Genomic DNA, 45,194 nt, shown 5'->3' with positions numbered 1-45,194 from the left:
CGCAAGGTGAGCAGTGGGAAGAGAGACAGCAGGTGTTGAAAGGCTTGAGTATCCATGATGGTGGCCTTCAGGGGGATGACCTATTTCAAGGTTAGCCTTTCAACACGTAATTGGGACAGCGCCTTTTCAAAGGGGACGCGGGCTGGTAAAACGGTCGTCTTTCCATAAAACAAACAGATGAGAGGGTGGAGATGGACAATCCGATCCGTGTGGCCGTGATGGGCTGTAATGGTCGTATGGGCAAGGTGCTGCTGGAAGCCATCACCAACGCCGAGGGCGTGGTGGTCGGGGCGGCGCTGGAGCGACCGGGCTCTGCCGTGATAGGTCTGGATGCTGGCGAACTCAACGGCCTCGGCAAGCTGGGGGTGCTCATCAGCGACAGCCTGGACAAGGTGCGCGATGAGTTCGACCTCATCATCGATTTCACCCGTCCCGAGGTGACCCTGGCAAACCTGGCGTTCGCCCTGGCCCACGGCAAGCAGATGGTGATCGGCACCACCGGCTTTGACGACGCGGGCAAGGCCGCGCTGCATCAGGCCGCCAGCCAGATCGGCATCGTCTTCGCCTCCAACTACTCGGTCGGCGTCAACTTGGTGTTCAAGCTGCTGGAGCAGGCCGCCAAGGTGATGGGGGACTACACCGACATCGAGATCATCGAGGGGCACCACAGACACAAGGTGGACGCACCGTCCGGTACCGCCCTCTCCATGGGGGAGGTGGTGGCCAAGACGCTGGGACGGGATCTGAAAGAGTGTGCCGTCTATGGCCGTGAGGGGATCACCGGCGAGCGGGATCGCAACACCATCGGCTTTGCCACCATTCGCGCCGGTGATCTGGTGGGGGAGCACACCGTCATGTTCGCCGATATAGGCGAGCGGGTGGAGATCAGCCACAAGGCCTCCAGCCGTCTCACCTTCGCCAATGGCGCCGTGCGGGCGGGCAAGTGGCTCAGGAGCCAAGCCGCCGGACTCTACGACATGCAGGATGTGCTCAACCTGAAGTAAGGGTCCGGGCGTGCTACGCGCGAGATCTTGCCAAACCCCGGTGCGCCGGGGTTTTTTGTACCTTTTTGTATAAATGATGGTTACACATCGTTTTTTCTTCGAATAAGCCTAAATCCCACCTTTATCAAATTCCCTTCCCGCCCTCATTGCGCAGATGTCATCAAAGGGTAACGGGATAGGGTCTCAATCTCCCCTGCATCCGCATTTTTTTACATGACGCAAAAAGACTAAAAATTCAAAAACAGAAAAACGTTTTCTATTTTTATCAGCCACTCTTCTGCCATAAAATGGCCTGTTTAATGTCAGGTTAGTTTTTTTTAAAAATCACAATGTATTGTTTTATATGAATTAAATATTGGTTTTTGTACGTTGAGTGGCACAGGTAGCCGCTTTTGCAGCAGGTTTTGGCTTTTCTTTTGTGGGAGGGGGTTGCAAAGCAATAAAGTGCATAGATAATGGGTAATGTTGCTTTTTTATTGAATTTAGATGCATTTAAAACGAGAAAAGACGTTGAAATGCGATCGTTTTTAAGTAGAATGCGCCCAATTTGCCAGAAATCTGCCGGGTTTGAGCCCTGTTTCAAACAGCGTCCGGACCCGCAACACCCAGGTAAATTGCTGAATTTAAAGCTAAATAACTGGAGGTTGTCTTGAATCACACTGCATTGCTAGTGCTGGAAGATGGAACTGTGTTCAAAGGCGTGTCGATAGGCGCCGAGGGATGTTCCGTTGGTGAAGTGGTTTTCAACACGTCGATGACGGGCTATCAGGAAATCCTCACCGATCCCTCATATTCCCGTCAGATAGTCACCCTCACTTATCCTCATATAGGCAACACCGGCACCAACAGCGAAGATGAAGAGTCCAATCAAATCCACGCACAGGGATTGATCATCCGGGACCTTCCGATACTTGCCTCCAATTTCCGCAGTCAGCAATCCCTCTCCGATTACCTCAAGTCTCACAACATCGTTGGCATCGCCGACATCGACACCCGCAAACTGACCCGCATCCTGCGCGAGAAGGGTGCCCAGGCCGGTTGCATCCTGGCCGGCAAGCAGGCTGATGAGGCCTTCGCCCTCGAGCAGGCGCGCGCCTTCCCCGGTCTCAAGGGGATGGATCTGGCCAAGGAAGTGACGGTTGCCGAGGCCTACGCCTGGACCGAAGGCAGCTGGCAGCTCGGCAAGGGGCACATCACCCCGGCGGCCGATGAGCTCAAATACCACGTGGTGGCCTACGATTTTGGCGTCAAGCGCAACATTTTGCGCATGCTGGTGGACCGTGGCTGCCGCCTGACAGTGGTGCCGGCCAAGACCCCGGCCGCCGAGGTGCTGGCGATGAATCCGGATGGCATCTTCCTCTCCAACGGCCCCGGTGATCCCGAGCCCTGCGACTACGCCATCGAGGCCATCAAGGCCTTCCTCAATACCAACACCCCGGTGTTTGGTATCTGCCTGGGTCACCAGCTGCTGGGTCTGGCCTCCGGTGCCAAGACGATGAAGATGAAGTTCGGCCACCACGGTGCCAACCACCCGGTGAAGAGCCTGGATGACAACACCGTGATGATCACCGCCCAGAACCACGGTTTCGCGGTCGATGAGCACAATCTGCCGGATTGCCTGCGCGCCACTCACGTCTCCCTGTTCGACGGGTCGCTGCAAGGCATCCACCGCACCGACCGTCCGGCCTTCAGCTTCCAGGGTCACCCCGAGGCGAGCCCGGGCCCGCACGACTGTGCCGGTCTGTTCGACCACTTTATTGAATTGATCAAGCAGTATCGCGCCTAAGAGGAAAAGAGAGAGACCATGCCAAAACGTAACGACCTACAGAGCATTCTGATCCTCGGCGCCGGCCCCATCGTCATCGGTCAGGCCTGCGAATTCGACTACTCCGGCGCCCAGGCCTGCAAGGCCCTGCGCGAGGAGGGTTACCGTGTCATCCTGGTGAACTCCAACCCGGCCACCATCATGACCGACCCCGAGATGGCCGATGCCACCTACATCGAGCCCATCACCTGGGAAGTGGTCCGCGAGATCATCAAGAAAGAGCGTCCGGATGCCGTGCTGCCCACCATGGGTGGCCAGACCGCGCTGAACTGCGCGCTGGATCTGGAGAAGCACGGCGTGCTGGCCGAGTTCGGTGTCGAGATGATAGGTGCCACCGCCGACGCCATCGACAAGGCGGAAGATCGCCGCCGCTTCGACATCGCCATGAAGAGCATCGGTCTGGAGTGCCCGCGCGCCGGCATCGCCCACAACATGGAAGAGGCCTGGGGCGTGCAGCAGATGGTCGGCTTCCCCTGCATCATACGTCCCTCCTTCACCATGGGTGGCTCCGGTGGCGGCATCGCCTACAACACCGAAGAGTTCGTCGAGATCTGCGAGCGTGGTCTGGATCTCTCGCCGACCAAGGAGCTGCTCATCGATGAGTCGCTGATCGGCTGGAAAGAGTACGAGATGGAAGTGGTGCGGGATCGCAACGACAACTGCATCATCGTCTGCACCATCGAAAACTTCGACCCCATGGGCATCCACACCGGTGACTCCATCACGGTCGCGCCAGCCCAGACGCTGACCGACAAGGAGTTCCAGATCATGCGCAACGCCTCCATGGCGATACTGCGCGAGATCGGGGTCGAGACCGGTGGCTCCAACGTCCAGTTCGGTATCAACCCGAAAGATGGCCGCATGGTCATCATCGAGATGAACCCGCGGGTGTCCCGCTCCTCCGCGCTGGCCTCCAAGGCGACCGGTTTCCCCATCGCCAAGATCGCCGCCAAGCTCGCCATCGGTTACACCCTGGACGAGCTGATGAACGACATCACCGGCGGTCGCACCCCGGCCTCCTTCGAGCCGGCCATCGACTACGTGGTCACCAAGGTGCCGCGCTTCAACTTCGAGAAGTTTGCCGGCGCCAACGACCGTCTCACCACCCAGATGAAATCGGTCGGTGAAGTGATGGCCATAGGCCGCAACTTCCAGGAGTCCCTGCACAAGGCGCTGCGCAGCCTCGAGACCGGCAAGACCGGCTTCGACCCCATGGTCGACCTCAATGCCCCTGACTCCCTGACCCGCATCCGTCACGAGCTGCAGGATGCCGGCTGCGACCGGATCTGGTACATCGCCGATGCGTTCCGCGCCGGTCTCTCCATGGACGGCATCTTCAAGCTGACCAAGATTGACCCCTGGTTCCTGGTGCAGATAGAAGATCTCATCAAGCTGGAAGAGCAGGTGAAAGAGCGCGGCATGGCCGGGCTCGATGCCGACTTCCTGCGCGCCTTGAAGCGCAAGGGCTTCGCCGACGCACGGCTGGCCAAGATCCTCGGCGTGGCCGAGGGCGAGGTGCGCAAGTTGCGTGCCCGCCACAACATCTTCCCGATATACAAGCGGGTCGATACCTGCGCGGCCGAGTTCGCCACCAACACCGCCTACATGTACTCCAGCTATGACGAGGAGTGCGAGGCGGCCCCAACCAATCGTGACAAGATCATGATCATCGGCGGCGGCCCGAACCGTATCGGTCAGGGCATAGAGTTCGACTACTGCTGCGTGCACGCGGCGCTGGCCCTGCGCGAGGACGGTTACGAGACCATCATGGTCAACTGCAACCCGGAGACCGTCTCCACCGACTACGACACCTCCGACCGCCTCTACTTCGAGCCGGTGACCCTGGAAGACGTGCTGGAAATCGTGCGCATCGAGAAGCCCAAGGGCGTCATCGTGCAGTACGGTGGCCAGACCCCGCTCAAGCTTGCACGGGCATTGGAAGCGAACGGCGTGCCTGTCATCGGTACCAGCCCGGATGCCATCGACCGCGCCGAAGACCGCGAGCGTTTCCAGTCCGCCGTCGAGCGCCTCGGCCTCAAGCAGCCGGAAAACGGCACTGTCACCAACCTGGAACAGGCGGTACTGACCGCCGAGCGGATCACCTACCCGCTGGTGGTGCGCCCCTCCTACGTGCTGGGTGGCCGCGCCATGGAGATCGTCTATGACGAGACCGACCTGCGTCGCTACTTCGCCGAGGCGGTGAGCGTCTCCAACGAATCGCCCGTGCTGCTTGACCGCTTCCTCGATGACGCCACCGAGGTGGACGTGGACGCCATCTGCGACGGCGTCGATGTGGTCATCGGCGGCATCATGGAGCACATAGAGCAGGCCGGTATTCACTCCGGTGACTCGGGTTGTTCCCTGCCGCCCTACACCTTGTCCAAGAAAATTCAGGACGAGATGCGCGAGCAGGTACGCAAGCTGGCGCTGGAGCTCGGCGTGGTGGGCTTGATGAACGTGCAGTTCGCGGTCAAGGAAAACGACATCTACCTCATCGAGGTGAACCCGCGCGCCGCCCGTACCGTGCCTTTCGTCTCCAAGGCGACAGGGGCGCCGCTGGCCAAGATCGCCGCCCGCGTCATGGCTGGTCAGTCCCTGCAATCCCAGGGCTTTACCACCGAAATCATCCCGCCCTACTACTCGGTGAAAGAGGTGGTACTGCCCTTCGCCAAGTTCCCGGGTGTGGATCCGCTGCTGGGGCCAGAGATGCGTTCCACCGGTGAGGTGATGGGGGTGGGCAGCAGCTTCGCCGAGGCCTATGCCAAGGCCCAGCTGGGTGCCAGCCACGCAGTGCCGAAGGAGGGTCGCGCCCTGCTGTCCGTGCGTCACAGCGACAAGGCGCAGGTCGTTGATCTCGCCGCCAAGCTGCTGGAGCTGGGCTATGAGCTGGATGCCACCCACGGCACCGCCGTCGCACTGGGTGAGGCGAGCATCAACCCGCGCCTGGTCAACAAGGTGCACGAGGGTCGCCCGCACATCCTGGACCGCATCAAGAACGGCGAGTACACCTACATCGTCAACACCGCCGAAGGGCGGGTGGCGATTCAGGACTCCAAGCAGCTGCGCCGCGCGGCCTTGCAGCACAAGGTGGCTTATACCACCACCCTGAATGAGGCGTTCGCCACCTGCATGGCCATCAGCGTCGATGCCACCGCCAACGTGAACTCGGTGCAGGAGTTGCACCAGAAGGTGAAAAACCGCTAAGAGTGCACAACGAACACTGGGGTACGGTCCCGAGTCCTTGATGTGAACCATAAAAGACCCCGCCAGCGATGGCGGGGTTTTTGTTTTTTGGCTGGGCTGGCCAGCCCTCTGGCATGGAGGCTGAGGTGAGCAGGGGAGAGGAGATATCGTTCTGGGTGGGAGATATACCCCCTTTTGTGATGGTAAAATTGACAATGATTGCGTATTTTTGGCTATTGTACGCAATTTTTGCAATCGCTCACCCGGCCCGCCTCTATATACTGGTTTCTCATCACATAAGGTCGTCTGCGCCTGCAACAGCGGGGTGCGAGGATCAGGGCCAGTTGCTTACCCGGCAGCGCAGGCCGGCCCCTCTTATCAAGAGGGGCCACAGGAAACCGGTTGTGGGGTTACCACCCACGCAACCGTCAGGGCCAGCGTTACCGCGCCAGCCCGCTTCCCCCTCCTTACCCTGGCTGCTTGCCTGCCCAGTCGCGTCGTTGCTCACCTTCATCGCCCGCAACGGCGCCGCGCCTCAAGGACATCAGCCAAGGGAATCTGAATATGAGCTTCGATCATCGCAAATACCGCCCCGCTCCCGTCATCGCATTGGCGGACCGTCAATGGCCCAACCAGGTGATGACACGGGCGCCGCTCTGGTGCGCCGTGGACCTGCGGGACGGCAACCAGGCGCTGGTCGAGCCCATGACGGTGGCCCAGAAGCTGCAGATGTGGGCGCTGATGGTCCATGTCGGCTTCAAGCACATCGAGGTCGGATTCCCGGCCGCCTCCCAGCCTGATTTTGACTTCGTGCGTGAGCTTATCGAGCGGGATCTTATCCCGGAGGACGTCACCATCCAGGTGCTGGTGCAGGCCCGCGAGGATCTGATCGCCCGCACCTTCGAGTCCCTCAAGGGGGCGAAACGCGCCATCGTTCACGTCTACAACTCGGTCAACCCGACCCAGCGCAACTATGTGTTCAACACCGGGCGCGAGGGGGTCAAAGCTATCGCCGTGCAGGGGGCGCGCTGGGTGCGGGAATACGCGGCCAAGAATCCCGGCACCGAGTGGAGCTTCCAGTATTCCCCCGAGAGTTTCAGCAGCACAGAGGTGGAGTTCGCGGTGGAGGTGTGTGACGCCGTCATCGACGAGTGGCGCATCGCTGCCCGCCCCATGATCCTGAACCTCCCCGCCACCGTCGAGGTGAGCACCCCCAACGTGTTCGCGGATCAGGTGGAGTGGTTCTGCCGCCACCTCAAGGCGCGCCCCGAGGTGAGCATCTCCATCCACACCCATAACGATCGGGGCTGCGGCGTGGCCGCCGCCGAGCTGGCGGTGCTGGCGGGGGCCGACCGCATCGAGGGGACTCTGCTTGGCAACGGCGAGCGCACCGGCAACATGGACATCGTTACCATGGCCATGAACCTCTATAGCCAGGGGATAGACCCGGAGCTGGACCTGTCTGACATGGACGCCATCGTCGCCACCGTCGGTGCCTGCACCCAGATTGCCCTGCACCCGCGCCACCCCTACGCCGGCGAGCTGGTCTACACGGCGTTTTCCGGCAGCCATCAGGATGCCATTCGCAAGTCCCTGGCGGCCGAGAAGCCCGACGCCTTCTGGGATGTGGCCTACTTGCCCATCGATCCTGCCGATCTTGGTCGCAGCTACGAGGCGGTGATCCGCATCAACAGCCAGTCCGGCAAGGGCGGCGTCACCTATCTGCTGGAGCGCGACCTCGGTCTGCAACTGCCGCGCTGGCTGCAGATCGACTTCAGCCGCCGGGTACAGGCGCAAGCCGAGGCGAGCAGCAGCGAGATCAACCCGGCGCAGATCCGCGCCCTGTTCGAGCAGCACTACCTCGAGCCGGTACACGGCTACCGCATCGGTCGCTTCCAGCTCGGCCACGACGGCCAGGAGAGCCTGCACCTCGAGCTGCAGACCCCCGATGGCGCGCTGCAACTGCGAGGCGAGGGGGAGGGGGCCATCACGGCCCTGGTCAACGGCTGGGAGCGCCAGACTGGCATGCACATCGACGTGCTCGACTATTCCGAACATGCCCTCTCCGCCGGCACCGAGTCCCGCGCCGCCGCCTATGTGCTGCTCAGCGTCGATGGCCAGCGCCAGTGCGGGGTCGCCATCGGCCGCGATGTGGTCAACGCCTCGTTGCAGGCGGTGATCAATGGCGCCGCCCAGGTGCAGGCCCTGCGACAGAGTGCTTGAGTCGAACGCCTGATCAGGTTCCGGGACTGAGTGGAGAAACGCGCCTGGATAGAGCCCCAGTGCCATCGCCGCGCACCGGCGCCCTAGAGACAGGGCACAGCCAGGCCGATCTTGCTCACAGATCCCCTCACCAATGTGGTGAGGGGATTGTTTTTTATGAAAAAACAGTACCACAATGAGACCGCCATGCAATCCAAGGTGGCACAGTGACACACTGGAGGCAGGCTAAGTCTGACGGCTGAATTCAGCCCTGATTGGAGAGAAATAGAGACGTTTTGGAGCCAATGCAGATGAAAAAGACTCCCCTTCGGTTATCCGTACACCCTGCCATATTCTTGTCACTTCCTCTTTGCCGCCGCGCCGCCATGGCGGGCCAGTTGTGCCTGTTACTGCTGACGGCCGCACTCTTTACGGCAGGTTTCGATCGGCTGGCGCAGCATAATCTCTATACCATCGGCGCCCTGGCCGAGGTCATCAACGTGCTGACCCTGTTGTTCATGTTCTGGGTCGTGCAATGTGCCCAACTCTCCAGCAAGAGCTATGGGTTTCTCTCCGTTGGCCTCTGTATCTGGCTGGTCTCGGGGGTCATCGACCTGATGGATGAGGCCTATTTCCAACCCTGGTGGCTCTCCAGAGTCGAAGACAGCCTGCGCAGTCTCGGCATGTTGGCGACGGCCTGGGGGGTATTGCTGATGGTGAAGCAGATGTACGGCGCCCAGATCCGGCTGGCGTCCATGGCCATGTCCGATGAGCTGACCGGCCTCTCCAATCGCCGCTCGTTTCGTACCGTGCTGGACACCCATGCCGGGGAGGGGACGCCACTGCTGTTGCTGGATCTCGATCACTTCAAGCAGATCAACGATCGCTATGGCCATGGGGTCGGTGACAACGTGCTGCGGGAATTCAGCGGTCTGCTGCGCCAGCATTGCCCGCTGGATGGCGTGGTGGCGCGCCTCGGTGGAGAGGAGTTTGCCATCTGGTTGCCCGGCATGCTGGGTGGCAAGGCCCGTGATTTGGCGGAGCAGATAAGGCTGGCTACCGAGGCGATGGTCTCGAACGACGGGGTGCGCTTCACCGTGAGTATCGCGGTCGGCATCTCCCACGCCGGGGAGGCGGTCGACACCCTGATCAAGCGTACCGATCTCGCGCTCTATCAGGCCAAGCACCAAGGCCGCAATCGGGTCGAGCTGGCGTGATGGGGGAGCCGGCATGGCCAGGGTCTGCCGCTGCGGAGCATCACGAGGGGATGGTCGCCTTCAGATCCCCCCTTCAATCCATTACAATAACCGCCTGTTTGCGTTCGGGGCCCGTTATCTGAGATGAATGGGGCCCGATCCCGTTTCTCTATCGGAAGCCTTCATGACCACCTCTCCCCGATTTACCCTCCCTGCGAGACGGCTGACCGTCCTGCCGCTGCTCGGTGCCCTGTTGCTGGCGGGTTGTGCCAGCGAGCCACCCGCCCCGGCCGAAGAGGCGGCCGCCATCGCCAAGCAACCCAAGGCCATGCAGCCGCGCAAGCCCGCCGACATGAAGACCCGCATAGTGCACTTTTTACCGGGTAACGTGCGCGACAAGCAGGGCTGGGCCAATGATGTGGTGACGGCGCTCTCGACCCAGGGCATAGCGGTGAGCGATCACAACGTCTGCACCGTGCTCGCGGTGGCGGAGCAGGAGGCGACCTACCAGGCGGATCCCGTGGTACCGGGCCTTGGCAAGATCGCCTGGAAAGAGATCAACGCCCGCGCGGCCAAGCTGCTGATCCCCGAGTTCGTGGTGCGTACGGCGCTCGGCATCACCTCCCCCACCGGCAAGTCCTATGCCGCACGCATCGATGCGCTTCGCACCGAGCGGGAGATGAGCGAGATCTTCGAGGACATGATAGGCACTGTGCCCATGGGCAAGACGCTGTTTGGCAACCTCAACCCGGTGCACACCGGTGGCCCCATGCAGGTCAGTATCGCCTTCGCCGAGGCCAACGCCCGCGGCTACCCCTATCCGATCGAGGAATCCATCCGCCACGAAGTCTTTACCCGCCGCGGCGGCATCTGGTTTGGCACCAAGCACATCTTCGGTTATCCCGCCGACTACCCGGACACCCTCTATCGCTTCGCCGACTTCAACGCCGGCTGGTACGCGAGCCGCAACGCCGCCTTCCAGGCCGCCGTCAGTCGGGTGAGTGGCAAGACCCTGGCGCTGGACGGGGATCTCATCCGCTACGACTCCGACAAGCCGGGTAATACCGAGCTCGCGGTCTACAGCATGGCGAGTCGCCTCAGCATGAGCAAGAACGCCATCCGCCAGAGCCTGAAGATGGGAGACAGCCCCGAATTTGCGAAGAGCGATCTCTACCACAGGGTCTATGCCCTGGCCGAGCAGAAGGCGGGCACCCGTCTGCCTCGCGCCATCTTGCCCGGCATCCAGCTAAAGAGCCCCAAGATCACCCGCAACCTCACCACCGCCTGGTTCGCCAAGCGGGTGGACGACAGGGAGCAACGCTGCGTGCGGCAGATGGCGGCGATTCAATGACAGCATCGAAAAACAAGGGCGGCCAATGGCCGCCCTTGTTTTTGTATCTCTTGAGCAACGAAGCGTATCTAGCTCAAGGATGTTGGAGCGCAAGGTTCTCTCCATGTAGGCAGCTGCCTTTCTGGCAGCGTCATCAAGAGGAGGACGAGACAATACCTCTGCACGTTGGATACCCGCGACAACCCCAAAACGGATTGCCTTTGTTCTCTCCTCGACTGGCGGTGCGCAAGATCATGGGGCTGCCGCAGTGAGGGCAAGTGGGGACGGTATGGCCGGCCTCGATGGCATCGGGTTCAGCGGTTTTCCTGGCTCGGTCAGTGATATTGTTTGCCACGGGTTGTATGGGGACAGTGTCATGACGCGCCTTTAGCTGGGCAGCATGCTGGCTGTGGGTCTGCCAGTTGGCGGCCAATCGCCCTCGCTGGATGGTCTCGACGGTCCTATCCACTTCGTCCAGGCGTAATAGCTGGGTGGTTTTGCTTTTGATGTAGGGAATAAGGCCGCGGTTGAGCACATTCTCCGGCATCGGCGTCTTGAAGGTGCAATCGCCGATAAAGTAGACCACCGAATGGAGTTGATGGTCCGCCAGCCCCAGCAGGGACTTGAGCGTCATCACATGCTTGTAGTTCTGGTGCAGGGGGTTCTGGAAGCTGTGCTTGCGGCGGTAGATCTGCTGAGTCCAGCGCTTGTGTGCAGGATTACCGAAGATCCACCCCTTCATGTTCTTGGTTTCAATCACGAAGACCCCGTAGCGGGAGACGATGATGTGATCGATCTGGGTGGAGCCATCTTCGGTCGGCAGGGTCAGGTTCTTGAGTAGTCGGTAGTCTTGCTTGTCGAGGAATAGCCGGATCGAGAGATTGAGAAACCATTCCCCCACCATCCCCTTGAACCAGGGTGTTTTTATCACGGTGGCAATCAGTAACAGTGGCAGTAGATACCAGAGCTGAGCAAGCAGTAAGGTAATAACGGGAGTGAAGTCCATTTCATCGACTCTCCATGGGATCTTGCTTAAGGGTTAAGCCTCGATAGAAATCAGGCTGCGGCGCTTGGGGTATCCGGTGCCTTGGTCGGTTGTCAGCCTCTCGCGGTCGGATCTAGACCCGCAAGCTGCCGCGAAAGCCCCTGGCGGCATAGTAGGACTGGGCGCCGTTGTGGTAGAGGAAGACGCTGTCGTAGCGGCAATCGCAGAACAGGGCTCCGCCGAGGCGCCTGATCTCCATCGGTGTCTCTATCCAGCTCGATGTCTTGGCATCGAAGCGGCCGAGCAATTGCAGCGCCCTATACTCGGCCTCCGTCAGCAGCGCTATGCCCATCTGCGTGGCCATCTCGGTCGCGCAGCCTGTCGGCCTGTTCTCCTTCCGGGATTCCAGACCCGCCCGATCATAACAGAGGCTTCTGCGCCCGCCGGGGCTCTCGGCACTGCAGTCACAGAAGATAAACAGCCCGCTCTGGGGATCCTGGCCAATGACATCGGGCTCACCCCCTGTGCGCTCCATCTCATGGAGCGAGCGTAACGACTGCGGGTTGGCATCCAGTCTGGCGCGCACCTGTGACCAGGCTATGCCCTGGTGGCGATGGGGGTGTTGTTCAAAGCGGGCCTGCAAGGTGGCGAGCAACTCGTCAATCTGTGCCTTGGTCAAGTTCATCCTGGGTATCCTCCGCCAGCACCTTCGTCCTTAGAAACTCATCGCCAGCCCGATGGAATAGCCGTTGGTGTTGTGGCTGAACATATAGCGGGCCACCAGCCGGGTGCGGGTGACGAAGACTTTGTATTTGCTGCTGTCGAGTTCGAGCCCAAGGCCGAGGGAATTGAGGCTGTTGAAGCCAAGCAGGCCGCGCTGGGCGCCCAGGTATTCGGTGCGGGCCCCCTCCATCACGTAGCGCACCGGGCGATCGAGCAGGGTCCAGCTGAAGAGAGGCGCCCGGCGGCGCAGGTAGAGCCCCAGGTTCTCGGCCTCGGCCTGGCCGGCGATGCTGTCGGCGGTGCCGGTGAAGCTCTGCAGGTGCTGATAGGAGTAGCGCAGCTCGGCGTCGATGTCCTGAGCCTTGGAGAACAACTCGTAGTCCAGCATCAGGGAGCCCCCCAGGCCATAGACGTTGAGGGTGCCGCCGTCGAGGAAATCGAGGTTCTTGCCGGTCTTGTGCGAGATGAAGGCGGCGCCGATGCGCAAGTCGCTCGCCACCGTCCCCAGGGTGAAGTTGGCGATGGGGCGCAGCACCAGGTTGCCGCCCCAGCGATCCCGGTGCAGGCCGAAATCCCAGCCGATGCCGCCGGTGGCGCTCAGGCTGTTCCACTTGACGGGGATGGTGCGGGTCTCGGTGCCATCGGTGAACACGAACTGGGGATCGTAGCGGCTGTAGCCCAGGGTGCCCTCCAGATAGATGGGAAAGCCTTCGCTCATGGTAGCGCCGCCACCGAGCTGGGTGATGGTCAGCGCCGCCTGTTCGTTGGTGCCGCTGCCGATGTCCAGGTTGCTGGCGGTGATGTCGGGCACCACGGTGAAGCTCATCAAGGAGACCACCGCATTGGCACGTTGCTGCACCAGGGAGCCGTCGTTGGCCTGGGCCATGAGGCTGACAAGACCGATGCCAGACAGCAGTAGGGTTCTTGCATGAGAAGAGGGGATCTGCGCCATACCTAGCTCCGTGAGTCTCCTCGTCCGGTGAGGAGTCCTTACACTGTAACGGTTTTTCCTCGCCTTGGCAGCCAAGTCGTTGTGCCAACTGACAATCTTGCCCCTGGCAGAGGCGCAGATCACCGTCCGCGCACGCCGGGCGCAGGCCTGGCATCGGGGACCCCTTGCCAGCGGGTTCAGTCGGGCCGGCCCGCCGCCCGGGAGTGATAGAGTATCCACATAAATGGCAGACATTAATTTCTTGTTCAGTTCGACGGGTGTATAACGGGCCTCCCGCAGGAGTAACGGGAGCAGGCAGCAGGGAGGAGATGCCGAGCGGGGCCCTTGGGCCGTCATGATGGATGCACACGTTGACGGGAGTCATTCCAGATGCAGGACATGCTGCTTGCCATATGGCATCAGGACTTTGATCAGCTTATTCAAATGCAGGCCATCGGTCTGCTCGTCACCTGCCTGGTGGTGATCCTCTTTCTCGAATCGAGTTTCGTGTTCCTGCCCCTGCCGGGGGACAGTCTGGTGTTGCTGGCCGGTGGCCTGGTGGGCATGGGAGTACTCGGCCCCGAGGTGAGCTTCCTCTATATGCCGTTCGCCGCCGGGCTGGGCAGCCTGATCGCCTATTGGCAGGGTCATGCGCTGCACGGTACCCGCTTCATGGGCCATATTGAGCGCATGATCCCGGACGGCAGCCTGCCTCGTGCCTCGCGCCTGCTCGATCGCTACGGCTTCTGGGCCATGTTCGTGTCCCGCTTCATCCCCTTCGTGCGGGTGCTGACCCCCATGTTGATGGGGGTCTCTCGCCTGCACCTGCCGCGGGTGGCCGTGGCGAGCTTTGCCAGCGCCTTCCTCTGGGCTCTGACCCTGAGCCTCATCGGCAAGTTCGTGATGGCAACCCCGATGCTGGCCAACCACCACGAGCTGCTGACCAAGTGCCTGCTGGTCACCTCCTTCGCGCTCTTCGTCATCGCCGTGGCGGCCATCGGCATCCGGTTGCTCAAGCGCCCGACCAACCGCATTCGCTAAAAAGGTGGACGGGCTCACGACGTCCATCCTCCCCAAGGTTGCACCGGCAAGGGCCCGTGCAAGGGGGGAGATGTAAAAATACAGGCCATTTGAGGCGGAATTTGTGACGCCTATCTGTTACACTTCGCGCCCGCCATTTTCCGGCTCATTCTCTGACTCGATGTCAGGCCCAGCCGTCCTTGGCCCCAAGCCTCGCCGATGCCGCGCCCCAAGCCGGCTCGAGCCACTTAAGCCAACTACAGCCCAGCTGGAACACAGGAACCCAATATGAGATTTGAATCGTTCGATTTTGCCCCCGAGATTTTGCGCGCCATCTCAGATTGCGGTTATCAGGAGATGACCCCTGTACAGCAGCAGGCGATCCCGACCATACGTCGTGGTAGCGATGTGCTGGCCAGCGCCCAGACCGGGACCGGCAAGACCGCGGCCTTCGCGCTGCCGATCCTGCAACGCCTGCTGGACAAGCCGGCTCCTGTCCAGCCGTCCAATGCCCGGGTGTTGATCCTGACTCCGACCCGCGAGCTGGCCGCTCAGGTGGCGAGCAACATCAACGACTTCGCCAAGTACCTGGACATCACAGTGCTGACCATCTTCGGTGGCGGCAAGCAGGACGTGCAGGCACGCAAGCTGAAAGCGGGTGCTCACATCATAGTGGCGACTCCGGGCCGCCTGCTCGAGCACCTGACCGCCTGCAACCTGAGCCTCTCTGGGGTCGAGACCCTGGTACTGGACGAGGCGGATCGCATCCTCGACATGGGCTTCAGCGCCGATGTGCAGCAGATCCTGCAAGCGGTCAACAAGGAGCGCCAGAATCTGCTGTTCTCCGCCACCTTCTCCGATGCCGTGAAGAAGCTCGCCAACCTGATGCTGGACAGACCCCAGATCATCAGCGTCAACAAGCAAAACTCCACCGCCGACACCGTCAGCCACACCGTCTATCCGGTGGAGCAGAAGCGCAAGCGCGAGCTGCTCTCCGAGCTCATCGGCAAGCAGAACTGGCAGCAGGTGCTGGTGTTCGCCAGTACCCGCGAGAGCTGCGACGAGCTGGTGGACGAGCTGAACCTCGATGGCATCAAGTCCGCCGTGGTGCACGGTGAGAAGGCGCAAGGCAGCCGTCGCCGCGCCCTGCGCGAGTTCATGGAAGGCAAGGTGCGGGTGCTGGTCGCGACCGAGGTTGCTGCCCGTGGTCTGGACATCCCGGATCTGCAATACGTGGTGAACTACGATCTGCCGTTCCTGGCGGAAGACTATGTGCACCGCATCGGCCGTACCGGTCGCGCTGGCAAGAGCGGCATGGCCATCTCCTTCGTCAGCCGTGAAGAAGAGCGCACCCTGCTGGAGATCGAGGCGCTGATCGGTCAGAAGATCCGCCGCATCATGGTGCCGGGCTACGAGGTGAGCAGCCGTGACGAGCTGATCAAGCAGCTGCAGGAGCGTCGTCGCTTCGGCAAGCGCCCCCAGCGGGAAGACAACGCCGCCGCCCAGGCTATGGCAGAAAGCAAGCTGCAAGGTCAGCGCCTCAAGCGCCTGGCTGCCGCCAAGAAGCCCCGCCAATCCAAGTAAGCGGGCAAGATGATGCAGGGGAGCCTAGGCTCCCGACTCAAGGCGCCGTTGGCGCCTTGATGCTGTTTACCGATCACCCAGAGGACGCGCGATGATCCCCCCAGTCAAGAACCCGCAAGATTACAATCAGGCCCTGCTCGACATGGCCAGCCAGAGCCTGGCCGAGCTGGCGCGCTCGGCCTCGCAAAAAGCTGGAAAACGCACCCCCGCCCAGGAGAGTCACTTCCTCTGCACCTGGATGGCGGACTCCCTCAAGGAGAAGCGCTTCTCCCGGCTGGTGATGGAGGATCTGAAAGGCTGGATCCAGCAGGGCCGCACCCTGGGGGCCGGCGCCGATCTCAAGGGGTTGCTGGAGCGCATCGTCTGCCAGTACGGCCGTGCCATGGCGGTGCCCGAGCAGCTGGGCGCCAGACTCGCCGCCCTGCTGGCCGAGTTGGAAAGCATGGGTTGGTTGGTGTTTACCGACGCCGAGGTCAGCGCCAAGCTGCGGCTGCTGGGGCAGGGCCAATCCAGCCTGGTCATCTCGGCCAGCGAATACCAGGGCCATGTCGCCGATGGCGAGCTGATCAAGCCCATCACCCTCTATGTGCGCGGTGACGAGAAGCAACTGGCACAGGCGGCCTTTGCACAGGGCCTGCTGCTGAGCCAGGGCGACAAGAAGGCCACCCTGGTCAAGCACCACAAGGCGTATCGACTGGTGCCCGCCAATGCCCAGCCCGCCCTGGCGCTGCTGGCCGAGGCCAATATCTGACGACAGTAGCGTCCCTGCTCCCATGACCCCGGCCCTGTGCCGGGGTTTTTTATGGCCAAAAAACAGGGCAGGAACGAGTGACGGGGCGACGCCTTCATCTGTTTCCGCCCCCAATGCTGTCGCAGGGCGAGGGGGTTGCGAGGTGCCCCCTCCGATGGGGGGCGTCCCCCATATGGTGAGATGGTGGCGCAAAACTTCTGCTCTAGGGTGAGTGGGCCCCAAAGAGGGCCTTAAAGAAGCAAACCGCCTGATGGCGCCACTCAACAAATAAGGATATTTGATGAAAGCAACTCCCATTGCCCTGCTGCTGGCCGGCGTGCTGGCCTCTCCGCTCTGCGCCGCCGGACTCGATGCCAGGCTCACCCTGGTGGAGGGCGGTACCGAGGATGTGCGGGTCAACCTGACTCTGACCAACACCGGTGACCAACCCATTCGCCTGCTCAAGTGGCAACTGCCGGGCAGCGAGGATGCCCCCCTGTTCCTGGTGGAACGCGATGGCCAGAAGGTCAGCTATGAGGGGGCCCTGATCAAGCGGGCCGCGCCGACCGACAAGGACTTCCAGCTGCTCAAGGCCGGCCAGAGCCTGACGCGGCAGGCGGAGGTGTCCGGTCTCTACGACATGAGCGCCCAGGGCCAGTATCAGATCCGTTATCAGTTGCCGACTCTGCCGCTGGAGGCGAAAGCCGCCAAGGCCAAACAGGCTCAGGCCAGCGAGTCCAACACCGTCAGCCTCTGGGTGGAAGGGGTGAGCGATGAGCGGCTGCAGGCCAAGGCCGCGCCGCTGGCCGACCCCCAGGCGGTGACCGCTTCGGTGAGCTTCAGCGGGCGCTGCACCAACACTCAGAAAACAGACATTCTGGCGGCACTGGACGCGGCCAGTGGTATTACCAATAACTCAACGGGTTATTTGGCAGTGGATAAACCCAGTGGCCAGCGTTATCGTAGCTGGTTTGGTGCCTATGATGCCGCTCGTTGGGATCAGACCGAGCTCCAGTTCAGCAAGATCAAGGATGCCATCGACAACAAGCCACTCACCTTCGATTGCGGCTGCAAGCAGAGCTACTTCGCCTATGTCTACCCGGATCAGCCCTACAAGGTCTATCTGTGCAAGAGCTTCTGGACGGCCCCCGTCACCGGGACCGACTCCCGCGCCGGCACCATAGTCCACGAGCTGAGTCACTTCAACCTGGTGGCGGGCACCGATGATCTGGGTTACGGTCAGGCCAATGCCCGCAACCTGGCGAGCACCGAGCCGCAGAAGGCACTGAACAACGCCGACAACCACGAGTATTTCGCCGAGAATACCCCGAGCGAAAATTGATGTGTGATGGGGCCGACAGGCCCCTTTTTATGTTGAAGGAGGCACCATGATGACGCTCTTGCTGACCACCCTCGCGCTCGCCCCCCTACGGTGCGAACTGTCGGTGCAGGCAGAAAGCCGGGTGAACGAGCCGTTGCCCCTGGTGATGACCTTGACCAACCAGGGGGAGGGGCCGCTCGAGGTGCTGAGCTGGTTCACCCCGTTCGAGGGCTGGTTCGCCGATGCTATCGATCTCACCCTGGCGGATCGGCCGGTGGCCTACAGGGGGCCGCTCGCCAAGCGGGGCAACCCCGGCGCCGACGACTTCTTCATCCTGGGTGCCGGCCAGCAGAGCCGGGCGGATGCGGAGCTGACCCAGGTCTACGACCTGTCACGTCCCGGGGTCTATCACCTCAGCTACCGCGCCCAGCCGCTGACCCTGACCCAGGGGGTGGCGCCGCGCTGTCCAGCCATCAGCTTTAGCCGTATCGCCGCGCCCTAGGCGGCGCTGCGCCCGGCATCGGTGTTCAGCAGCCCCACTGCGCGGGCGGCCACCGCGAGATAGTGGGCCCCATGGCGGGGTGAGCGGGCCTGCTCCCGCCAGCAGCAGTGCACCAGTTTTATCACGTGATCGTCCAGGCTCGCGATCGCCAGCGGCAACACCTTCTCCCAGTCCAGCCCTGAAACGTCTGGCCAGCGCTGGGATCCCAGCGCCGGTGCCCCGACCGTGATATAGGCCGCGGCTGCGGCTTGCCACATCAGGGTCTGCCAAGGCTCCTGCAGCTCGGCGGGCAGATGACGGGCGACGATGGCGGCGGCCCGGCTGCCGGTCACCAGGTGCAGCAGGGTGAAGTTGCGGGTCTGCCAATAGAGCGGCAGGGCGGCCTCGGCCAATTGCGTCAACACCTCTGCCCCGTCATCCAGGCTGCATGGCAGCGAGCTCGGCCAGCGCGAGTCCGCCGCCACCTGGCGCAGGCGGGCGGTGATCCACTCTCCCTGCCAGCTCGATCCCTCCCAGTGAGCCGACAGCCCGGCCAGCAGGCGGGTGACGTCCCGGCAGGGGGCCCCCGTACCGGCAGGCAGGATCAGGGGCTTGCATTGCCAGGCGGCCAGCGCCGCCGCCTGCTCTCCCTGATGACCATTCTCCAGCGCGCAGGCGAAGCGAATAAGCGGATGGAAGGCGCCGCCAGCGGGGGAGAGGCGCTGGGACAACAGGGTCTCGAAGGTGGGCAGCCAGCCCTCCTCGGCAAACCGGATGGCTAGCTGTTGGCGTAGTTGCACAAAACGATGCTCCTCCTCATCTCCCTGGTTTTCCGTTCCGGCGGGCAGGGAATGGGTACTTTGCCAATGGGCAAAGAAATGCTGTAACTGAGCCGGCGTCGCGCCCATCTCATGCAGGGCGTGCAGTGCCATGGGGCAGTGATTGGTGGTGTCACGGCCGTTGAGGGCGAAGGCCGCGTTGGCATCGAGCAGGGAAGAGAGAAAATCCATAATCCTTTGACTCCTGTTGTCGGGGAAGACAGGATTGTGCAAGTTAAAGCTAACTTGAGGTCAAGGATGGAAAGGGATCGCAAGTGGTTGGCCATAGGCCAGATAGCCAAGCGTGCCGGTGTCAACGCCAGTGCCTTGCGTTTTTACGAGGAAAAGGGGCTGATCCAGAGCCTGCGTAGCGACGGAGGTCAGCGTCTCTATCCACGGGATGCGCTGCGCCGCATCGCCTTTATCCGGGTGGCACAAGGGATGGGGCTGAGCCTCGGCGAGATTGCCGAGGCGCTGGCCGGGCTGCCCGACGGCCGCACGCCGGATCGCCGTGACTGGGAGCAGATCGCCGGTCAGTGGCAAGGGCTGCTCGAACGGCGCATCGAGGCCTTGCAGCTGATGAAGCGCAAACTCGACGCCTGCATCGGTTGCGGTTGCCTGTCGCTGGAGCATTGCGCCCTCTACAACCCGGAGGACCAAGCCGCCTCTGGGGGCAGCGGCCCCCGTTATCTGCTGGGGGATCAGCCCCCTGCCGAGGATTGAACTGGGCAGAGGATGGACAATGCCGGGCACGGCGGTCGCTGTGCGTCCCTCCGGCAGCCACGGCGTGCCAGCCTGCAGGCCAACAATCTCATCACCGAATGAATTAATGCTCATTCGAGCTCGTTATTTTTGTTATCCATTATTTCGCTAAATATCCCCGTATTTCATGCTTTGGCAATGGAACGCCCCGCGTTATGTTTTGTCCATGCAGACGACCAGCCCGATAAATATAAGGCGACAATGCCGATATATTAATCTTGGCCGGTAATGGCAGAACCCAATCAAATAATTGCATGGCTCCTGATGATGTTCATTGGCACGCATTCTGGATGTTCATAAATATAACGAGGTGAATAATGAAAAAGCTGCAATCCCTGTTTTTATTGGCCGCCCTGCCGCTGGCCTTGCTGACATCGGCACAGGCACAATCCAGTCTCGCCGTCATCCAGAGCGCCGGGGTGATCAAGATAGGCACGGAAGGGGCCTACCCTCCCTTCACCTATCACGACAAGAGCGGCAAGCTGGTGGGCTTTGACGTTGAGATTGGCGAGCTCATCGCAAGCGGCCTCGGCGTGAAGCCGGAGTTTGTCGAGGGCAAGTGGGACGGGCTCATCGCCGGGGTGGATGCCAAGCGCTACGATCTGGTGCTCAACGAGGTGGCCATCACCCCTGAGCGACTCAAGAAGTACGATTTTTCAGACCCTTATATCACCTCCAAGGCGGTGGTGGTGGTCCACAGCGACAACGACAGCATCAAGAGCTTTGCGGATCTGAAGGGCAAGAAATCCTCCCAATCCCTGACCAGCAACTTCGCCCAACTGGCGAAGACATCGGGGGCCGAGGTGGTGGCCACCGAGGGCTTCAACCAGTCGCTGGAGCTGGTGCTGAGCGGGCGGGTGGATGCCACCATCAACGACAGTCTCTCCTACCTGGACTTCAAGAAACAGAAGCCGGATGCCAAGTTGAAGGTGGCGGCAACCGAGGCGAAGGGGGATCAATCGGCCGTGCTGCTCGCCAAGGGACAACCGGAATTGCTGGCCGCCATCAATCAGACGCTGCGCACCGCCAAGCAAGACGGCAGCTATCAGAAGATATCGCTGAAATATTTTGGCACTGACGTCTCGCAATAATATCGCGGCAACATAATAACAATCGAGGAAATTAACGTGCCAGCCTGGTTGCAGTTAATGATCGACTCTTTTTGGCCCCTGCTCAGCGCGGGGCTTATTTTTACCGTGCCATTGACGCTGATCACCTTCGTGCTGGGAATATTGCTTGGATTTCTGGTGGCACTGGCAAGGCTGTATGGTCCGGCCCCCCTGATTGCGCTGGTCCGCTTCTATGTCTGGCTCATTCGGGGCACGCCGCTGCTGGTGCAGCTGTTCCTTATCTTCTACGGCTTGCCGAGCGCCGGCATAGTGCTGGATGCCTTCACCGCCGCGGTCATCGGTTTTACCCTCAACATCGGCGCCTACAGCTCGGAGATCATCCGCGCCACCCTGGCGGCGATCCCGAAAGGGCAGTGGGAGGCGGCCCACTCCATCGGCATGAACTGGCCCCAGGTGATGTGGCGGGTGATACTGCCACAGGCGGCGCGCATCGCGGTGCCACCGCTCTCCAACACCTTCATCTCGCTGGTCAAGGACACCTCGCTGGCGGCGGCGGTGACGGTGCCCGAGCTGTTCCAGGCCGCCCAGCGGCTCGCCTCCGTCACCTATGAGCCGCTCATCCTCTACACCGAGACGGCCATCATCTACCTGCTGTTCAGCTCGCTGCTCTCCACCCTGCAAGACTGGCTGGAGCGCAAGTTGACCCACAAAGAGACCCGGGAGGTCGTCACATGATCCGGTTGAGTGGTATCGAGAAGCAATTTGGCGGCCAGCGGGTGCTGAAGGGGGTCGGTCTCGCGCTGGCGGCGGGCAGCGTCACCGCCCTGATCGGTCCCTCCGGCAGCGGCAAGAGCACCCTGCTGCGCTGTGTGAACCTGCTGGAGCGGCCGGATGCGGGGCAGCTGGTGCTGGGGGGGAGCGAGCTCGATTTCTCGCACCACCTGTCGCGCCAGAGTGTGCTGAGCCTGCGCCAGCAGACCGGCATGGTGTTCCAGAACTTCCAGCTGTTTCCGCACATGACGGTGCTGGAGAACGTGATGGAGGGGCTGGTGACGGTGCTGAAGTGGCCGAAGGCCAAGGCGGTGGCGCGTGGTTTGCTGCTGCTCGACAAAGTGGGGCTCAGTCACAAGGCCGAGGCAGTTCCCGCAACCCTGTCTGGCGGTCAGCAGCAACGAGTCGCCATCGCACGGGCCCTGGCACCAGCCCCCAAGGTATTATTGTGCGACGAGCCGACCTCGGCGCTGGATCCCGAGCTGGCGCTGGAGGTGGTGGCCGTGCTGCGCCAGCTGGCCCGGGAAGGCACCACCATGCTCATTGCCACCCACGACTTGCGTCTGGCGTCCCAGATTGCCCAGCAGGTGATCTTCCTGGAGGCGGGGGAGGTGGTGGAGGCGGGCAGTGCGCGCCAGATGTTTACCGCCCCCAAGCGGGCGCGCACCTTCGAGTACATCTCCACCCTGACCGAACGCTTGCCGGAGAGCTGGAGCATCTAGTGGTTCTTGCCTGGAGGATTGCCATAGAAAGAAACAGCCCCGCATCTGCGGGGCTGTTTGCTTGGAGCATTTCTCGTCTGGACGGCAGTTTACACGGTCAGGTAGTCCATGATCCCTTCGGCAGCCTTGCGACCCTCGTAGATGGCGGTGACCACCAGATCCGAGCCGCGCACCGCATCACCACCGGCGAACACCTTGGGGTTGCTGGTCTGGAAGGCGTAGTCAGCCTGCTCGCGGGCCTTGATGCGATCCCGGTTGTCGAGCTCGATGCCGTATTCCGCCATCCAGGGCTGGGGGTTGGGCTGGAAGCCGAACGCCATCACCACCGCATCGGCGGCCAGCACCCGCTCGGAGCCTTCGATCACCACCGGATTGCGGCGGCCGTTGGCATCGGGAGCGGCGAGTTCGGTGCTCACCACCTTGATGCCGCAGGTGCGGCCATGGGCATCGAGCTCCACGCCGATGGGCTGCAGGTTGAACATAAATTCCACCCCTTCCTCGTGGGCGTTCTTCACCTCCCGCTTGGAGCCCGGCATGTTCTCGGCGTCGCGACGGTAGGCGCAGATCACCTTGTCGGCGCCCTGGCGGATTGCTGTGCGCACGCAGTCCATGGCGGTATCGCCACCGCCGAGCACCACCACCTGTTTGCCTGCGAAGTCGATGTAATCGGCCTGCGCCTTCTCGAAGCCCAGCAGCCGGTTGGCGTTGGAGATGAGGTAGGGCAGGGCGTCGTACACGCCGGGCGCAGTCTCATTCTCGAAGCCGCCCTTCATGTACTTGTAGGTGCCGACCCCGAGGAAGACCGCATCGAACTCACCGAGCAGATCGGCGAAGGTGACATCCCGGCCCACCTCGGTCTCGAGACGGAACTCGATCCCCATGCCCTCGAAGATCTCGCGCCGGCGTTGCATCACCTCTTTTTCCAGCTTGAAGGAGGGGATGCCGAAGGTCAGCAGGCCGCCGATCTCCGGATACTTGTCGAACACCACGGCGCTGACACCGCTGCGCGCCAGCACGTCGGCGCAGGCGAGTCCGGCCGGGCCGGCGCCGATGACGGCGACCCGCTTGCCGGTCTTCACCACCTTGGAGAGATCCGGGCGCCAGCCCATCTCGAACGCCTTGTCGGTGATGTATTTTTCGATGTTGCCTATGGTCACGGCGCCGAATCTGTCGTTGAGGGTACAGGCACCCTCACAGAGTCTGTCTTGCGGGCAGACCCGGCCGCACACTTCCGGCAGGCTGTTGGTCTGGTGGGAGAGCTCCACCGCCTCCAGGATGCGCCCCTCGTTGGCCAGTTTCAGCCAGTTGGGGATGTAGTTGTGCACCGGGCACTTCCACTCGCAATAGGGGTTGCCGCAGTCGAGGCAGCGATCCGCCTGCATGCCGACCTGGGCCTGGTTGAAGGGCTCGTAGATCTCCACAAACTGGATCTTGCGGATCTTGAGCGGCTTCTTGGGCGGGTCGACCCGCTGGACATCGATAAACTGGAATACGTTCTGGCTCATAGGGTTCCCTCCTTATTGCGCCTGGATTCTGAGTTCTGCACTAGAGCGGCTGGTGTGGCCAAGCAGGGACTTGACGTCGCTGGACTTGGGTTTGATCAGCCTGAACTTGGGCACATAGGAGTCGAAATTGGCCAGGATCTCCTCGGCGCGCGAGCTGCCTGTCTCACTCAGGTGCGCCGTGATGATGCCGCGCAGGTGCTCCTGATGGATGGCAAGGTCCGCCACGTCCAGCAGTTCCACCAGCTCGGGGTTGGTACGCTTGGCAAAGTTGCCGCACTCGTCCAGCACGTAGGCGAAACCACCTGTCATGCCCGCCGCGAAGTTGACGCCCGTGGTGCCGAGTATGGTGACTATGCCGCCGGTCATGTATTCACAACCGTTGTCGCCTATCCCCTCGACCACCGCCAGGGCGCCGGAGTTGCGCACCGCGAAGCGCTCGCCCGCGGTACCTGCGGCGTAGAGCTTGCCGCCGGTGGCGCCGTAGAGGCAGGTGTTGCCTATGATGGCCGCCTCATGGGACTTGAACGCCACGCCGACGTGGGGTTTGACCACCAGCTTGCCGCCGGTCATGCCCTTGCCCACATAGTCGTTGGCGTCGCCGGTGAGTATCATCTCGAGGCCGCCGGCGTTCCAGACGCCGAAGCTCTGGCCCGCGGTGCCGTTGAAGTGGACCCGAACCGGATCGGACGCCATGCCCTGGTTGCCGTGGCGCTTGACGATCTCGCCAGACAGGCGCGCCCCCACCGAGCGGTCGGTGTTGCGAATGTCGTAGCGGAATTCACCGCCCGACTTGTGCTCGACCGCCTCCAGCAGATCTTCCACCATCTTGAGGTTGAGCGGCCCCTTGTCGAAGGTCGGGTTGTGCTGCTGGCTGAACAGGCTGGAGCCTGCCGGTGCCACCGGGCTCGCCAGTATGCCGGAGAGATCCAGCTTGGCCTGACGGGCGGTGAGGCCGGGCAGGGCCTCCAGCAGATCGGTGCGACCGATCAGATCCGTCAGCTGGGTCACCCCCAGCTGGGCCATCAGCTCGCGGGTCTCCTCTGCGATGAACTTGAAGTAGTTCATCACCATCTCCGGCAGGCCGGTGAAGTGTTCGCGGCGCAGCTTCTCATCCTGGGTCGCGACGCCGGTGGCGCAGTTGTTCAGGTGGCAGATGCGCAGGTATTTGCAGCCGAGCGCTACCATGGGGCCGGTGCCGAAGCCGAAGCTCTCGGCGCCGAGGATGGCGGCCTTGATGATGTCCAGACCGGTCTTGAGACCGCCGTCCACCTGTAGCCGCACCTTGTGGCGCAGGCCGTTGGCCACCAGCGCCTGTTGGGTTTCGGCCAGGCCCAGCTCCCAGGGGGAACCGGCGTACTTGACCGAACTGAGCGGGCTGGCGCCGGTGCCGCCGTCATAACCGGAGACGGTGATGAAGTCGGCATAGGCCTTGGCCACGCCACAGGCGATGGTACCGACACCGGGCTCGGAGACCAGCTTGACCGACACCAGGCAGTCCGGGTTGATCTGCTTGATGTCGAAGATGAGCTGGGCCAGATCCTCGATGGAGTAGATGTCGTGGTGCGGCGGCGGCGAGATCAGGGTCACGCCGGGCACGGAATAGCGCAGCTTGGCGATCTGGGCGGTGACCTTGTCACCGGGCAGCTGGCCACCCTCGCCGGGCTTGGCGCCCTGGGCCACCTTGATCTGCACCACGTCCGCATTCATCAGGTAGTGCGGGGTGACGCCGAAGCGACCAGATGCCACCTGTTTGATACGGGAATTCTTCTCGGTGCCGAAGCGCTTGGGATCTTCACCACCTTCGCCGGAGTTGCTCTTGCCGCCGAGCCGGTTCATGGCCACCGCCAGCGCCTCGTGCGCCTCAGGGCCCAGCGCGCCTATGGACATGGCGGCGGAGTCGAAGCGGGGGAACAGGCTGGCCGCGGGCTCAACTTGATCCAGCGCCACCGGGTTGGTGCCCTGTTTCAGGGCGAGCAGATCGCGCAGGGTGGCGACCGGCCGCTCATTGACCAGCTTGGCGTATTCCTTGTAATCGGCGTAGTTGCCGGAGCGCACCGCCACTTGCAGGGTCTGCACCACATCCGGGTTGTAGGTGTGATACTCGCCACCGTGGACGAACTTGAGCAGGCCGCCCTGAGTGAGCTCCTTGCGCGCCAGCCAGGCCTGGCGGGCCAGGTTGACCTGATCCTGCTGGATGTCGCCAAAATCACTGCCCTGGATACGGCTGGCGACGCCGCGGAAGCACATCTCGACCACGGATTGGGAGAGGCCCACCGCCTCGAACAGCTGGGAGCAGCGGTAGCTCGCCACAGTGCTGATGCCCATCTTGGACATCACCTTGTAGAGGCCCTTGTTGATGCCGTTGCGGTAGTTGAGCATGGCCTGGCGCAGGCTCATCTTGAGCACGCCTTCCTCGACCTGCTTGGCGATGGTCTCGTAGGCCAGATAGGGGTAGATGGCGGTGGCGCCAAAGCCCAGCAGCACCGAGAAGTGGTGCGGGTCGCGCACGCTGGCGGTCTCCACCAGTATGTTGGCGTCGCAGCGCAGGTTGTTGTCGACCAGGGTGCGTTGCACCGCGCCCACCGCCATGGCGGCCGGGATCGGCAGGGTGTCGGCACTGACGTCCCGATCCGACAGGATCAGCAGCACTGTGCCGCCACGGGCCTTGTCGGCGGCGTCGTTGCACAGTCGCTCCAGCGCCCCTTGCAGCCCCTCTTCGGGCTGGTAGTTGAGGCTCAGCACCGCATGACGGTAGTGTTCCCCCTCCAGCGCCAACAGCTGGTGGAAGTCGGAGTAGAGCAGGATGGGGGACTGGAACAGCACCCGGTGGGCGTGGCCGAAGGTCTCGTTGAACACGTTCTGCTCGCGGCCGATACAGGTGGCCAGCGACATGACGTGATTCTCCCGCAGCGGATCGATGGGCGGGTTGGTGACCTGGGCGAACATCTGGCGGAAGTAGTCGTACAGGGTACGCTGGCTGGAGGAGAGCACCGCCATCGGGGTGTCATCCCCCATGGAACCCACCGCCTCCTGGCCGTTCTCGCCGAGCACGCGGATGATCTGATCCAGCTCCTCGTAGGAGTAGCCGAACAGTTTCTGATAGGTCTTGAGCTGATCGTCCGAGAACTCGCGGGCGCCGGTGCTGGCGTCATCCATCTGTTCGAACGGCACCAGCCGCTTGCAGTGCTTGTCCATCCACTGCTTGTAGGTGTGACGGCTCTTGAGATCGTCATCGATCTCGAAGCTGGTCCACACCTTGCCGTTGCTGGTATCCACCACGAACAGCTCGCCCGGGCCGACCCGGCCCTTCTCCAGCACCTCGTCCGGGGTGTAGTCCCAGGTGCCGACTTCGGAGGCGAGGGTGATGAACTTGTCCTTGGTGATGACGTAGCGGGCCGGGCGCAGGCCGTTACGGTCCAGCGCGCAGGTGGCGTAGCGGCCGTCGGTCATGACGATGCCGGCCGGGCCATCCCAGGGCTCCATGTGCATGGAGTTGAAGTCATAGAAGGCGCGCAGATCGTCATCCATGTTCGGGTGCTTCTGCCATGCTGGCGGGATCAGCAGGCGCATGGCACGGAACAGGTCCATGCCACCGGCCAGGAACAGATCCAGCATGTTGTCGAGGCTGGAGGAGTCGGAGCCGGTGGTGTTGACGAAGGGGGCCGCCTCTTGCAAGTCAGGGATCAGCGGGGTGGCGAACTTGTAGCTGCGCGCCTTGGCCCACTGGCGGTTGCCGGCGATGGTGTTGATCTCGCCGTTGTGGGCGAGATAACGGAAGGGTTGCGCCAGCGGCCAGCGCGGGCTGGTGTTGGTGGAGAAGCGCTGGTGGAACACGCAGATGGCGGCCTGCATGCGGATGTCGGCGAGATCCAGATAGAAACGCGGCAAATCCACCGGCATGCACAGTCCTTTATAGACGGTGACCAGGTTGGAGAGGCTGACCACATAGAAGTAGTCGTCGCTGATGCGCTTCTCGATGCGGCGGCGCACTATATAGAGGCGGCGCTCGAGATCCTTGTCGACCCAGCCTGGCGGCGCGTTGACAAAGACCTGTTCGATGCTGGGCAGGGAGGCCTTGGCGATGGGACCGAGCACATTGGTATCGATGGGCACCTTGCGCCAACCGACCAGACTCAAGGTCTCTCGTTCCAGCTCCTCGTCGATGATGTCGCGGGTCTGCTGGGCCAGGACGGGGTCCGGGTTCAGGAACAGCATGCCGACCGCATAGTTGCGGCCCAGGTGCCATCCCTTCTCCTCGGCGACAGCCCGATAGAAGCTGTCCGGTTTTTGCAGCAGCAGGCCGCAGCCGTCGCCGGTCTTGCCATCGGCGGAGATGCCGCCGCGGTGCTGCATGCGAGCCAAGGCTGACATCGCGAGACGGACAAGTTTGTGGCTGGCTTCCCCTTCCATGTGGGCCAACAGGCCGAAGCCACAGTTATCCCTCTCCAGCTTTGGATCATATAGTGACATTGCATTTCTCCCTTGCTCGGCCTTCCATCGCACTGTCATCGACAGATTGCATAAATTGCGATTGGCTCTTGTGGTTCCGTCCGCCTGAGGTGGCGAATCTCCAAACTAATGGGATTTTCAGGCAAGGTCAATTACACATCCCGGCTGTTTGCAATGTTACATCGTCATAACAAAATGTCGGTTTTAGAGTGTTGAGGGGGAATTATCTCAATAAAAACCTTTAATATTTATATATTGTAGTTTTTTGTGCTGATAACTTTGGCTTTAGTGGTCGACTGCATCGTGCCGGTGAACTGTAGTAATCTTACCAACCCTGGGTCATGGGGTCTGGCAGGGATCACATTTCGGCATTCTGCATCTTGCATTTATCCCCATGCGGGCTATTGAAGAAATTTCAATGTCTTACATAGAGTTATGAGATCCATTTCGGCTCTTCTCTCACCTTGCATGTCGACGTAATGGTTTCCAAAAGTACCCTGAGCCCCCAGTTGGCGGATACTTATTCGGTATATGATGAATATTTATATGTTTTTGGTTCCCGGCTTCGCTTGATCCAGCTCAGCCTCCCGACTGGCTCCCGCCCGTACAATGGCGCCCCTTTAGCGGAGGTGTCATGCAGTTACACGAACTCGTCAATACATTCGGCCAGGATCTCAAGCAGCGGCACGGCCAGAAGATCCACAAACTCTCCATTCACGGCGCCTTCACCTGCCCGAATAGAGACGGCACCCTGGGGCGCGGTGGCTGCACCTTCTGTAACGTCTCCTCCTTCGCCGACGAGTCGGCCCAGCAGCTCTCAGTGGTGCAGCAACTGCTGGCCCGCCGGGACGAGGTCACCCGGGCGAAACGCTACCTCGCCTATTTCCAGGCCTACACCAGCACCTATGCCGAGGTGGAATACCTGCAGCGCATGTATGAGGAGGCGTTGTCGGTCAGCGACATGGTGGGGATCTGCGTCGGCACCCGCCCCGACTGCGTGCCGGATGCGGTGCTGGATCTGCTGTCCGGCTACCAGGCCCGAGGCTATGAGGTGTGGCTGGAGCTGGGCTTGCAGAGCGCCAGTGACAAGACGTTGCAGCGCATCAACCGGGGTCACGGCTATGGCGCCTATGAAGATGCGGTGCGCCGTGCCCATCAAAGGGGCATCAAGGTCTGCGCTCACCTGATCGTTGGCCTGCCGGGCGAAGTGCCGATGGACAGCCTCGATACCCTGCATCGCATCGTGGAGACCGGCGTGGAGGGGATCAAGCTGCACCCGCTGCACGTGGTGGAGGGCAGTACCCTCGGCAAGGCCTGGCGGGCGGGGAGGCTGGAGGTGCTGACGCTGGAACAATATGTGGAGGCGGCGGTGGCCATGATCCAGCACACGCCCCCCGAGGTGGTCTATCACCGCATCTCGGCGTCGGCACGCCGTCCGGCCCTGCTGGCCCCGGCTTGGTGCGAGAATCGCTGGACCGCCATGGCCGTTATCGCCACCGAGCTGGCTCGCTCCGGGTCCCAGGGACATAGCCTGGGTCGACCCTTCTCCCTCGACGGTTTTAATGAGTTGTCACTCTAATTTCATTAAAAAAACAGAGGCTTATTAGATGAAATTCAGTCTTTGCAGTATAGTTTCATTCAAGTCGCCTTGATAAGATGGTCGGCTTGAAAAAGATATTGTTATCAATAAGCTTCTATAATTTCCGAACCGGGCAGGATATCTTGCACTCGATGTCGCACTCTCATCGCCACCGAGTCCAGAACATAATGACAATCTTCCCGGCTTGACGATGTTTGGGTCTGGTGATGGCATCAAAAGGTCATTGCCCTGTGCGCTAATTTGGTTGTCGGCTTTCGGTGACGGACGTCAGGCTTCGTTATTCAAAAGACCGCCGTCACAATGAGGACGGTAATATTTCCCCGCGACAACCGTCTAAATCATGTTTTGACAGGATGCTATGCAAGCAGAAACTAGCCGTATTGATGAGCTATTGGAATGCCTGGTCTTCTTGACCCGCTTTTATGGCGTGCCCAACAGCCAGGATGCCTTGACTACCGGCTTGCCGTTGGTGTCCGGTCGTCTGAGCACGGTACTCTTTCCCCGCGCCGCCGAGCGTGGCGGCCTGTCCGCCCGCGAAGTGCTTCAACCCCTCGCGGAAGTCTCCTCTCTGCTGCTGCCTTGTGTATTGCAGACCCGGAATGGTGGCGCCTGCATCCTGCTGGAATGGAATGAGGACAGGACTCAGGGCAGGGTGATCTTCCCCCAGGCCGGGGATGCGGCGCAGTGGGTCAGCACCGCCCAATTGGGTGACGAGTACAATGGCCGGCTGTTTTTCGTCAAGAAACAGTTCAAGTTCGATGAGCGTTCCCCCAAGGTGCTGGAGACCCGTGATGGACACTGGTTCTGGAGCACCTTGTTTGAATCCAGGGGGATCTACCGGGATGTACTGATCGCCTCCATCCTCATCAACTTGTTCGCGGTGGCCAGTCCGCTGTTCACCATGAACGTTTACGACAAGATAGTGCCCAACCTGGCGTTCGATTCCCTCTGGGTGTTAGCGGCAGGGGCCATGGTGGTGTTCACCTTTGATTTCGTGATGCGCCAACTGCGCAGCTACTTCATCGATATCGCGGGCAAGAAGTCGGACGTTCTGCTGTCGGCCAAGATTTTCGCCAAGGTGATGGGGATGAAGATGGAGTCCCGTCCCGCCTCTACGGGGGCCTTCGCCAAACACCTGCAGGAGTTTGAGTCAGTCCGGGAGTTCTTCACCTCGGCCACTGTGTCCACGCTCATCGACCTGCCCTTCGCCATCTTCTTCCTGCTGATCATCTGGATCTTCGCCGGCGTCATGGTGGTGGTGCCCATCGTCGCCATCCTGATCCTGGTGGCATACAGCTTCTATATCCAGGAGCCGCTCAAGCAGTCGATCGAGGAGGGTTCCCGTCTTGCCTCCCAGAAGAACGCCAACCTGATCGAGAGCATCTCCGGCCTTGAAACCGTCAAGATCTTCGGTGCCGAGAGCATGTTCCAGCATCGCTGGGAGCAGGCGGTGTCCCACATTTCCACCTGGGGCGTGCAAACCCGTCGCATCACCAACTCCATGTCGTCTCTGGCAAGCTACATCCAGCAGGTGGTGACAGTGGGGCTGGTCATCGTCGGGGTTTACCAGATTTCGGAAGGGCTGGTGACCATGGGCGGTATGATCGCCGCTGTCATGCTATCGAGCCGGGCCATCGCGCCCATGGTGCAGTTGTCCGTACTCTCCACCCGTTACAACCAAGCCAAGTCTGCGCTCGAGATCCTGGAGAAGATCATGACGACGCCGGGTGAGCAGGAGGAGGGGAAACAGTATATTCATCACCCCATCATCGCGGGTCGCATCGAATTCGAGAACGTCTCCTTCAAATACCCGGGCATGGAAACCAGCACCCTGCACAACATCTCGCTGCGCATCGAGCCGGGTGAAAAGGTGGCCATCATAGGCCGGATCGGGGCGGGCAAGACCACCCTGGAGAAGCTGCTGATGGGACTCTATCGGCCCACTGACGGCTCTGTGCGACTCGATGGCTTCGAGCTGGATCAACTGGCGCCGGCCGCCATTCGCCGCAACATAGGCTGCGTACCGCAGGACGTGACTCTGTTCTTTGGCTCGGTGCGCGACAATATCATGCTGGGCAACCCGCTGGTGGATGATGCGCGCGTCTTGCGGGCGGCCAAGCGTGCCGGGGTGACCAACTTTACCAACCGGGATCCCAATGGGCTGGATCGGCAGATCGGCGAGGGGGGGCGTCAGCTCTCCGGGGGCCAGCGTCAGGCGATCCTGCTGGCTAGGGCCCTGCTCAATGATCCACCCATTTTGGTGATGGACGAGCCGACCTCCAACATGGATAACCAGTCGGAGATGCATGTGAAGCAGGAGTTGGCACGGCTGGGGCCGGAGACCACCCTGATCCTGATCACTCACAAGACCTCCATGCTGGACGTGGCCTCCCGGGTCATCGTCGTGGAGCAGGGCCAGATAGTGGCCGATGGACCCAAAGAGGTGGTGTTGCAGCAATTGAAGGAAGGCAAGGTTCGGCTGCAGGAGGTGTCCAATGGCTAACAACTGGTTCAAAAAAAGGTCACCAGACACAGTTCTGCCATCCCCTGAGCATCTTGAGTATGTCGATGATGGTGCCGCCGCCGTATTGCTGACAACACCTACTCGTGCCCGGGTTCTGTTATGGGCTTGCTTCCTGTTCTTCATCAGCGCCATCGTCTGGGCCGCCTGGGCGGAGCTGGATGAGGTCACCGTCGGCCAGGGCACGGTGATCCCGTCGCGCCAACTGCAGGTGATCCAGAATCTGGAGGGAGGAATCGTCAAGGAGATCTTCGTTAAAGAGGGTGACATCGTCGAGAAGGGACAGCCCTTGCTGCGCATCGATGATACCCGCTTCAAGTCGGATTTTCGTGAACGTGAGCAGGAAATGGTGATCCTCAAGGGGGACATTGCCCGTTTGCGTGCCGAGATCAAGAGCGTAGTGGTCAAAAACGAATCCAACCTTGGCTGGCGTGAACAGGTGGTTATCGAGAAGCAACCTATCGTTTTCCCTGATGGCTTCGAAAGTGTCTTCGCCGAATATGTCGCCCGTGAGAAGTCGGTGCAAGATGAACGGCTCAACAACTTGACCAACCAGCTCTACATCCTCGGCCAGCAGATCGAGCAAAAAGAGCAGGAGACCATAGAGCTCAATGCCAAGATCAGGACGGTAGGCCGCAGCGTCGATCTGGCTCGCCAGGAGTTGAATATCAGCCGTCCCCTCGCGAAAGAGGGTATAGTGCCTCAGGTGGAGCTTATTAAGCTGGAGCGGCAGGTCAACGAGATGCAAGGGGAGCTGGAAGCCAACCGGCTGCTCATTCCCAAACTCAACTCGGTGCTGCGGGAGACCATCTCCAAGCGTAATGATATCGCCTTGAAGTTCAGAGCTGACTCCCAGACCGAGCTCAACGAGCGACAAGGCAAGCTGAGCCAGCTGTCCGAGGGGCAGGTGGGCCTGCGTGACCGGGTCGACAGGACCAGCGTGCTGGCTCCGCTTAAGGGCACCATCAAGAAGCTCAAGATCAACACCCTCGGTGGTGTCGTGCAGCCGGGCATGGATCTGATGGAAATTGTGCCTCTGGAGGATACCCTGCTGGTGGAAGCCAAGGTGTCGCCCAAGGATATCGCCTTCCTGCGACCCGGGCTGGAGGCGGTGGTCAAGATAACGGCGTATGACTTCACTATCTACGGAGGTTTACATGGCAAGGTTGAACAGATAAGTGCGGACTCGATCCAGGATGAGAAGGGCAACACTTTCTATCTGGTTCGGGTGCGCACCGAGAAGAGTTACTTGGGCGATGAGCTTAACGCACTTCCCATCATCCCCGGTATGTTAGCCAGTGCAGATATCATTACTGGTAAAAAAAGTGTCCTAGACTACTTGCTTAAGCCGATCTTGCGGGCTAAGCAGTCGGCACTGAGAGAACGATAAAGCCAACAATCTAATAACAACATGACTGGAGATACCATGAAGAAGACGATTGTTGCCATGCTGGTCAGTGGCGCAGTGCTGTTCCCTGGCCTTGGCCAGGCTCAAACGCTGGAACAGTCAGTGGCACAGTCACTGGCTACCCATCCGAAAATCAAGGAAGCTTTTGACCTCTATCAGGCACGGCTGTACCAGCATGATGGAGCCAAAGGTGGCTACTATCCCACCATCGATCTGCGTGGAGGCGTCGGTTATGAAAAGACTGACAGCCCCTCAACCCGCGCGGCAGGAGCCAACTCGCAGACGATCGATGATTCCATGACCCGTAAAGAGGCCGGGATCAGCCTGCGCCAGATGTTGTTTGACGGCTTTGACGTCAGCAGCAACGTGGCCCGGACTGATGCCGCCGCCAATGCCCAGCGGCTGGCCATGATTTCCGAAGCGGAGAACACGGCGCTGCGTGTGGCGGAGGTGTACCTCAACATGCTGCGTCAGCAGGAGATCCTGGAGCTGTCCAAGCAGAATCTGGAGACTCACGAGCAGATCCGCAGCGACATCCAGAAGCGGACCGATTCCGGTCTGGGTTCTACCGCGGACCAGACCCAGATCGACGGTCGGGTGGCGCGAGCCTATTCCAACCAGGCCGCGGCGGATAACAACTATCGGGATGCCGAGAGTGAGTTCATCCGTGTCGTCAATGAAGTCCCCAAGGAGCTGGTGCAGCCAGTCCCGAACAGCCAGCTGATCCCCGCGACCCTGGAGGATGCACTGAAGACGGCCACCGAGGTGCACCCGACCCTGCTGTCATCTCTGCAGGATATCGAGGAGGCCAAGTACCAGCATGAAGGTTCCAAGTCCGGCTTCTACCCGAACGTGGCCTTCGAGGTGGATCAAAACTGGAACGAGGATATCGACGCGGTCAAGGGCCGTAACGACGATCTGACCGCCATGGTCCGGATGCGTTACAACCTGTTCCGTGGCGGTTCGGATCTGGCCGAAAGCAAAGCCACCTCGGCGCTCTATTCCCAGGCAAAAGACATTCACCTAAACGCTTTCCGTCAGGTGGAAGAGGGTACCCGTCTTGCCTGGAACGCCAAAGAGTCGCTGACCAAGCAGAAAGTTTTCCTGAAAGAGCACGTGGACGCCAGCTATGACACGGTACAGGCGTACAAGAAGCAGTTCGGTCTGGGCCAACGGACCTTGCTGGACGTGTTGAACACGGAGAACGAATTGTTCGAGGCGCGCCGCAGCTACATCACGGCTGAGTATGACTCCCTGCTGGCGGATTACCGGATCCTCAATGCCACGGGTGGTTTGCTCAATGCCATGAATGTGCAGCAGCCGGCTGATTGGCAGGCCAACAACAACTGATGGCAATCGCGCTGATGTGATATCAGGCAAAGAAATGGCTGCAGCTTGCTGCAGTCATTCTTTTATGTTTTGAGTTTGCAAATGAAGATTTTATGACCTGCCACAGGGGAAAAATGTGACATCGTGGTACAAGGCAAGGGGTATGAGTATGTCCTGGCAGGTATGGCACCAGTGCCTGTCCCTGCGCTGGGCACGCCCCTTGTGGTGGTGGTGCCTGCTGTTACTTCCCCTGTTGCTCAATGCCAGCCAGCCGCTCTCCTCCGAGGATCTTCAACTGGCCAAGAGAGCGGAGGACACCTATGGGGTGCGGGCGGGCAAGCGGGTCACCAGCTGGCGCACCCTGGCCATGCAGAATCGTGCTGCAGGGCTGAGCGAGCGCCAGAAGCTGGAGAAGGTGAACCAGTTTTTCAATCAGATGCGCTTCATCGATGACATCAAGCTGTGGCGCAAGAAAGATTATTGGGCGACTCCGCTGGAGTTTTTGGGAGCCGCTGGTGGAGATTGTGAAGACTTCAGCATTTCCAAGTATTTTACGCTGCTCGAACTTGGTATTCCGGATGAAAAAATGCGGATGGTATATGTCAAGGCATTGGATTATAACCAGTTCCATATGGTCGTTGCCTACTATGAGACGCCTGCGTCTGTTCCGCTGATCCTGGACAATCTTATCGGCACCATTCGCCCGGCCAGCCAGCGAGCGGATCTGAAACCAATTTATAGCTTTAACGGTAGTCACCTGTGGTTGATGAAAGAGCGTGGTCAAGGGGAACTGGCCGGGCAATCATCCCGCTTGGGATTATGGAATGACTTACGCAATCGCATGACTTCAGGGCGATTGGCTCGGCCTGTGGTGAATTTGGATGATTAACCTATGACGCTCTACAGACAATTATTGGCAACCATGTTGTTATTGTTCGGATTGTTGTTTGCCGCAACCTATTGGGTGCAGTTCAATTCGACCCGTAACTATCTGGCACAGCAGCAGGAAACCACAGTGATCAACACAGTCACCTCGTTGGGGCTGGCGTTGACGCCTTATCTGGAGAATGGCGACAAGGTGAGTGCCGAATCCGTCATCAAGGCAGTGTTTGACGGTGGTTACTATAAGTTGGTTCGGTTGGATCTGCTGGCCTCCAAGGATGTGATCGAGCTAGAGAATAGCAACAGCATTCAGGGTGTGCCGCAGTGGTTCATCGGTCTGGGTCTGTTTCCAGAGGTATCCAATGAATCCATTTTGACGTCGGGCTGGCTGCAACTGGGCAAGTTGAAGGTGGTGGGCCACTCCGGCCAGGCCTACTACGAGCTCTGGGAGGGGATGAGCAAGCTGGCGACCTGGTTCCTGATAGGCTTTCTGCTCACCACCATACTGCTGATGCGGGCCCTGAACTATCTGCTCAAACCACTCAAACTCATCTGCGAGCAGGCTGTCGAGATAGAGCTGCATCATTTCGGTCATGCCATCCCCGAGCCGAAGACTCGCGAGCTCAAGCAGGTGGTGCAAGCCATCAATATTCTTTCCAGCAAGCTGGCCGTGCAGTTCAAGGAGCAGGCTGACGAGGCCGAAAATCTACGGGCTCGAGTCTATGTGGACGCCGTCTCCGGGCTTGGCAACCGCTCTTATTTCGTCGGACAAGTCAACGCCTGGATCGCGGAGGCGGGGCAGGGTGGCGTCATGCTGGTGGCCGTCGACATGCTGGACGATCTTTACCGGGAAGAAGGGTTTGCCGCGCGAGACAACATGGTCAAATCCATCGCCCAGGTGCTCAAAGAACTGCTCGGTGGCTGGGATGGGGCTGCGCTGGCCCGGATCTCGGCCACCGAATATGCGTTGCTCTGTCCTACCGATGATCTGTCACAGCTCAAGGAGCTGGCGGAAGTGATCAACAGTCGCATCGCCGATCTGGTGGTTAATCCCATGGGTGAGGTGGGGGCGCTCTCCGTGATAGGTATCGCCGGTCGGGATGGTAATGATGATCTCTCCAGCCTGCTGACCAAGGCCGACAATGCCCTTGGCAAGGCGCGCAACGAGCGGCGCGGTGCCGTCGTCATGGAAGGTGGCGCGGATCAGGGGTTGATGGGACGTCTGGCCTGGCGCGATCTGGTGCAGGACGCGATCGTCAGAAACCTGTGGCGTTTCAAGGCACAACCTGCCTGTCGTTTCGATAATGGGATGCGCCTGCATGCCGAGCTGTTCGCCTCCATCTCGCGAGATGGTACCGACTACTTTGCTGGTCAGTTCTTGCCTGCCATCGAGCAATTCAAGATGGGATCCGAGTTCGACAAGGCGGTGCTGGAGGCCTGTGTTCCTCTGCTCAAACAACAACCCGAGCTGGTGCTGGCCGTCAACATCACGGCGGGTTCGCTCTGTTCCGATGAGTTTCTGACTTGGCTGAAAGGCTATCTGACCTTGAATGGCGAGCTCAAAGAGAGGCTGCTGTTCGAGATCCCCGAAGCGGCCATCATGAAACATAGAGAACAGGTCACTACCCTGGTCATTGTGCTACAAGCACATGGTTTCCAGTGGGGTGTCGATCACTACGGTCGCCACTTCCAGTCCCTCGGCTATCTGGAGGAGCTGGCGCCAGCCTACGTCAAGGTGGATCACGGTTACACCAGCCAGGTCATGGAGCTGGGGGCGGACACTTCCTTCCTGGCTGCGGTCTGCCGTGCGGCGCACAACGCGGGCGTCACGACGATCGCCACTCGTGTGGAAGATCAACAACAGGTCGAAGTACTGTCCAGTCTGCACATCGATGGCTACCAAGGCTTCGTCCATCCGGCATTCCCGTTACCGTGATAAATGCCATCATTCAAAAATGGGCCCCAATGTGGGCCCTTTTTTATATCCATTTAGAATAAGTCGGGAGGCTTTTCTGTAGCGAGCATGTAATGGCTCCACAAGAGCCCTTGTTAATTTATTGATTTTAATGTGTAAAAAATCACTATTCGATTTGCTGCATCGGATGGAGCTGCACAGATTCAACGCGGTACATTTTTGCAACGGAAGCATGACGGCGCCCTATCTAAGGTGTAGCCATCAAGATCTGTCACTCTGGAGCAATGGATATGCGCACCCAAATTATCGATAAAGCCGTCGTCGTCTCTTCCGTGGAAGGTAATGTCAAAATCCAGCTCGCCGATGGCAGCAGTCGTCCTCTCCAGCCGGGAGAGATATTGCAACCAGGCGCCAAGCTCGACATCGCCGACGATGCCAAGTTGGTGCTGGCCCCCTACGATGACAAACCCGATACCGTGTCAGATGCACCTGCGCCGACAGACGCGCCCGCTCAAGGAGCTCCCTCATCATCGGCCGAGAACAGCAACCTCCCTCCGGAAATCGCGGCCTTGCAAAAGTCCATTCTGGAAGGGGTTGACCCGACCAAGAACTTTGAAGCCTCGGCAGCCGGTGGTGCCCCCGCCGCGGGTGGCGGTGGCGGTGGTGGTATAGGTGGGGTCGCGGGTGCCAGTGGTAATGGTGGCTTTGTCGTTATCGACCGTATCGGTGATGCAACCATCGCCACCGCCGGGTTTGATACCAACCACGATGCGCTGGCGGCGCAGAATATCGTACAAGCGGATGAGCTCCTGCCCGACAATCAGCTCGACGATCAGGATGAATTTGCCGTCACTCAGGAGGATCAATCCATCAGTGGTGATCTGCTGGCCAACAGTGATAACCCGGATGGCCCTTTCGATGTGTCGATTGTTTCTTATAGCTGGGGCAATAACATCGGCATTCCAGCGGGCACTGCGACTACCCTGAACGGGATCGGCACGCTCATCATCAATGCTGACGGCTCCTACACCTTCACCCCGGCTCTCAACTACACGGGCCCCGTTCCTCCCGCCAATTACATCGTCACGGATGGCGCAGATACCAACCTCTCAACCCTGATCATTACCATTACCCCGGTGGATGAGACGGTTTCCCTCGGAGGGTTGCAAGTGGAGGGGGGTGAAGTCGTTCTGAATGAAGCCGCCTTGGCCGATGGCAGCGCCCCGGATGCCGCAGCGCTCACCAAGGGCGGCACCTTTACCTTCAATGCAGCGGACGGGGTTCAGAGCCTGACGCTGGGTGGCGTGACGCTCATCAACAACGGTCAGGTCATCACCAGCTTCCCGCAATCGATCCCCAGTCCTCTGGGCAATCAACTGCTGGTGACCGGTATCAGCTACAACCCCGTGACCGGGGCTGGCAGCGTCACCTACAGCTACACCCTGAGCGATAACGAGGCTCACACCCAGCCCGCCAATGACATCACACTGACCGAAAGTTTCAGTGTCGTGTTGACGGACAGCGATGGCGACAGCACCAGTGCCAGCCTGGATGTGGTGATAATCGATGATGTACCGAGCGTGGCGCTCATCTCTGGCGCCGGTGAACTGGGTGTGCTTAGTGTGGATGAGAGTCTGCCGCAGCTGGGCGGTGCAGACAGCGACGGCATTGCGAGTGTGACGCTGGCTGCCTCCGTGGTGCAGGCTCAATTCAGCCATGCCTTCGGGGCAGATGGGGCGGGCAGCATTGGTTACAGCCTGGTGCTCAATGGCAACGATGTGGCGAGCGGTCTCTATGCGGTCGATCCGCAAGCGGCCAATGGTCAGGGTGCCCAAATCGTGCTCAACCAGGTCGGCAATGTCATTACCGGCAGTGCCAACGGGGCGGATTACTTCACCCTGACCATAGATCCCACCAGTGGTGCCGTCACTCTGGCCCTGCTGGACAACCTCTGGCAAGGGGATACCAGCAGTCACGATGACAGCGTCAGCCTGACGCTGGGTAGTGGCATCTTGACTCTGGTGCAGACCGTGACCGACTCCGATGGTGACAGCGCCAAGGCCAGCCTGGATCTGGGGGCCAGCGGCGTATTCCGTTTCGAAGACGACGGCCCGACCTCTGAGCTGGCGGCTGATTCCCTGCGCCCCGGTTTTGTGACGGTCGATGAGAGTCTGCCAGCCTTGGGTGGGGTGGGCGGCGATGGTATTGCGAGTGCGATTCTGGCGGCAGCCACGGTGCAAGCCCAGTTCAGCCATGCCTACGGCGCGGATGGGGCGGGCAGCATCGGTTACAGCCTGCTGCTCAATGGCAGCAACGTGGCGAGCGGTCTCTATGCGGTCGATCCGCTGGCAGACAATGGGCAGGGTACCCAGATCCTGCTCAACCAGGTGGGCAATGTCATCACCGGCAGCGCCAACGGAGTGGACTATTTCACCCTGACCATAGATCCCGCCACTGGTGCCGTGACCCTTGCCCTGCTGGATAACCTCTGGCATGGGGATACCAGCAACCATGATGACAGCGTCAGCCTGACGCTGGAGAGTGGAGTGCTGACTCTGGTGCAGACCGTCACCGATGCGGATGGTGACAGTGCCAAAGCCAGCTTGGATCTGGCGGCTGATGGAACCTTCCGCTTCGAAGATGACGGCCCGACCACGGGTCTGGCGGGTGAGGCACCGCGTCTGATCGCGGTCGTGGATGAAAGCCTGCCGGCCTTGGGCGGTGCATACAACGATGGTATCGCCAGTGCGACCCTGACAGGGGCGGCCGTGCAGTCTCAGTTCAACCCGGCCTATGGTGCGGATGGGGTGGGCAGCGTTGGTTACAGCCTGGCGCTCACTGGCAGCAACGTGGCGAGCGGACTCTATGCGGTCGATCCGCTGGCGGTCAATGGCCAGGGTGCACAGATCCTGCTCAATCAGGTGGGTAACGTCATCACCGGCAGTGCCAACGGGGTGAGCTACTTCACCCTGACCATCGATCCCGCTACGGGTTCGGTGACCCTGGCGCTGCTGGACAATGTCTGGCACGGCAATACCAGCAATCCGGATGACAGTGTCAGCCTGAGTTTGGAGAGCGGCGTGCTGACCCTGGTGCAGACAGTGACTGACGCCGATGGCGACAGCGCCAAGGCCAACCTGGATCTGGGGGCCAACGGGACCTTCCGCTTCGAGGATGATGGCCCGACGGCAAGCTTGGCAGCCGAGGCCCCTAATCTGGGCTCGGTGAAGGTGGACGAGAGCCTGCCGGCGCTGGGTGGCGCATACAACGATGGCATCGCCAACGCGACCCTGGTAGCCGCCACGGTGCAAGCGCAGTTCAGCCATGCCTTCGGTGCGGATGGGGCTGGCAGCATTGGTTACAGCCTGGCGCTCACTGGCAGCAACGTGGCGAGTGGCCTCTATGCGGTGGATCCGCTGGCAGCCAATGGTCAGGGTGCCCAGATCCTGCTCAGTCAGGTCGGCAACGTCATCACCGGCAGTGCCAACGGGGTGAGTTACTTCACCCTGACCATAGATCCCGCGACGGGTGCAGTGACCCTGGCGCTGCTGGACAATGTCTGGCACGGCAATACCAGCAACCCGGATGACAGTGTCAGCCTGACCCTGAACAGCGGCGTGCTGACTCTGGTACAGACCGTCACCGATGCCGATGGCGACAGCGCCAAGGCCAGTCTGGATCTGGGCGTCAATGGGACATTCCGCTTCGAAGATGATGGCCCGACGGCAGGGCTGGCGGCCCAGGCCCCAAGCCTGGGATCTGTGAAGGTGGATGAGAGCCTGCCGGCGCTGGGCGGTGCATATAACGATGGCATCGCCAGTGCGACCCTGGCAGCCGCCACGGTGCAAGCCCAGTTCAGCCATGCCTTCGGTGCGGATGGTGCAGGCAGCGTTGGCTACAGCCTTGCGCTCAGTGGCAGCAATGTGGCGAGCGGCCTCTATGCAGTGGATCCGCTGGTGGCCAATGGTCAGGGTACCCAGATCCTGCTCAATCAGGTGGGCAATGTCATCACCGGCAGCGCCAATGGGGTGAGTTATTTCACCCTGACCATCGATCCCGCAACGGGCTCGGTGACCCTGGCACTGTTGGACAATGTCTGGCACGGCAATACCAGTAACCCGGATGACAGCGTCAGCTTGACGTTGAACAACGGTGTGCTGACCCTGGTGCAGACCGTTACCGATGCCGATGGCGACAGTGCCAAGGCCAGCGTCGATCTGGGCGCCGGTGGCGTGTTCCGCTTCGAAGATGACGGTCCGAAGACTGGTCTGGCGGGCGAGGCACCGCGCCTGATGGCCGTTGTGGACGAGAGTCTGCCAGCCTTGGGCGGGGCATACAGTGATGGTATCGCCAGTGCAACCCTGACGGGGGCCTCTGTGCAGGCTCAGTTTAACCCGGTATTTGGTGCAGATGGGGCGGGCAGTGTTGGTTACAACTTGGCGCTCAGTGGCGGCAATGTGGCCAGTGGCCTCTATGCGGTCAATCCGTTGGCGGTCAATGGCCAGGGTGCCCAGATCCTGCTCAACCAGGTGGGCAATGTCATCACCGGCAGTGCCAACGGGGTGAACTACTTCACCCTGACCATCGATCCCGCAACGGGCTCGGTGACCCTGGCGTTGTTGGACAATGTCTGGCACGGCAATACCAGCAATCCGGATGACAGTGTCAGTCTGACCCTGAACAGCGATGTGCTGACCCTGGTGCAGACCGTCACCGATGCCGATGGTGACAGTGCCAAGGCCAGCTTCGATCTGGGGACCAGTGGCGTGTTCCGCTTCGAAGATGATGGTCCGCAACTGCAGGATCTGCATGGCGGCGGCATCAGAGCCCAGGTACAAGAAGATGCCTTGACCCTGGCCGGTGGCGCCCCCCACGAAGGCAACCACGAAGGTCCAGGCCAGACCACCATCGCCAGTGACACCTCGGGTACCCTGAATACCCTGGTGAATTTTGGCGCCGATGGCCCCGGTGCATTCAGCCTGTCCAATAACGTCAGTTCGCTGGTATCACAGGGGCTGAGCAGTGGGGGCGTGGCGCTGAGTTACAACGTGGTGGGCAATGTGCTGACCGCTACCGCAGGTAGCACCGTTATCTTCACCCTGACGGTGGCTGCCGATGGCGATTACACCTTTACCCTGAAGGGGCCGCTGGATCATCCCGTCAAGGAAGGGCTACCGAATGGCGATAATGAGTTGCTGCCGGTGCCTATCGACTTCTCGGGCGTCCTGGTTGCTACCGACGGTGATGGTGACAAGGTCACAGGTTTCACGAAAGGTTCGTTCGTTGTCGATGTACAGGACGATATTCCGGTGGCCCAAGATGACTATGCGACCGTGCTTGCCGGTCAGTCCCAGAACATCAATATGGTGTTTGTGCTCGATTTCAGCGGCAGTATCGATAATAACGAGCTGAACGCCATGCTCGATGCAGTGCGTACCGCAGGGCAGGCGCTGTTCAATACTTCCGGCGGTCAGGTCAAGATCCAGATAGTGGCGTTTTCCGGCGATTCCATTGCTTATCTGCCAACCGACAACATCACCGCGTTCACGAATCTGGTGAACTCTCTGAACCCGCAAGAGCCTGGCGGTGCTCGTCCATTCAACGGTGACACCGACTTTACCGATGCCATCCAGGAGACCATTGCTTCCTATACCCCGATCTCGGGGTGGAACAATCAGGTGGTCTTCATCAGCGATGGCAATCCCAACGAACAAACAGGTCCTGGCGGCACTTCGCTCACCAGTCCTGTGGCAACCAGTTGGAATAATTTCGTCGATAACAACGGTATCACTGTCACCACCATAGGTATCGGTAATGGCATCATCGATGCCCGTCTGCAAGATATCGACGTGGATGCGGGTCCGAACAATACCCCGCTGCGAGTGAACAACTTCGGCGATCTGGTCGACACCCTGCTCAATCAGGTCATTGGCGGTCTGGTGCAAGGCAACGTACTCAACGGCTCCAACAACGTCGTGGGCGGTGGGGATGATGATGCCTATGGCGCGGATGGCCCGGGCTATATCCAGTCCATCAAGATTGGTGCGAATACCTACAGCTGGGATGGTGTGCTCGATGGTGATCAGCAGCTGACAGCCGTTACCACTCCTGCGGGTGGCAAACTGAGCTTCAACTTCTCCACCGGGGCGTGGAGCTATCAGGCCCCGGCCAATGTGAATGGCGATCTCACGGAGGACTTCCAATACACCATCATCGACAAGGACGGTGATCCGGCTACGGCGACCCTGCACCTCTATGTCGAAGACGTGGGGTCGGTGGAAGGCTATGTGGATGAGGATGAGCTGCCCAGTGGCATCACAGACAATGACAGCGTCACCAGCAGCGTCAGTGGCAGCGTTGCGCCGCTGATCGTCGGTCCGGATAACTCCGCGACCATCAGTCTCAATACCAACACCAGTGGTGTGACAGCGGCCAGCTCCGGCGGTGTCGCATTGGTCTATACGGTGGTGGGCGATACCCTGACTGCCACGGCCAATGGATCGACGGTGTTCGCACTCCAGGTCGGTGCAAATGGCAGCTATCAGTTCAACCTGGTCAAATCGCTGGATCATCCGCTGGGCAACGGCGATGACAGCGAACTGCTGACCCTGGACTTCACCAGCATCCTGAAGGCCACTGGTGGCACTGGCACCTTGGCCGGTAGCTTCCTGATCCACGTCGAAGACGATGTGCCCAAGGCAAACAATGAAAATGGCGGTACCGTCACCGAAGACGTGGCGGGCAGCCTGAACGGCAACGTGCTGAGCAACGATGTGTCCGGTGCTGATACCCCGGCGGCATTCGTGGGCTGGGCTGCGACCGGGCACAACAACAGTCCCTCGGTCACGGCGCTGAGTACCTACGGTACCTTCGTACAAAATGGCGACGGGAGCTGGACCTATGCGCTGGACAACAGCCGCCCGGCAA

The 45,194-nt window shown here is 60.6% G+C and carries 28 protein-coding genes; 22 read left to right on the top strand and 6 right to left on the bottom strand.

The features are described 5' to 3' along the window. Positions 1-191 precede the first annotated feature (191 nt). The 6 genes from dapB (at position 192) to MM194_RS18440 (ending at position 10,761) form a co-directional block, all read left to right on the top strand. Positions 192-1,004: a 4-hydroxy-tetrahydrodipicolinate reductase gene (dapB, locus tag MM194_RS18465; protein WP_033132171.1), complete on the top strand. Its 813-nt coding sequence runs from the start codon at positions 192-194 to the stop codon at positions 1,002-1,004. 649 nt (positions 1,005-1,653) lie between these two features. Continuing rightward, entirely contained in the window at positions 1,654-2,790 is a 1,137-nt protein-coding gene (gene carA / locus MM194_RS18460) for a glutamine-hydrolyzing carbamoyl-phosphate synthase small subunit (protein WP_033132172.1), read from the top strand. 18 nt (positions 2,791-2,808) lie between these two features. Then, entirely contained in the window at positions 2,809-6,033 is a 3,225-nt protein-coding gene (gene carB / locus MM194_RS18455) for a carbamoyl-phosphate synthase large subunit (RefSeq protein ID WP_241344375.1), read from the top strand. A gap of 543 nt (positions 6,034-6,576) precedes the next feature. Next, positions 6,577-8,235, top strand: coding sequence for a 2-isopropylmalate synthase (gene leuA / locus MM194_RS18450; RefSeq protein WP_241344374.1), 1,659 nt, complete (start codon positions 6,577-6,579; stop codon positions 8,233-8,235). Positions 8,236-8,525: 290 nt separating this feature from the next. Then, complete coding sequence (locus MM194_RS18445; RefSeq protein WP_241344372.1) at positions 8,526-9,431, top strand: GGDEF domain-containing protein; 906 nt, start codon at positions 8,526-8,528, stop codon at positions 9,429-9,431. A gap of 163 nt (positions 9,432-9,594) precedes the next feature. After that, positions 9,595-10,761, top strand: a complete 1,167-nt coding sequence (locus MM194_RS18440; RefSeq protein ID WP_033132175.1) for a DUF1615 domain-containing protein — start codon at positions 9,595-9,597, stop codon at positions 10,759-10,761. Positions 10,762-10,894: 133 nt separating this feature from the next. Here the strand turns inward: MM194_RS18440 and MM194_RS18435 are convergent, their stop codons facing one another. The 3 genes from MM194_RS18435 to MM194_RS18425 form a co-directional block, all read right to left on the bottom strand. Beyond that, positions 10,895-11,746: an NERD domain-containing protein gene (locus tag MM194_RS18435; protein WP_241344369.1), complete on the bottom strand. Its 852-nt coding sequence runs from the start codon at positions 11,744-11,746 to the stop codon at positions 10,895-10,897. A gap of 112 nt (positions 11,747-11,858) precedes the next feature. After that, positions 11,859-12,410 carry a DUF4256 domain-containing protein gene (locus MM194_RS18430; RefSeq protein WP_033132177.1) on the bottom strand — a complete coding sequence of 184 codons (552 nt, stop codon included), beginning with the start codon at positions 12,408-12,410 and terminating at the stop codon, positions 11,859-11,861. Positions 12,411-12,440: 30 nt separating this feature from the next. Then, on the bottom strand, positions 12,441-13,400 hold the full coding sequence (locus MM194_RS18425; RefSeq protein WP_241344367.1) for a hypothetical protein: 960 nt from the start codon (positions 13,398-13,400) through the stop codon (positions 12,441-12,443). A gap of 369 nt (positions 13,401-13,769) precedes the next feature. Between MM194_RS18425 and MM194_RS18420 the strand changes: the two genes are divergently transcribed. The 5 genes from MM194_RS18420 to MM194_RS18400 all read left to right on the top strand — a co-directional run bounded on the left by MM194_RS18420 (position 13,770) and on the right by MM194_RS18400 (position 18,536). Continuing rightward, positions 13,770-14,420: a DedA family protein gene (locus MM194_RS18420; protein WP_033132179.1), complete on the top strand. Its 651-nt coding sequence runs from the start codon at positions 13,770-13,772 to the stop codon at positions 14,418-14,420. 267 nt (positions 14,421-14,687) lie between these two features. After that, positions 14,688-15,983: a DEAD/DEAH box helicase gene (locus MM194_RS18415; protein WP_033132180.1), complete on the top strand. Its 1,296-nt coding sequence runs from the start codon at positions 14,688-14,690 to the stop codon at positions 15,981-15,983. A gap of 91 nt (positions 15,984-16,074) precedes the next feature. Beyond that, a complete protein-coding gene (locus MM194_RS18410) occupies positions 16,075-16,734 on the top strand; it encodes a DUF2913 family protein (RefSeq protein WP_241344365.1) in 660 nt (219 codons plus the stop codon). 280 nt (positions 16,735-17,014) lie between these two features. Next, positions 17,015-18,055: a M35 family metallo-endopeptidase gene (locus MM194_RS18405; RefSeq protein WP_241344363.1), complete on the top strand. Its 1,041-nt coding sequence runs from the start codon at positions 17,015-17,017 to the stop codon at positions 18,053-18,055. 46 nt (positions 18,056-18,101) lie between these two features. Then, the gene (locus tag MM194_RS18400; RefSeq protein ID WP_241344362.1) at positions 18,102-18,536 is read left to right on the top strand and encodes a protease; all 435 of its coding nucleotides are present in this window, start codon (positions 18,102-18,104) and stop codon (positions 18,534-18,536) included. Here the strand turns inward: MM194_RS18400 and MM194_RS18395 are convergent. Continuing rightward, positions 18,533-19,525 carry a questin oxidase family protein gene (locus tag MM194_RS18395; protein WP_241344360.1) on the bottom strand — a complete coding sequence of 331 codons (993 nt, stop codon included), beginning with the start codon at positions 19,523-19,525 and terminating at the stop codon, positions 18,533-18,535. The two genes, MM194_RS18400 and MM194_RS18395, sit on opposite strands and share 4 nt — an antisense overlap. A 66-nt stretch (positions 19,526-19,591) precedes the next feature. Here MM194_RS18395 and soxR point away from each other — a divergent pair, with 66 nt between their 5' ends. From soxR to MM194_RS18375, 4 genes are all read left to right on the top strand, one after another. Then, positions 19,592-20,056 carry a redox-sensitive transcriptional activator SoxR gene (gene soxR, locus MM194_RS18390; RefSeq protein WP_241344357.1) on the top strand — a complete coding sequence of 155 codons (465 nt, stop codon included), beginning with the start codon at positions 19,592-19,594 and terminating at the stop codon, positions 20,054-20,056. A gap of 356 nt (positions 20,057-20,412) precedes the next feature. Further along, a complete protein-coding gene (locus tag MM194_RS18385; protein WP_241344355.1) occupies positions 20,413-21,186 on the top strand; it encodes an amino acid ABC transporter substrate-binding protein in 774 nt (257 codons plus the stop codon). Between the two features lie 57 nt (positions 21,187-21,243). After that, positions 21,244-21,900 carry an amino acid ABC transporter permease gene (locus MM194_RS18380; protein ID WP_241344377.1) on the top strand — a complete coding sequence of 219 codons (657 nt, stop codon included), beginning with the start codon at positions 21,244-21,246 and terminating at the stop codon, positions 21,898-21,900. Next, on the top strand, positions 21,897-22,658 hold the full coding sequence (locus MM194_RS18375) for an amino acid ABC transporter ATP-binding protein (RefSeq protein WP_241344353.1): 762 nt from the start codon (positions 21,897-21,899) through the stop codon (positions 22,656-22,658). The genes MM194_RS18380 and MM194_RS18375 overlap by 4 nt, the downstream gene beginning before the upstream one ends. An 89-nt stretch (positions 22,659-22,747) precedes the next feature. On the opposite strand, the gene MM194_RS18370 is transcribed toward MM194_RS18375, so the two are convergent. Both MM194_RS18370 and gltB read right to left on the bottom strand, forming a co-directional pair. Beyond that, the gene (locus MM194_RS18370) at positions 22,748-24,163 is read right to left on the bottom strand and encodes an FAD-dependent oxidoreductase (protein WP_241344351.1); all 1,416 of its coding nucleotides are present in this window, start codon (positions 24,161-24,163) and stop codon (positions 22,748-22,750) included. Between the two features lie 12 nt (positions 24,164-24,175). Further along, positions 24,176-28,633 (bottom strand): glutamate synthase large subunit, encoded by a 4,458-nt coding sequence (gene gltB, locus MM194_RS18365; protein WP_241344350.1) that lies wholly within the window; start codon positions 28,631-28,633, stop codon positions 24,176-24,178. 613 nt (positions 28,634-29,246) lie between these two features. Here gltB and MM194_RS18360 point away from each other — a divergent pair. The 7 genes from MM194_RS18360 to MM194_RS18330 form a co-directional block, all read left to right on the top strand. Continuing rightward, complete coding sequence (locus tag MM194_RS18360) at positions 29,247-30,191, top strand: TIGR01212 family radical SAM protein (RefSeq protein WP_241344349.1); 945 nt, start codon at positions 29,247-29,249, stop codon at positions 30,189-30,191. A 379-nt stretch (positions 30,192-30,570) separates the two neighbouring features. Next, the gene (locus tag MM194_RS18355; RefSeq protein ID WP_241344348.1) at positions 30,571-32,715 is read left to right on the top strand and encodes a type I secretion system permease/ATPase; all 2,145 of its coding nucleotides are present in this window, start codon (positions 30,571-30,573) and stop codon (positions 32,713-32,715) included. After that, positions 32,708-34,123 (top strand): HlyD family type I secretion periplasmic adaptor subunit, encoded by a 1,416-nt coding sequence (locus tag MM194_RS18350; RefSeq protein WP_033132192.1) that lies wholly within the window; start codon positions 32,708-32,710, stop codon positions 34,121-34,123. The genes MM194_RS18355 and MM194_RS18350 overlap by 8 nt, the downstream gene beginning before the upstream one ends. Before the next feature lie 36 nt (positions 34,124-34,159). Continuing rightward, positions 34,160-35,491, top strand: coding sequence for a TolC family outer membrane protein (locus MM194_RS18345; RefSeq protein ID WP_241344347.1), 1,332 nt, complete (start codon positions 34,160-34,162; stop codon positions 35,489-35,491). A 148-nt stretch (positions 35,492-35,639) separates the two neighbouring features. Beyond that, positions 35,640-36,359 (top strand): transglutaminase-like cysteine peptidase, encoded by a 720-nt coding sequence (locus MM194_RS18340; RefSeq protein WP_052101197.1) that lies wholly within the window; start codon positions 35,640-35,642, stop codon positions 36,357-36,359. Between the two features lie 3 nt (positions 36,360-36,362). Next, positions 36,363-38,288, top strand: coding sequence for an EAL domain-containing protein (locus tag MM194_RS18335; RefSeq protein ID WP_241344346.1), 1,926 nt, complete (start codon positions 36,363-36,365; stop codon positions 38,286-38,288). Between the two features lie 269 nt (positions 38,289-38,557). Beyond that, the coding region (locus tag MM194_RS18330) for a retention module-containing protein (protein ID WP_241344345.1) at positions 38,558-45,194 on the top strand (6,637 nt) is incomplete at its 3' end.

The organism is Aeromonas sp. MR16 (genome assembly GCF_022549315.1).
GTDB lineage: Bacteria > Pseudomonadota > Gammaproteobacteria > Enterobacterales > Aeromonadaceae > Aeromonas > Aeromonas aquatica.
This window is presented reverse-complemented; position numbering and strand designations above follow the sequence as displayed.

What these genes read in the sequence shown, in the direction of transcription:
- dapB (WP_033132171.1), top strand. Translation starts at nt 192, where the DNA reads ATGGACAATCCGATCCGTGTGGCCGTGATGGGCTGTAATGGTCGTATG.
- carB (WP_241344375.1), top strand. Translation starts at nt 2,809, where the DNA reads ATGCCAAAACGTAACGACCTACAGAGCATTCTGATCCTCGGCGCCGGC.
- leuA (WP_241344374.1), top strand. Translation starts at nt 6,577, where the DNA reads ATGAGCTTCGATCATCGCAAATACCGCCCCGCTCCCGTCATCGCATTG.
- MM194_RS18445 (WP_241344372.1), top strand. Translation starts at nt 8,526, where the DNA reads ATGAAAAAGACTCCCCTTCGGTTATCCGTACACCCTGCCATATTCTTG.
- MM194_RS18440 (WP_033132175.1), top strand. Translation starts at nt 9,595, where the DNA reads ATGACCACCTCTCCCCGATTTACCCTCCCTGCGAGACGGCTGACCGTC.
- MM194_RS18435 (WP_241344369.1), bottom strand. Translation starts at nt 11,746, where the DNA reads ATGGACTTCACTCCCGTTATTACCTTACTGCTTGCTCAGCTCTGGTAT.
- MM194_RS18430 (WP_033132177.1), bottom strand. Translation starts at nt 12,410, where the DNA reads ATGAACTTGACCAAGGCACAGATTGACGAGTTGCTCGCCACCTTGCAG.
- MM194_RS18425 (WP_241344367.1), bottom strand. Translation starts at nt 13,400, where the DNA reads ATGGCGCAGATCCCCTCTTCTCATGCAAGAACCCTACTGCTGTCTGGC.
- MM194_RS18420 (WP_033132179.1), top strand. Translation starts at nt 13,770, where the DNA reads ATGCAGGACATGCTGCTTGCCATATGGCATCAGGACTTTGATCAGCTT.
- MM194_RS18415 (WP_033132180.1), top strand. Translation starts at nt 14,688, where the DNA reads ATGAGATTTGAATCGTTCGATTTTGCCCCCGAGATTTTGCGCGCCATC.
- MM194_RS18410 (WP_241344365.1), top strand. Translation starts at nt 16,075, where the DNA reads ATGATCCCCCCAGTCAAGAACCCGCAAGATTACAATCAGGCCCTGCTC.
- MM194_RS18405 (WP_241344363.1), top strand. Translation starts at nt 17,015, where the DNA reads ATGAAAGCAACTCCCATTGCCCTGCTGCTGGCCGGCGTGCTGGCCTCT.
- MM194_RS18400 (WP_241344362.1), top strand. Translation starts at nt 18,102, where the DNA reads ATGATGACGCTCTTGCTGACCACCCTCGCGCTCGCCCCCCTACGGTGC.
- MM194_RS18395 (WP_241344360.1), bottom strand. Translation starts at nt 19,525, where the DNA reads ATGGATTTTCTCTCTTCCCTGCTCGATGCCAACGCGGCCTTCGCCCTC.
- soxR (WP_241344357.1), top strand. Translation starts at nt 19,592, where the DNA reads ATGGAAAGGGATCGCAAGTGGTTGGCCATAGGCCAGATAGCCAAGCGT.
- MM194_RS18385 (WP_241344355.1), top strand. Translation starts at nt 20,413, where the DNA reads ATGAAAAAGCTGCAATCCCTGTTTTTATTGGCCGCCCTGCCGCTGGCC.
- MM194_RS18380 (WP_241344377.1), top strand. Translation starts at nt 21,244, where the DNA reads ATGATCGACTCTTTTTGGCCCCTGCTCAGCGCGGGGCTTATTTTTACC.
- MM194_RS18375 (WP_241344353.1), top strand. Translation starts at nt 21,897, where the DNA reads ATGATCCGGTTGAGTGGTATCGAGAAGCAATTTGGCGGCCAGCGGGTG.
- MM194_RS18370 (WP_241344351.1), bottom strand. Translation starts at nt 24,163, where the DNA reads ATGAGCCAGAACGTATTCCAGTTTATCGATGTCCAGCGGGTCGACCCG.
- gltB (WP_241344350.1), bottom strand. Translation starts at nt 28,633, where the DNA reads ATGTCACTATATGATCCAAAGCTGGAGAGGGATAACTGTGGCTTCGGC.
- MM194_RS18360 (WP_241344349.1), top strand. Translation starts at nt 29,247, where the DNA reads ATGCAGTTACACGAACTCGTCAATACATTCGGCCAGGATCTCAAGCAG.
- MM194_RS18355 (WP_241344348.1), top strand. Translation starts at nt 30,571, where the DNA reads ATGCAAGCAGAAACTAGCCGTATTGATGAGCTATTGGAATGCCTGGTC.
- MM194_RS18350 (WP_033132192.1), top strand. Translation starts at nt 32,708, where the DNA reads ATGGCTAACAACTGGTTCAAAAAAAGGTCACCAGACACAGTTCTGCCA.
- MM194_RS18345 (WP_241344347.1), top strand. Translation starts at nt 34,160, where the DNA reads ATGAAGAAGACGATTGTTGCCATGCTGGTCAGTGGCGCAGTGCTGTTC.
- MM194_RS18340 (WP_052101197.1), top strand. Translation starts at nt 35,640, where the DNA reads ATGTCCTGGCAGGTATGGCACCAGTGCCTGTCCCTGCGCTGGGCACGC.
- MM194_RS18335 (WP_241344346.1), top strand. Translation starts at nt 36,363, where the DNA reads ATGACGCTCTACAGACAATTATTGGCAACCATGTTGTTATTGTTCGGA.